Below are 57,671 nucleotides of genomic sequence, written 5' to 3'. Positions count from 1 at the left end.
TCACAGCAGGCCGGACATGAGCAAGGCTATGTAGCTGGACTAAACTCAGCGTATACGAGTCTTGGAAATATTGCAGGGCCAGTTGTGGCGGGCGCACTGTTTGATCTGGATGTGAATTATCCGTATATGATGGCTGCGATTATTTTGACATTATGCTTTTTGCTGTCGTTGCGTGTTAAACCACAAACGCCGGGGCGTTCTGATCGTGGTTCATCAGAGGCTAGTTCGGGTGCGGCTGAATCGCACTAATCATTCCTACACTCATTAATAAATAAGATTAGCTATACATCCTTCCTGTTCACTCGGATAGTTATGGCTGATCTTATTTTTGTTGTGAGTGTTCTATTGGCTTGGTTTGTTATATGTAGTTGTTTGTCAACTATAAGCTTAGCAACTACTGAACTACCTATAGCTATGTCACTGCATACGAGCATTGCGCCAAGTAGAGCAACGCTGTATCTACGCACCGATACCCGATAGACAGGCCAATACGCGATAGACAGGTAATGATCGCTATAAATAATCGCTATATCTGTATAACTGCAAAATCATCTATCGTGCGAGAAATTACGTAAGAACTTCGGGCTTATAGTTTCTCCATTAAACTACGATAATACGCTCGTAATCGATCTTTTAGCTCTACGGGTTCTATCTGTGATAATGTGGTGCCTAATCCGGTCAGGTAACTGAGCATGAAATCGATCTCCTCTGGCTCGTAGCTTCCTTCTAACTGCCAGACTTTGCCTGTAAGTACTAGCTTCATGGAAGGTAATAAACGGGCATACAGGCGGCGTTCGTCGGTTAGGTCTGGTAATTCGCAATGGAAATGGATAGCTTCGGGCGTTGGTTGACGTAGGTTTGGAGCGGAATGTAGATCGATATCGGTAAATGCTAGTTCAGTCTGCTCCTCTACTCGTCTGATCGATTGAATTCGATCGCAGCGAAATACGCGGTATTGCTGTTTATCCATATCGTAGCTACGGCAATACCAGTAGCCTTCCATCACATATACAGCAAAAGGCTGAATGCGTCTTTCGCTCACATAGCTGCTGGAGGGATAGCTAATCTGCACGATGCGTTGATCGGCTGCGGCAAGCAATAGCTCTTCCAGACATTGTCCCGGCTCTGCCTCCATATGATGATAGAAGGCAACACGATCGCGGAATTGCTCGATCTGCTTTTGCTGTTGTGGAGAGGCGATGTCTAAAAACTTGGCATTGATGGACTCAAATGATACGCCGAATGCCGCACCGGAAAAGCTTTCAAGTGCCTGCATTGAAAAATATAGCGCCAGCACCTCGCGTGCGGTAAATGAGATCGGTGGCAATGTTGCCGTATCGAGTAGGCGATACCCTCCGTACCGTCCATGTTCGGCATATAACGGTACACCAATCTCCTCCAATGCCTCTACATCGCGAATAGCGGTACGCCGTGAAATGTGAAATTGCTCCATAAGCTCAGCCAGTGTAAAGCGACGCTGACGGTATACATAGCGCTGCATCTGCTGTAAACGTTCTGCTTTTTTCATAGTCGCCTCTTTTCTATACCGTTTACTCTTTTAAAGGTGCCATATTCTGGCACCTTATTCTTTTATGCTATTACTGTATCACATTACAGGAGGCGATGATAATGAACAAAAACCAAATGACATCCGCTACAGAAGCTACAGCATCTACGCGCAAGGAAGCTACGAATCAGCAGGCTACGGAGCAACAATCGGGAGCTGCTGTACAGACCGAGGTTATTCCGTTTCTGTCCTTGAATGGAAAGGCTGCTGAAGCGATTGCCTTTTATGAACAGCTGGGAGCAAAGGTGCTGTTGAAGGTAACGTATGCGCAGCTGGCTGCGATGGACGATAGCTTTCATGTACAGGCTGGGCAGGAGCATTACATTACGCATTCCGTGCTGGAGCTGGGAAGCGGTAAGCTGATGATTGCGGAGGAAGCTGTAGATATGGAGCAGACCTGGCAGGCTGGCAATTCCTTTTCACTCTGTCTGCAATCTCGTCAGCATGAGGATATGGAGACACTGTATAATCGGCTGGTGGCTGATCCGCGTTGTACGATTATTATTCCATTTGCTCCTAATTCGTTTAGCACTGGTTATGCGACAGTTCGTGATCCGTTTGGTGTTGTTTTTCAATTTACGGTGACTCGTCACGCGTTTTAAAAAAGTTGATAACTTCAGGGTTAACGGTGTGAGTTCTTGAGTTCTTGAGTTCTTGAGTTCTTGAGTTCTTGAGTTCTTGAGTTCTTGAGTTCTTGAGTTCTTGAGTTCTTGAGTTCTTGAGTTCTTGAGTTCTTGAGTTCTTGAGTTCTTGAGCTTTTACATTTTTAAGTTAAATATTGCGCTCAATCAGCAGCTGTTGCAACAAGCTAGTAGTACTGTAAATTAGAAAAACACCCGATCTTTAGTACTCAGATCGGGTGTTTACTAGGCTTGGATTTCATAGACTCAACGCATTCTATTTCATCTATTCATCCATATGTGCAAGTATGAACGAATTAATTCACGATAAATTTCACTCGTGTACCATCTGGATATTTGGTGAGCTGATTACCGACCCAGGAACCAGCGCCACGGTTATCCGATGGTGTTATGTAACGGATGTCTGCACCTTGGCCGCCTTCAAGACACATTGCCATCGGCCATTCATCACGATCATAGCCGCTTTTCGTTGGTACGCCTTTTAGCGATTCCTCGCGGCGCTCATCTGCACCAGAGCGATCGATCGTACATACGGCAGAGTGACCATCTGCAATCGCATCTCGAATATGAGAGGCAGTTTCAGGATAGCGACTGGATGGGAAGGTCAGGGTATAGTCATACGCAGCTGCTGCATAAGCCTGAGATCCATTATTTTCACCTTGTAGCAGCGCTGGTGTCGTCAATAGCACCACCAGCATCATTAACATCATGCCTAGCTTTTTCATTCGTTTCAATCCAATCAACTCGCTTCCTCTAGGTTTATTGATTCTTGCTTCGCACGATCTACAGCAAGCGAGCACGAGCTAAGCTTCTGCTGTCGATTGTGCACAACTGGAATCTAGTACCATTTTAAGCGAATGAATGTAAAACTTAAATCTTTTTATGTTAAATTTTGGATTAAATTTAATGGAATTGTAAAATTTCGTGTGCCGATCCGATTATTCTGAATCGGTATTGTAGGCAAGTAAACGATACATGACAGAAGAAATATAACAATTGCTCCTCCAAACAAAAAAGGACCCTGCCTGGGATCGAGGCAGGGTGTAGGCAATATTTATATCAAAAGGGGTATGTCTGTATCTTAAACGCACAAGCTGAAATGAAGCTGATATGAACCTAAAAATTAGCTTAAAATTCAAAAAAATATGTTATGAAGCAGATTATATTTACTATTTTTTACAATCTCAGTGTAAGATAGAGAAGTAAAGGTTACCTGAATTAGCATTTACACCGATAATAGAAATATGCCCTGTTTCATGGCAGGAAAGGAGGAATGTATTCATGGATATCGCTTCTTTGTCCACTGCAATGAGTCAAAGTTCAGTGTCACAGGCCGCTAGTATTAAAGTACTTGCTCTATCCAAGGATATGGCTGAGCAACAAGGTCAGCAATTAGCAGAAATGCTGAAGCAAGCTCCTCATCCAAACCTGGGAAGCACATTGGACATTCGCGCGTAATGGCGAATCCCAATCCCAGCTATGTGTGTGATGCAAGCGCAGCATGATAGCGTTGATATCGTACATATAGCATGTGATGGCTTCCATTAGCAACAAACAAAACCGCTCCTTCTGCATCAGAAGAGGCGGTTTTGTTTGTTTTAAAATTTGTTCTACATTTGTTCTGGAGTTTATACTGAATCCTGCTTCTAGCTGATGTTCAGTGTGTATTTGCTCTAGCATATAGCTTTTATAATGCTCGTCTATTGACTACATACAGATAGACTAAAGCCATTAAAATCGCAATCGAGCAGACTACGATTCCACTTCTTCGAGTAGCTTCACAGCTAATTCACCAAAATCGGGATCATCTCGCAGCTGCTCCAACACCTCTCGCACCTCAGATAACTGATGCTCTGAGCGTAATAACGAAAAAGCTGCCGCACGAACCAAAATGTATTCATCGCTCTGTAGGATAGATGCTGCCATACGAATATCCTCGGATTGCACACCAAGTGCAGTTAATGCCTCCAGCATAGCGATCTGTACATATTCCTCATCGCTTTCCTGTGCCCAATGCTCATGAATAGCCTTGCGAACAGATTCGTGCTGAGAGGATTCACTGTATAAGCCCAGCACCTTCCAGCATTCAATACGTAAAATATCTTCACTTTGATCCGTTTGAGCGGTATTCAGTAGTAGCTCCAGGTCTTCTGTATCCAGAGCAGAATCAATACGAAGCAGAGCTTGCAAACGTTCGTCTGTGTTCCATTGCTGCCAGCCATTCAGATGCTCTGACAAAGGAATTCGCCTCCGCTCTATCCTAAAATAATCGGTTATGCCGCTATGCAGCGATATTACCCTATTTGCAAAGTATTGCATCTCACCCTTGCAATCTTACATATGAGGCAGGCTGCCGAAGTCCGAATGAAGAATTAGCTTCTCTTTACGCATCCAGCTCTTCTAATGCGGTACGTGCCATCGTTTGAATAACTGCATCCTCCATGGGTGGATTGTGCAAACCTGCACGCACGTCACGATACAGGCGCTCAAGTGGTAGATTTTTCGATAAGGCGGCACCGCCTACGATCTTCATCGATTTGTCCACTACCTGATTGGCTAGATGAACGGCATTATATTTGACCAGACCGAAGTCCGGGCGCATATGCTTGCGCTCCTCTGGCTGACGATCCCAGCGATCTGCCACATCATATAGCAATGTGCGAGCAAGACGCAGCTCGCTCTCGATCTGACCGATCCATTGACGGATATGCGGTAAAGTGGCGATCGGCTCATTCAAGCTATTTGGCGTGTAGTTGGCAGCATATTGAAGCGCAAAGTCACGTGCGGCATAGGCGATACCTAGATAACAAGCAGGAATATGGAGCAGCCAGCCGTCACCGTCGTCGCGTCCTGTTTTCGGTGCGCCCGGTTTGTAGATGTTCAGTACCTGACGATCCGGTACAAATACATCGTGAAGCACAACATCGTGGCTACCAGTTGCCCGCATACCGAGCGTATTCCACGTCTCCTCTACCTCAATCCCTTCTCGGGAACGAATTAGAAAATCACCGATTTCCGGTTGTCCATCTAACCCTGCACTCACAATAAAATCGGTCAGCATCGGACTGAGTGTACTGTACGTTTTACGTCCATTTAATAGCCAGCCACCTTCGGTGCGTACGGCTGTTGTTTCGGGACGACCGCCACGTGTCGGACTACCTGTACCGCGTTCACTGGCAAATTTGTTAATCATATTGCCATGTGCTACAACATCCTGACAAAATTCCGAAAAGGTCGGCTCCGGCCAACCGTCTGCCTCGCGAAAATGCAGCATCATCCCACCATGCCAGCCTGCACTGAGCGCAGTCGAGCCATCGCCACGAGCGATACGCTCCTGCACCAGCAGCCATTCATACAGCGACAGTCCATCCCCACCATAATCACGGCTGACCGTCAGCTTTGCATAGCCCGCTTCCTTCAAGTCCGCAAAATTTTCAAATGGAAATGTTCCTTCCGCATCATGCTTGGCTGCTCGCTCTGCAAAGCGTACGGCCAGCCGATCTGCCCAGGCTGCCAGCTCTGCCTCACGCTCATTGCGGATAAATTGATCGATTCGTTTGCCCGTCATTGTTTCTACGTCCTTTCCTCACGAGCCGATCATAGTGAAAATGGATCGATCATCGGCTCTGCTCTTATCTTTATCTGTACTTGATCGAATAGGAGTCATCCTTCAATAACTAGATTGTTAAGACAGTACTATCCTATTAACCCAAGCTGTTTGCCCCGAATTATAGTCGAGCATGATATATAGTATAAAACATATTGGCTACTTATGCCTTCACTGCTCATGTACAATCAGTAATTCCAAAAATTCGTCAAATGTATCACTCACGTCAACCAATTCCTCACCATCCATCAGGAAAACATAGATCATCCCATAATCCTTTGCACGTAGCGAAAGCAAAAAGCTATGACCGCCCTGATCGTAAGCAAATGGGAATAAGTCGATTAATTGCGGAAAGGATTCAATTAAATTTTTATAGATCTGCTCAGCTGTCAATTCGCCGTAACGGATAGAATCAAAGCCACCAAAGATGATTTCATTACGCTCCATCCATTCATCAGGCAAGTAGCCCCCATTATATTGCAAGTACAACTGACGGAACGACTCCGGGAATTTCCAGTTGTACAGTTTCTCCAGCTCGTCCAGATCTGCGGGAGTGAGTGGGTGTTCGGATTGTTCCAGAATCATTGTCGTCATAGGATGCGTACCTCCTTAGCATTGAATTGATCTTATGTATCGATCGATATAACTTTATCGTTTCTTATTTTCCACTATAAATAACGTTGCGATCTGTTGCAAATTAAGATAGACCATAATCCTGCTTAGCAGGACTACGGTCCAAGTTTGAATCGTTTATTGGGATTGATAAATAAGGCTCCCTACCTTACCAGTTAACAGGTTGACCGAGATTATACGCCACTGTGCGGGTGCCTTTAACCCCTAGACGAACACGGAACAGACCGCCATCAAGCGTACCATCGTCCGGCTCACGTTCACCGCGTGCAGTCGTTATGTACAGCTCGTCCAGATCAGCACCGCCAAATACACAGGATGTTACATTATCAGCAGCAACCTGCACTTCGGCAATGACTTCGCCTGTCGCTGGATCGATGCGAGATACACGGCGTCCACCCCAGCGAGCAACCCACAGCATGCCTTCTTCGTCGATCGTCATACCATCAGGGAAGCCATCTGCATCGTCGACCTCGGTAATCACGCGTGCATTGCCAATCGAGCCATCTTCGATATCATAGTCGAACGCGCGGATCGTCAGTGTTGGCGTATCGATATAATAAAAGAGGCGTCGATCTGCACTCCATGCAAGCCCATTGGAGGTGGATACCTCGCTTAGCAGCAGGCGTACGTTACCGGATGTATCCATGCTATACAGCGCACCCGCCTTTTTCTCATCGCTCAAGCTCATCGTACCTGCGATAAAACGACCGTATGGATCACATTTACCGTCATTGAAGCGGTTGCCAGGGCGACCTTCCTCTGGATCATGAATGGCGATCTTCTCACCGGTTTGCAGATGAATACGATAGAATCCACTGAACAACGCCGCGATAGCTTCGTCCTCGGTATACGGTACAACCGCACCGATATGCTCGCCTACCTCAATCGCCTGATCCTCGCCAGTTGCCGGGTTGTAGCGATGAAGCTTAAATCCTTCGATATCGACCCACAGCAGCTCCTGTGTTCGTTCATCCCAGCTTGGCCCTTCGCCTAGCTTTGCTTTTGCATCCAGTACCAGTTCCGCTTCATATTGCTTCATCGTAACGCCTCCTGTACATGTCATTTCGATTTACGGCATGTGTTTGTTAAGTCACATTTAACCACGATTCCAATCATACTTAATCGCCTGTAAAAAGGCGCGTGCCAGCACCATATGCCCTTTGGTATTCGGATGCACATGATCCCATCCATGTGACAATGTAGCTGGATAGATATGATCACCCATACGGTCAAAAGCCGCCTGTGTATCCACGCATGGCACACCTGTCTCGGCAGCAATACGTTTCACTGCCTCGCCATAAATGTCCATCGTGGCACGCATTGGATCTTCCACTGTCGTGCTCATATAATACGGCGTCATCAATACCAGGCCTTTGACCTTAGGCAAAGTGTTCGCTACAAGCTTGCGCAATGTTTGCTCATACTCGTCCAGATACACATGCTGGCCGGGATCAGTGGGGCGATCGAATTGACGCCATACATCGTTAATACCGATCATAATGGATACCCAGTCCGGCGAGTGAGCAAACACATCCTCTTGCCAGCGCGCTTCCAGATGACGCACGGTATCACCGCTTGTACCTGTATTTAGTACACGCAGATTATAATCCGGGTAAGCTGCATTCAGTAAGGCATCGACCAACCCTACATATCCATCCCCAATCGCCCAGTGCTCACCTACCGGACGTGCGCGACCACAATCCGTAACGGAATCACCAATCATCAACAGTATGCTATTAGGCTCTATTTTCATTTCAATCCATCCCTTCTGTCTCTAAATGTTATATGGTGTGGAATCTATAATATTCCTATCTTCATCATTTCAATGGTCATGAACTACACTGCCAGTACGTGTATTACCAATGTGTACGTTACCAGCCCTGACGATGCAGCCAATCTGCACAGCGCTCTGTCCAGCTTCCCATGGACGGATGACCTGTAGCGAGACCTGCTCCATGCCCACCATGATCATACACATGCAATTCAAACGGAACACCGTGCTGCTCAAGCGCAAGCGCCATGCGCAAACTATTTTGCACCGGAACGGCTTCATCGTCTGCGGTGTGCCAGATAAAGGCTGGCGGTGTATGCGTAGTGACCTGACGCTCTGCACTATGAGCAGCGATACGCTCGGCTGAAGCATCTGTGCCTAATAGTGCGTTCTTAGAGCCTTCATGTCCATAGCCCTCCATCGTGATCACAGGATAACAGAGCACCATTAGATCAGGACGAGAGCTCACAGATTCCACGCGTCCATCAGAAAGGGTAATCTCCTGCTCGCTGAATACCGTGCCTGTCATTGCAGTCAGATGTCCACCTGCTGAGAAGCCCAGAATACCAATCCGATCAGGACGTAGTCCATATTGTGATGCATGTGCACGTACATAACGAATAGCAGCCTGTCCATCTTCCAGCGGTGTACCGCGATGCTTAGGGGTCAAGCGATATTGCAGCACAAAAGCTGAAATCCCTTGCTCATTCAGCCACTGCGCGACAGGCCCACCTTCATGATCGGCTCGAAATTCATAGCCGCCACCAGGCAAAACGATCACTGCACTTGTTGCGTCAGGAACCAAATAAGGCTCCAGATAAGGACGTGTACCTGTCTCATCCACAATCTGTTCATCCGCAATCCAAATACGTTCCATATGTACCCTCCACTTCGGAATTGAGCTAGCTTCATCCAGCTATGCTCTTATTCTCACACTTATGCTAGCGTATGTCTGCAAAAATATGCCCTGGCTCGAAAGCCAGGGTATAGGCAAGCTCATGCGCTATTGCTATAAACGATTCTATTGTAAGCGCTTTAGATAATCGTTTCAATGATGAATCTTCGCCATGTTCATGCCGATACGTGATGATCTGATCACCTATCGGTTGATGAACTAGTAAAGATTGCGGAATTGCTCTGGTGTTACGCCTTCCAGACGACGGAATGTCGCTACAAAATGACTTGAGTCACGGAAACCGACCTGACCGGATACTTCCTTAATCGTCATACGCGGATACAATGTCATTAATTCCTTCGCCTTACGTAAACGGAGTAAAATAAAATACGCATAGGCGGTCATACCAAAGGTTTGCCGAAACAGCGTATTCAGATGTCTTGCACTCACGCCAACCTGCTGTGCCATATCCTCCAGTCCAATATTCGGATCATCGTAATGTGCCTCCATAAAGCTCATCAGCGGTGCGAGACGCTCGACGGTATGCGACAGGGATGGCAGATTGTTCACACGTCCATGCTTTTTCAGCAGGGTCAGGAAACGATACAGATCGGCGCTTGTATCCAGTCCGGATAGATCACGGTTGCTACGAATCTGTCCCAGCAGACTTCCTGCAAAAAACTCCAACTCACAATCCCGATCCCATTCATAATAAGCGGAATGTGACAGACCAAAGGTAGATAGCAGTGCAAGCGACTGCGGGCCGCCAAAGGTCAAATACGTTGTCTCCCAGATTCCACTAATCGGACGATAGCTATGTGCATCACGCGGAGCTAGCAATACACCTGAACCAGGCTTCACCATATAACGCGCTCCGCCAAACGTAAACTCGCCTTCTCCACGTACGCTCTGTAGCCAGTGATAACACGGATAACCATCCGGACGCTCAATGCTCTCCTGATCCGGATTCTCGCCAATACTTTCCATATGAATCGGTAATTGCAGGTCTTTCAGTTCACTAAAAAAGCGGCGATGCGGATTGGTAACGTACATGATCATTCACATCCTATATCCTTATTTTAATATCATAGTGTAATTATCTTATATTTTACAAGGGTTTGTTATCGTTTAGTATAGAATTATTCTTATACAAGGAGTGACAACGTTGATCAGCAACCGACTTCCTAAAATGTTTTATGGCGGTGACTACAACCCGGAACAATGGGATCACGGCACGCATCTCGACGATCTAGAGCTGTTCAAGCAGGCTGGTATTGATATCGCTACGCTCAATGTCTTTTCATGGGCTCGCAATCAGCCAGACGAGGTTACATACAACTTTGAATGGCTGGACAACTACATCAACAGCCTTTATGAAAGCGGTATCTATACTTGTCTGGCTACAAGCACAGGCGCACACCCAGCATGGATGGCAACCCGATATCCAGACATTTTACGAGTGGAAAAAGATGGCCGCAAGCGCAAATTTGGCGGTCGTCATAATTCCTGTCCAAACAGTCCAACCTATCGTCATTACTCTGTAGAAATTGCTCGCAGGCTGGCAGAACGCTACAAGGAGCATCCGGCTATACTGGTATGGCATATCTCCAATGAGTACGGCGGCGAGTGCTATTGCGATAACTGTGAGAAAGCGTTCCGCGTCTGGCTGAAGCAACGCTATGGCACGCTGGATGCTGTCAACAAAGCGTGGAATACCGCTTTCTGGGGCCACACCTTTTACGATTGGGATGAGATTGTTGTTCCGGATCATCGCAGTGAGGAATGGGGCGAGAATAGCTCTAGCTTTCAGGGCATCTCGCTTGATTACACACGCTTCAATTCGGATAGCATGCTGGAATGCTATCAGCTGGAATATGACGCGATTCGTTCGATCATTCCTGATGCGCTGATCACGACCAACCTCATGGGCTTCTACAAACCGCTTGATTACTTCAAATGGGCAAAACATATGGATATCGTGTCATGGGACAACTATCCAGGTCTGAATACTCCAGTCAGCTTCACCGCTCTCGCACATGATCTGATGCGCGGTCTAAAAGACGGTGATCCGTTCATGCTAATGGAGCAAACGCCAAGCCAGCAAAACTGGCAGCCGTACAACTCTCTGAAGCGTCCAGGTGTGATGCGGCTATGGAGTTACCAGGCTGTTGCACATGGTGCCGATACGGTTATGTTCTTCCAGCTTCGCCGCTCGATCGGTGCATGTGAAAAGTTCCATGGTGCTGTGATTGAGCATGCTGGACACGCGAATACGCGCGTGTTTCGTGAAACGAGTGCGCTTGGTCACGAGCTGCAAAAGCTGGGCGATCAGCTGCTTGATTCAAGGATTGAAGCAAGCGTAGCGATTCTGTTCGATTGGGACAACTGGTGGGCAATCGACAAATCGAGTGGGCCAACCGTTGCACTCAAATACGTCGAACAAATTCATAAGTATTATAAAGCATTGTATAACCGGAATGTGCAGGTAGACATCGTCTCAGTCGATTCGGATCTGAGCGGCTACAAGCTTGTGATTGCTCCTGTACTGTACATGGTCAAGCCAGGATTAGCAGCAAAGCTAGAGCAATTCACCGAAAATGGCGGCACCTTCGTCACGACCTTTTTTAGCGGCATCGTGAATGAAAATGATCTGGTCACACTGGGTGGCTATCCGGGTGAACTGCGTAAGCTACTTGGCATCTGGGTCGAAGAGATTGATGCCCTGCTTCCGTCCATGCGTAACTCCATCGTGATGAAGGAAACGATCGGCGAATTGAGCGGCAGCTATGAATGCGGCATGCTCTGCGATCTGCTTCATACCGAGGGAGCCGATGTGCTTGCCGAATACGGTACAGACTTTTACAAGGGCATGCCTGTATTAACAAGGCATGCATTCGGTCAAGGGGAAGCCTGGTATATTGCCTCCGATGGTGAAGAAACCTTCATTGCAGGTCTACTACAGCATCTGTGTCAGCAACAGAGCATTCAACCTGTTCTGGATACGCCAGCTGGTGTGGAAGCCGGTCGTCGTGTGAAGGATGGTCAAGCCTTCCTGTTTCTGCTGAATCACAATGCAGAAGCGGCAACAGTAGAGCTTGGCTCGCTTCAGACAAGCAATATGCTGGAAGACCAGCCGGTAGGCAGCTCGATTGAGGTACCTGGTAATGGGACGATTATTTTATCTGTAAAATAATGCCATCCATTACTGTGCTTATTGTAACATGAAAATAGCGATACGTAAATGTAGAAAAATACATTTTACGTATCGCTATTTTTGTCGAATTTGCTCATCTTACGCTCGTTTAGTCGAAATAACGAACGAACTCGTTCAGCACGTCATTATTATATCGAACCGTTTCTATCATGCGCGGGCTCTGTTGTTGAATAAAGCTTTTGCTCTTAAACTCACCAGTCTTACGGACGTTGCCTGTACATGCATTCATGGTCATGATCGATACCGAGTGCCGTAGTCGGTCACTTTTTTCTTATTGATAGGAAATGGATTGCCTATGCTCTGCTCGATATCGACCATTGGAGTTGGCTTTTCAATCGGACTGCAACAGATGTTCGCTCACTTCCATATTTTAATTGGAAGCCGGTAATTTTACAAGATGACACCGTCTTTAAAAATAGCAATCTCGCGGAAGCCATGACGTTCACTGTTCGTCTCCAGACGACCGGAAGCGATATCGACGATCTGCTCTAACAGCTCCAGTCCAACCTGGTCCATCGTTCTTCCTTCCAGTAGCTGACCCGCATTAAAATCAATCCAGTGCTTTTTTCGGTTCGCCAGCTCGGATTGGGTAGCAATCTTCACCGTGGGTACAGGCCCACCAAATGGCGTCCCACGTCCTGTCGTAAACAGCACAATATGCGCACCTGCTGCCGATAGTGCGGTCACCGACACCAGATCATTGCCAGGCGCTTCTACAATATTTAGCCCGGTACGCTGTACACGATGACCATAACGCTGTACATCGACTACCTGTGAATGACCGCCTTTTTGTGTACAGCCGAGCGACTTTTCCTCCAGCGTTGTAATGCCACCTGCCTTATTACCTGGTGATGGATTCTCATAAATATTTTGCCCATGATCGACAAAGTATTGCTTGAAGCCGTTGATCAGCTGTACCATATCCTGAAATACCTGCGGACTGGCTGCTCGATTCATGAGAATCGTCTCCGCGCCGAACATCTCTGGCACCTCGGTCAATATGGCGGTACCCCCTGCGGATACGAGCAGATCGGCAACCTTACCTACAAGCGGATTCGCGGTAATACCGGATAAGCCATCGGAGCCGCCACATTTTAAACCGAGCTTGAGTGCGGATAATGGCACAGGCTGGCGCTGCTCCTGTTCGGCAAGCTGCGCTAGCTCCTCCAAATAGGCCATCCCTGCTTCCAGCTCGTCCTCTACCTCCTGCGCCTTCAGATAACGGATTTTACCAGCATATTCGGCTGGAATACCTGCTGCGAATTCATCCACCTGATTGTTCTCGCAGCCCAGCCCGATCACAAGCACGCCTGCCGCATTAGGATGCAGCACGAGTGAGGTTAATAGCTGCCGGGTATATTCCAGATCATCGCCAAGCTGAGAGCAGCCAAAAGGATGCGGAAAATGATATACGCCATCCACACGACCTGCTAGCTCCGCATGCCCCATACGAGCAAGTGCTTCACAAATTTTATTAATGCAGCCTACTGTGTTAATAATCCACAGCTCATTACGAATACCAACCTCACCATTGGGACGCACATAGCCGTCAAAGGTTTTTAAATGCTGTGGTAGCTCCGAAGGCTGCCAATCCACAGTCGGTGCATATTCATAATCAAGTGTACCGGACAAGCCTGTGTGCAGATTATGACTATGAATCCATTGCCCTGGTTCAATTGGCTGTGTGGCACGACCGATCGAGAAGCCATATTTGATCACATCCTGTCCCTGCTCGATCGGATGAACAGCGATCTTATGCCCACGCGGTATCTGCTCCGTTACAGTCAGCACATCGCCCCCGTCAAGCAGCAGGGTGTCACCTGCTTCCATATCGCGTAGCGCAATCACAACATCGTCTTGCTTTTGAATGGCGATATAATCTCGGATCATCGTGTTCATAGCCGCCCAGCCTCCATATCGTTCAAATTAGATGCCACCATTTCTACTAATCCTGGTATGGCGGTCAAATCCTCCTGCCAGATGCGAGTATCGCTCAAGATGCGTTGTACAGCCTTGCTATAATCGACTACACCATCGGTCTCGTGCTGGCTACTACCTTCCGACCAATGCTGAGCAAGCTGCTGTAGCCATTCGGCATTATCGCGAATATCCAGTGGCTGACCTTCCAGTGTGAAGCTGCGAAATAATACCGTCCCCTCCTGTTCGATCGGCTGTACGCGATACAGCAGCAGCAATGCCGAGAATCCACGCACAATCTGCTGTGGTAGATGACCATTTTTATCTGTATACGTTTTCAAAACGGGTAGCACACGTGCCTGAAACTTGCTCAAGCTATTCATCGCAATATCCATCAGGCGATGCTCCAGATACGGGTTATAGAAGCGCTCATATGTTTCCTCTGCATAGCGCTGTAATTCGTCCGCTGGCAAGGATAATGATGGAATCACTTCCTCCGCAATCGTCTGCTTCACCCAGCTACCAAGCTGCTCATCCTCCATCAGCTCACGTACCGTTGTGCGATTATGTAGCACGCCGAGCGGCATCATGAGCGTATGCGCTCCATTCAAAATATGCACCTTACGCTGACGGTACGGCTGTAAATCCTGTGTCCATTTCACATTCAGACCGGTCTGTACGAGCGGAAGGCGCTGATCGAGCGAAGAATCGCCTTCAATCACCCAGATATAATAGGGCTCTGCCGAGGTCAGAAAATGATCCTCATAGCCCCAGTTCCCCGTCAGGCGAGCATATTCATCTGCCTGCGGCATACCGGTTACGATCCGATCCACCAGATTGTTCAAAAAGAGTTGATGCTGCTCTACCCACTGGCAGAAGTCCTCACCAAAGCCAAATTCCCTCGCATAACGCAGCACATAGCTTTTCAGCATATCGCCATTATTTTCTACCAGCTCACATGGCAAGATCATCAGCCCACGCTTCGGATCATTGCCAAACGTCTGAAAGCGACGATGTAAAAAGACCGTCAAACGCGCAGGATAATTCACCATCGGCTCCCCTGGTACATAGTCCAGCTCTGTATAGGTCAAGCCTGCTTCCGTCGTATTGGAAATAACTACATCGAGCGACTCCAGCTCTGCAAGCTGCAAAAAGCTTTCCCAATCCGCATACGGATTCACATAGTCACGAAATACGGAAATGAGCTGGCGCTTCTCAACCTTTTCGCCATTTTGCAAACCCTGCTGTACGAGTGTATATAAGCCCTCCTGCTTTGCCAGCTTCTCCAGCTTAGCACCGCCGCGCGGAGTTGGAGGCGTTAATACAACGCTACCGTGATACTTGCCGCTCGCATTCATTTCGTGAATCATCCAGTCTGCAAAGCCGCGCAGGAAATTGCCCTCGCCGATCTGCAATATTTTGATCGGCTGTTGCCGAATCACATCATGCCGTCTTCGTTCATTTTCACTTGTCAAATGATGGCGCAGTAAAGGTAATGGCTGAGTTTTGCTCATTGTCATGAATGAACCTCCATTGAAATCGAAATAGCTTACAATCTGCAAGCTTAACAACCAGTAGCAAATGATAACGCTTTAATGTTAACGTGAACATTTTAATGCAAAAGGCATTTCTTGCCACCTATTGTAACATCATTTAGACTAAAATAGTAAAAAAATATTGGCTTTTCGCATTGATATTGATGGATATGCGGCATTTAATTTATGCTTCTCATGCAAGCTTCTATAGAAAGGAATTTGACCATGATAAATGAACAGCCATATATTCAGCATATCCGTGAACGTATAGGAGCGATGTATGATGATCCTGCTTCTCGCGTGCTATTTTTTACGGTAGCTGATTCGATTCCATCGACGATGAAAGGCAGTAATGCGTACATTCCTGCTCCTTTATTAGAGGATGAGGATTGGGCAACCTGGAAGCCTGTCCCCTCAACCATCACCAGAGCGCAGATCACTCAGCTAGAACAGGAGCAGCAGCTTCAATTCCCTCTGCCCTATTGTGCTTACTTACAGGCCTATCATTTGCTCGATTGGCAGCTACCTAATCTGCCAACCGCAGACGGATACCCCGGTGGCTGTAGCTCGTTCATATTCCCATCGCTGGATACCGAGCAGGGATTATCGGAAATAAGAAAGCTAATTCAGCAGTGGTCGATCTTGCAAGGCACAGGCTATATTCCTTTTGCGATCGGCGAGGATGGACAAGGCATCGTGTGCTTGGACACCCTCAGAACACATCCGGATGGAGACTGCCCGATCACCTGGATCACATTGGATATCCTGCATGAGCTTCCAAGTCCTCCAGCTCCAGAAGACAGACGTGCTGTATTGGAACCCCGAATGGAAGATATTTTCCGTTCATTTGATGAGCTGGTTCAAGCGGTCTTCCGCAAACGTGCTTGATGTAGAGATCGGATATCACCCCTAATAGACGGAGGCTTTTCCTATGAGTAAAATTTTTATTTTTTCAATTCTATGGTGGTTGCTTGGCAATCCATTTCTGGCACTGATCGTGCTGCTTGTTATCATTTATGTGCTGGATCGCCGTTTTGTCGGTATGTTCCCAAGCGTCGTCAAGCCACTTCGGCGCATGAGTCGGATACGTGCGCTGCGGCGACAGGTAGCGAACAGTCCGAGCGATATGTCCTCACGCTATGAGCTGGCACGCCTGCTACTGGAGCGTCGTCATTATAGCGAAGCTAGACGCTGGCTGGAGCAGATCGGTCATGCCTACGAAGAATCGGCTGAATACTGGGACGATCTCGGAACTGCACTACTGCATACGGGAGATGCTGCGACTGGCGAGCCATACATGCTCAAAGCGTTGGAGCTGAATCCTCGTGTCAAGTATGGTGAGCCTTATCTGCGATTAGCCAGTTATTACGCCCGCCAGGATGGGCAAAAGGCGATCGACGTTCTGGAGCGCTTTCGCGATATTCAGTCTTCCTCCTGCCGCGCCTACTATATGCTCGGTCAGCTGGATCGCTCGCTCGGGCGTGAACAGGAGGCAAAGGCTTCTTTTCAAGAAGCTGTTACAATCTATCGCTCGCTCCCCAAATACAAAAAACGCAGCGAGCGCGGATGGGCAATCCGTAGCTGGCTGCGTAGTCTGTTCTAACTTGAGTATCCTTCAGTATCATGAATTCGTATCATATCCAAATACACGGCGGCTAACTGCTTTGAGCAGGGGGCCGCTTTGTTTGTACCAGTTCAGTCCCTCGTCCAGACGCTTTGCCTGTGCAATAACCACATCCGCCTGATCGATGCCTTCAAAATAACGACTCAGGAAATGCATAAACACATCCATACGGCGCAGTAGAATGAGCAGCGGTAAACGCACGGCTTCCGCTTCGGTTAACGTCACGATCGAAGCATAGCCTTTTAAAAATGCCGTGCAGCGACGCTCCTCCTCCGCACTCCATTCCATGCTGCCCAGCATATCAGACAGACAGACCGCAGGCTCCATCGCGCGCAAATCACGTGTGACAAATTCAAAATCAAGAATAGCCGTAATCTCACCATCCTGCGATTGCAGCATATTCGATGCGTTCAAATCACCATGAATGAGCTGATGCGGTAGCGATGCCAGTCGTGCAATACGCACAAGCTGCTCGCCCAGACGTTCACCGATCCGGTTCAGCGTCTCACGAATCTCGGCAAAATCCTCTGGCGGATTGGCGCAGAAGGCTTCTAATCTGCCTGGACTGCACAGCGGATACGACTGTCCCAATCGGTAATACGGTGGGTAGACCGGATGCAGATCGATATCGATCTGTGCCAGCGCCTCGGATAGACGCCCTACCGTTTGCCCAAAATGAATAAGCTGCTCGTCTGTGACCAGCTCTGGATTGCTGCCATCCATATAATGAAAGAGCGCAGCTAATCGTCCATTGCTCGCCTCAGCCGAGCCAGCGGCAGTGACATAGATCGTATCACCGTGACGATCGCGAACAGGCTTCGGGATCGATAATCCATCCAGCACCTCCGGTAGAGCAGCGAGCACCTCATGCTCATAGCGTACCTTTTCCGGCTCGCGATGCGTCTCGTAGCGACGTAGTACATATCGTTCAGAGGCATGATCAATGAACATTGTTGTGTTGTTCATGCCTCCCTTTCCTTCTACCATATGCCAATTCCCGGACGGGAAAAAGTGATCTGCCAGTTGTTCCATTGAATCAATTGCTTCGCGTTCCAAAAATTCCCCTCCTTGTTGCCATTAGTCCTTTGCAGATAAGGGAGAATACCGGCATGGCAGGCGCTTGCTGCCCGTGCCAGCCGTACGTGTTACAGGGCAGATGAATTCTCAGCCGATGATGTCGGCAGTCGTTCCATAATGCAGGCATACGCTGTTGCCTGCTCCATACCTTTTATGCATTCCGGTACAAAGTCGTGAATCCTTCCGATTCCGGGTGTTCCCTTACCATGATCAAGCCCTACGGCCCTTCGTTAATCCATATATTTATATATTCGCCGCCAGCAGGATTGCCTCCTGCCTTGGACGTAAAATCCGGCACCAAAGCTATATGATAACACGAACAGCCGTCTGTGAAAACTTTTTCGTCGCGAAGTAGCTAAGCTATACCTTATTTTTTTCTGATTTTATCCAAAAACGCTGCAAAAACAGCAACAGCAGCATTCCTGCCACCCGTGGCAAAGAACCTGCTGCTGTTACGCATGATGCTCTATATGGTCTTTTGTTCATATCATTTATTCCGCTACAGATGGCTCTTCTGTTCGTGTTTTACATTTTACCGCTGCACTTTCTACCGCACGCATAATACCGCCATAGCCGGTGCAGCGACACAAATTGCCGCATAGCGCTTCTTTGATCGTATGCTCATCTGGCTGTTCGTTGCGATCCAGCAATGCCTTGGTCGATATGATCATGCCCGGCGTACAGTAGCCGCATTGGAAGCCGCCTTCCTCTAGAAATGCCTCTTGAATCGGATGCAGCTCTGCTGGCTTATCGCCATGTAAGCCTTCAATCGTCGTAATGTCCTTGCCCTGACACTGATACGCCATCGTCAGACAGGAGTTGACGGGCTCGCCATCGATCAGCACCATACAGGCGCCACAGCGTCCAATCTCACAGGATACCTTCGTACCGGTTAGCTCCAGATCGGTACGAAGTACATCCAGCAAACGACGGGAGGGCTCAACCTCCAGCTCGCGTTCTTTTCCATTAATCGTCGCGTTCCAGTTCATGCTTGCTCTATTCATCGCGGACTCACTCCTTCCTGCTGCCCTACACCCAGTGGCTGAATCAGTCGCTCACGCGGAACGGGTAAATGAGTCACCCATACGCCAGCTGCTTGACGAATCGCTGCTGTAATTGCAGGCGCGAGTGCGACCGAACCGATCTCTCCAATACCACGCGGCCCAAAGGGATCGTTCTCCGGTAAGTCCTCAATCGCTTCAACCTCCAGCGAGCTGTGCATATCCTGAATCGTTGGGATGATATACGTATCCATATTTTTCGTCATATAGTGACCATCATCCATAACCGAATCCTCTGTTAACGTAAAGCCGAGCGCCATCACACTGCCGCCTTCAATCTGACCGATAAAGCCCATCGGGTTAATAACCGGCCCTGCGGCGACTGTATGATACGTATCCAGCAAGCGCACATTACCAGTCAGTGTGTTCACTTCCACCTCTGCGGCTACCGCCGCATACGTGTATAGAAAATGACCGCCCATCACTTCATCCGGTGTGGTCGGATATTGAAAATGCGTATCGAATATAAGCTCGTCCAGCGCGGATTGTGCTACTAGCTGCTGATAGGAGATAACCAGCTCACCTGTAGCATCGCTGCTGCTTGTTATCTGTTCCGAGCCCTGTCCGGCATTAGAAGCGGACGCTTGATGTCCATGAATAGACAGCGATTCGTGGTACACTCGAATCTGATGATCAGGTACATGAGAAGGGTTAGATGATGATTCAGCAACTTGTCCCTGCTGTTGCAGATTCGAAGCGGATTCTGGCTGCATGATGTCCTTCATCCCAGGCTTACGCCGAATACCACCGATCCCTGTGGTCAGCTCCTGAGCTGGAATACCACTTAATCGCTCCGCTTGCTGCAAAATCGCCTCCAAAAAGGGCACCTTCAGCCGTTGCAGTGCCATCCACGCCATCGTCGTTGAACGTGAGGCGGTGCTAGAGCCACTATGCGGCACACGATCCGTATCTCCAATAATGATGCTAATATCGCTCGGATCGCAGTGGAACAGATCGATTAGCATAATCTCCATCGTAGCGATCAAGCCCTGACCGAACTCTTCATAACTAAAAGCAACCTCGATCTGTCCAGCTGCATTAAGCGATAATCGCCCACCTGCTGGATCTTCAATTCCGTAGCCCAGACCCGCACCGTGCATGGCTAGCGCTGCACCAATCCCACGCTTGATCCACGGCGGCTGTGACTTTATTGAACGATCTTTGTCGCTACTCATCTCTGCCACGAATGATCCAGGCTCTATGCCCGCATCAAGTCGTGCCTGTCTGCGCTGCCAGATGGTAGAATGCTCTAACGCCTCCATCACCTGATACAATCCATTCGTACGCCAGATTTCCTGCTGTAGCGGCCCCGGATCATGGGGCTGACGACGATTGAGCATACGGAATTCCCACGGGTCCATCCCCAGCTTCTCTGCCAGGCGATCCATTTGACCTTCCATTGCAAAAATTGCCTGATTACCGCCAAAGCCGCGGAATTCGCCGGATACGCCATTGTTTGTAAATACCGATATACCCTCCACATCCACATGTGGAATACGATAAGGCCCCATCGCATGCTCTGTTGCAAAATTAAGCACGGGCGCACCCAGCGTCGCATACGCCCCAGTATCCGCAACAATGCGCACACGATGAGCGAGCAGACGACCATGCAGATCGATGCCCGTTTCCATCTCAATTCGCATCGGATGCCGCTTCAATCCAGCGCGTACCGATTCTTTACGCGAATTATGAAGCTTGACCGGAAGACCAGTTTTCAATGCTAATAACGAGCCATAGGGCTGTACATTCAGCTCATCCTTGCCGCCAAATGAACCACCGATCGGACTGGAAACGACCCGAATCCGCTCTTCCTCCCAGCCCAGAATACGAGCAATCTGCATCCGATCCTTATAGCCATGCTGTGTAGGCGCATAGACGGTCAGACGACCATCGGACTCTGGCACAAATAAACCGCCTTCTGTTTCCATATACGCATGCATTTGACGAGGCGTGCGATACGTCTCGCGTACAATATGAGCACATCCAGCAAAAGCCTCGTTGGCATCTCCCTGCTTCACCGACGTACGATGCAGCACGTTGCCCTCGGGATGCAGCTGTGGTGCGTCCTCTTCCAGGGCTCGTAGCGGATCGGTGATCGTCTCGAGTACCTCGTATTCCACATGAATCAGCGATAGTGCATATTCTGCCAGCTCTGGCGTATGGGCAGCTACCGCAGCAATGGCATCACCGATATAGCGAACTCGGTCTTCGCACAATGCAGGCTGATCCGGTGTAGCAATACCAAATCGATTGAGTCCAGGTACATCCAGATGTGTAATGACCGCGACTACACCCGGATAAGCTTCAGCGGCTGACACATCCAGCGATACGATACGCGCATGCGGATGAATGCTACGGAGTACGCGTCCGTACAGCATTCCTTCTGCGGTCATATCAGTCAGGTAACGCAGCTCACCGGTTACCTTTTCCTTGCCATCTCGGCGCTTACGCCAGCGTTCTCCACTATTTTCACGATTAAGTAGCATCGACGATCATCTCCCTTCCTCGATATCCCGAATACTTTCCCATACGCCTGCTGCCAGCAGATTACCTGCGCTTTGCTGACGGTACGGCGCTTCTGCGAACGGATCACTGTAGCTGACAAATTCCTGTGCCGCCATGCTTGCCAGTTCAGGCAACCAGCTGGCATCATAGCTCCGTCCTTCCAGCATCGATTCACATTGTAATAATCGCATCGCCAGTCCAGAGCCACCACCCGCAGCTACGCGTACACGCGTTAACTCCCCTCGTTCACTTATCCAGCAGCGCAAGGCAACTGTGACCAGCGATGGAGTAAACGCCTCACGCCGACCGAGCTTGCGGAAAAAGCATAACTCTCGCCAGCGCTCTCCCTTTTCATCCGTCCAGTAGGAAACGGCATTGGCAGACAAATCGACCGTCGTTTCTTCCCCTATATCGCTTGACGATCGGAGCAATGAACCGGCTTCTACAGGTCCTTTTGGAAAACGAATCCCCAGCAGCACCGCTTGTAGACTACGTCGTCCCATACGCACCTGCTCCATCCAATCGACTGCATCCTGCTCGTGGTGTAAGGACGCAACTTCTCCGTCCACCCACAGCAGGCTCGCATCATGCACCAGCAAGGCAGGTAAAGCATCTCCAACGGCGGAAGCGACATTCCCACCAAGCGTTGCCAGATTCCGTACAGCTGGCGCTGCGATATGTCGACACGCCATGTATAAGGCATTGGCATATTGCTGTAGCGCGGCATGCTGTCCACATTGCTTCAACGTTGCTAATGCACCTACCGTGACATATTCCGTCTCCTCGATGATCGAACGCATACCAGCAATCGTATCCAGTCGAATCATATGGGCGGGCATAGGAGCGACGCCGCCTTCCCATTGCGTGCGCAGCAGCGTACCGCCGGCTACCCAAACAGCGTCCGCACCATACTCCCTTTTCAAAGCCACTGCCTCTTCAGCATCCGCAGGCTCCCATACTACAGGCTTATAGATTGGCGGCATATCGTCCTTGCTCCAGTGTGTATTCATGATGCCACCCTCCGTTTCAAAAATGAATATTGAACCTATAGTATAGAAGTTTGTTTTTCACGTCAATTAAATTAACTTCATTTTGTAGGAAAAGTGAATATTGAGGTGGATTTTTGGTTTAACGCATGATTTTATTAGAATTAAATATATATATCATTAAAATATTGATTCAATATCAATTTTAGGTATGTTCATCTTATTCACTTTCGATTTATATGTAATATTATATAACATAAATTCAGATTCATCAGCTTATTATTTGTTTGAAAATGAGATTGTTTATGATGGGATTATTACTTATGCTATCTTCTTCTACCTGCTTGTACTATGTACTTGAATTACTCATATTTTAGAAATAACTGTGTGCTTACTTTTCGCTTGCTGTTCTTTTATTCTTTTGTTATTTTGTTCTTCTGTTGCTTTTCTCCTGTCCTTCTATAGTTCTGTCTTTCTCATACTGAATCGTCATGCTTCAATATAAAACATAGAGAAAGGTTCTATACGCAACCATATAAAAACACCAGAACAGCTCTATATTCTGTCCTGGTCGCATTTATACTCTGCTCTGATATGTCACAACACAGCCTAATCGAACATATACAAGCCATTTAAATCTATAGTTGAAATAATTAGCCAAATGAGAACAATAACTTCAACTGAGCTATCTATACTCTGTTTGCAGCTAGTATATCTACAGCGTTGTTTACCCCATCGTTGCTATGCGGTGTTTTACCTTCACCAGTCACTCAATCATTTTCCGCTAGATGCTGTCGAATGCGTTCTAAAGCAGACGGCGTATCTGCATCCCAGAAGCAATATGCAGGCAGTTGCACCTGCGCTCCATACCAGTCTGTCCCTTTCAGCAAACGACGCGCTCCCTGATCGCCCGTAAGCTGCTCCAGCCCATCCCACATCGATGCAGCAAATAATATAGGAGGCGCCGCTCCATTCGCTCCCGTTGCTGCTACATAATCAAGCTCTCGCTGCTCCTGCCATTGTGCGACTAACTGCTGAATATGTGTCGGCTCCAGCAAGGGCTGATCTGCCAGCACGATCAATATCGCTTGCGCAGACGGGATATGCTCCCGTACATACTGCACACCCTCTCGAATCGAATAGGACATGCCAAGCTCCGACTGCTCGCACGCGACTAGCTGCATTCGTTCGCTGTGTAGCTGCCTTAGCTGTTCACATTGCGCCTGCCATGCTGGTGAGGAGTGAGGAGAATGCACAACCACAATCGAAGCTAGCTCACTAACCTGTAAAAGTACAGATAGAACTCTTCCACCCACAGTTTCGCTTTTGGCATCTTCATGATTGATAGGCACCATGGAGCCATGCTCGACAGGCAGAACGGTGCTCGATTCATTCTCACCTGCTCCATCTATAGCATAAAGCCGCATAGACAGCTTATCCCTGCCCATGCGGCTGCTTTTACCTGCTGCAAGTACCAGTGCGACGATGCTCATGACGTGTTACCTCCCGATTCTGCTGCGATTTGCCTCGCTTTACTGCGATCAGCTCAGCAGCGATGCTAATCGCAATTTCATCTGGCCCATCGGCACCAATCGATAAGCCAACAGGTGAATGCAGATTCGGATACTCTGGCAGTCCATCTAACAATCTTCGTGTTCGTTGAGACGAGCCCATAATCCCCAGATACGTATATGGACAATCCTGTAACAGCTCTATCCACTCACGTTCACGCGGAAAATTATGACTCATCAGCAGTACATAATCGCCTTGACCCGGACGAATCTGCTCATACAGCTCCTGCGGAAATCCAGTTACACACTGCGCCCCTGGAAAACGTTCAGGTGTACAAAGCGCTGTACGCCAGTCACCGATCACAACCTCAAAGCCTGCGGCACGCGCCAGCGTATGAACAAGCTGTGCGTCATCCCCTGCTCCGATCAGAATCAGACGTGGCTTGGGACGATACGTACGGATGAATATGGACTCAGCTTCCACTTCGGAGGCATGAGTAGCATCCGATAGTGACATAGCCTCATGATGAGCAAGCACCAGACTGTGCGTATGATCTGTAGATGAATGAGGTGGCGTAACCTCTGTAGTCGCCTGATATCCGGTCACTAAGCTATAGTGTACACGCTCACCAGCACGACGAAATTGACGGGTTAACCGCACCACTTCGCCCGCATGTAGTTGCTCGTACATCGTGTTCAGCAGTCCACGCAGCTCGTCACGAATCGGTTCTAGCAAAATATGGAGTAGACCACCGCAGCCTATATTTTCACCCCAGGATAGATCATCCTTCGGACGCATATCGTATTCGACGATACACACTCGTTCACTATCCCACGCCTGCTCCACACGGGCGCACAGATCATCCTCCAGGCAGCCCGGGCTAATCGTGCCATAATGGCGACCGTCCTCGGTCAGAAGCATCGAGACCCCTTCCTTGCGATACGCATGTCCTTCAACGTGAACAACAGTAGCCAGCACGGTACGGATATGCTGTTTATCCTCTCGCAGTACAGCTTCACACAGGTCTTTCATATCCATAGTGTGGGTCTCCTTTCTTTGGTGGGGGTGGGGAATTTTATGCTTTTGGGTTGGGAGGGGCACCACTTCGGGAAGGAATAAGGGAACGGACTCGGGTGGAGCCGCGGGAATCTTTTGGATTAGGAATACATGAAGATTCCCGCCCCTCCAAAGGAGTCCTTTTCCCTTATTTCCTTCCCTTCGTTCTGTGCTTGTGCAGCATGTGAGCATAAAGATTCGCACATCGTTGGGGGTGTAGCAGTTTGGACAGAATTTTAAAAGCTTTTTGTACTGAAATTGACTTCATTGTAAATCAACCGATAAATTAACCGATTCGTGTTAGTAGGCGTTTGATCGATTTATCGGATTCGTGCATGACGATGTGGCGGTCGATGGTGCGTACTTGTTTGTTTTCGAATACGATTTGACCGTCGATGAGGACGGTGTCGACGTTGCTGCGGCCGGCGGAGTAGACGACTCTGGAGTAGACATCGACGTCGTAGGATGGGAAGGTATGGTAGTCGTTCAGGTCGAGCAGGACGAGGTCTGCTTTTTTGCCGACTTCGATGCTGCCGATTTCTTTGGACATGCCCAGCACCTCGGCGCCACCCATGGTTGCCATACGCAGGACAGTTCGCGCATCCATGACGGTCGGGCCATGTGGTACTTTTTGCATGAGAGCAGTTAAGCGCATTTCCTGAAACATATCGAGATTGTTGTTACACGGTGCGCCATCTGCGCCGATACCGACGTGGATATGGCGGTTCATTAGGTCGGGAATTTCGGCGATGCCGGAGGACAGCTTCATGTTCGAGCCGGGACAATGGGTAACCTTGACGCCGCGCTTGTGTAGAATTTGCTTTTCCTCCTCGCTCAGCCAGACGCAGTGTGCCAGAATGAGGCGTGGGTTCGCTAAGCCGATATGGTCGAGATACACGATATTACGCATACCGCGTTCCTGCTCGACCAGTGCGATTTCGCCGCGATTTTCCGATGCGTGGGTATGCACCTTGACATGGTAACGGGCAGATAGATCGCGTACCTCGGTGAGCAGCCGCTCTGTGCAGGATACGACAAATCGCGGGCAAAAGGCATACTGGATACGTCCACCGCCGAAGCCGTTCCATTTTTCCAGCAGGTCGACGCTTTTTTGCAGAGATTCGTCGGTCTTTTCCTGTAAAGGCTCAGGTACATCGTCGCCGTGATCCATCATGACCTTGCCGGAGATCACTCGCAAGCCGCTCTGTGCCATCGCTTGAAATGCGGAATCCGTATGATGGACTGTTTCCATATCGCAAATCGTCGTTGTTCCACTGGAGATCAATTCGCCAATTCCAAGTAATGCAGAATAATAGATCGATTCCTCATCATGCGCCGCTTCCAGAGGCCAGATTCGTTTACGGAGCCAATCCATCAGCTCCATATCATCGGCACGACCACGAAAGATCGTCTGACATAGATGAATATGCGTTTGGATAAAACCGGGCAATAATGTTTTGCCGCGTGCATCGATTTCACGATCAGCTACATCATCGAGCTGTACGCCGATTTTGGTAATTTTATTATTTTCGACGAGTACATCGCCGATGAAGACCTCTTCACTTTCGTTCATCGTAACAATTTGTGCTTGACGGATCAGTATGCTTCCCACTCTTGGTTCCCCCTCTAGTCTGCTAACGGCTGCAACCTGCTCCTTCATGCTATACCTCTATATAAAGCAATCTGTTCACAGGTTGCATGAAAGCCGGAGCGCTGGAAAAGCTGACACTGCACCCTGTGCAGCGATAACTTTTCTCTCAACGCGTCCGGCTTAATCCTGCTCGTTCTATTGCTGGATCATTGGATATCGATCAATGGAAAGGATTGTCGACAATCTCTATTTTGTTCATATGCTATTTCGTTTATACACCTATCCTATGAATGGTAGCAGCATCTTAAATGCCAATCGCCAGACCATCACTACGCGGGTCGGCAGCTCCACTGAACGTTCCATCCTCAGCGATCAATATCCCCTGCGCTTCACCCATTAATGCATCATAATCACGCACTGCTTCTACCGTATGACCATAAGCCTCCAGCCTCGAAGAGATATCCTCATACGAACGATGCTCAATCTTGAGTGTATCGCTGACATCTCCCCATGTTCGTCCATACAGCCAGCGTGGTAGAGCAATTGCCTGCTGCACTGTCAGTCCATAATCGATCACACCTGTCAAAATAGATAGCTGGGTCTGCGGCTGTCCCTCACCGCCCTGCGTGCCAAGCAATAAGTACGGTCGTCCATTTTTCAATACCATCCCCGGCATCAATGTATGGAAGGTACGCTTGCGTGGCTCCAGCACATTCGGCTTGCGATCATCAAGTGAGAAAAACGAACCGCGATTTTGTAAAATCACTCCACAGCCATCCGGTACATACGCGGAGCCAAAGTCAAAATATAGACTCTGAATAAAGGACACTGCATTGCCTTCATCATCCGTTACAGCTGCATACGCGGTATCCTGTCCCATCATCGCGGATAGATGTTCAGCCGCCTGTGGACTGGCTTGCATTTCATGCCATAGCTGAGACGCATACGCCTTGGATAACAGCTGCTCCAGCGGAATTTCACGGAATGCCGGGTCGGTCAAATAACGATCCCGATCGCGGAACGCCTTTTTCACCGTTTCCGCCATCAGATGATAGAACTCTGGCGAGAAGCGTGCAATCGATGACACTTCCGTATGCTCCAGCATATTAAGCATCATGAGTAGTGAAAAGCCCTGCGTATTCGGCGGCAACTGATACACCTCATGACCACGATAGCTGGTCGAAACAGGCTTTACCCATTCGCCATGGTGAGCGGCAAAATCATCTGCTACCAGCGGACTACCATCGCGAGCTGTAGCCGCACCGATACGCTGCCCCAGCTCACCTTCATAAAAGTAACCTCGACCTTCTGAGGCCACCCCGCGCAAAACGTTAGCCAGCTCTGGCTGTACAACCAGCTCGCCCTCCTCTAGCGGTTGTCCAGCACGCAGGAAAGTCGCACCTAAATACTTATCCTGTCGCAGCCATTCCAGATCACGTACTGTCCAACGCGCCAGACTCGGCGATGCTGGAAAGCCCTCTTCTGCATACCGGATCGCTGGTGCCATGACTTGATCCCAGGCTAATCTGCCATACTTTTTCCATACCGCTTCCCATGCATCGACCATGCCCGGTACCGTTACGGCTGCCAGTGGGCCACGTTGCGGAATCTTTTCAAAGCCCTGTTGCGTATAAAATGAAGCTGTCGCTCTAATTCCAGAGCGACCACTTCCGTTATAGGCGTCTATTGTGCCTGTTTTTCCATCATGAATGAGGAAAAAGGAGTCGCCCCCAACACCTGTCATATGCGGATACACTACACCAAGCACCGCGCTAATTGCGACGGCAGCGTCCATAGCGTTTCCGCCGGATTGTAAAATAAAGGCCCCGGTCTGGCTCGCCAGATAGTGTGGCGCAGCTACCATTCCTTTGCGCGATTGCGGCATAATGTTCATTAGCATACGACTTCCTCCTTGCCTGCATAGATAGCAAGAGCCGCTTGTACCCCTGCACCCGCAGGTAGCTGCATGCCATGATAAATTAGCGTCGCTTCCAGTGCGCCGAGCACATGCAGTACATTTTTGCGACTGCTGCTGTAGCCCATACTGCCGATGCGCCAGATGCGTCCTTTTAGTGGACCGAATGAGCTGGCAATCTCAATCCCAAAATCATCAAGCAGCATCGAGCGTACACTTTCGCCATCGATTCCTGCCGGAATTTCGATACAGGTGACAACAGGTAAGCGATGCTCGTCTCCACCAAATAGCTCCAGTCCCATCGCCTTCACACCAGCGACAATCGCAGCTCCATTTTGGCGATGACGCTCAAAGCGCGCTTCCAGTCCCTCCTGATGCAAAATGCGCAAACCCTCACGCAAGCCATACAGCATCGAGGTCGCTTCCGTATGATGATTCAATCGTGCAGGGCTCCAGTAATCCTGTAGCTGTGCCAGATCAAAATAATTACTGCTAATTCGGCGACTGTTGATCTCATCGCCCGGTGCACGCAATCCGCGCTCAATACTTTTACGTGCTAGAATTTTGCGTTCAATGCGTTCATTGTAGGTGATCGGTGCCATGCCTGACGGAACGGATAGACATTTCTGCGTCCCACCGATTACCGCATCCAGCTTCCAATCGTCTACATATAGCGGGACACCACCGATCGTTGCTACCGCATCAACGACGAGCAATACATCCTGCTCACGGCAAAAGTGACCGATCTCACGCAGTGGTTGCATACAGCCCGTAGACGTTTCCCCATGTACCATCGCAACGATAGCAGGACGGAATTCGCGAATCGCCTCTTTCACCTGCTCTGGATCGAACACGGTTCCCCATTCGGTTTCCAGTGTCATCACCTCGCCGCCACAGCGCTCGGCAATCTCAGTCAGCAGATGACCAAACCGTCCGTAGATCGGAACCAGTACGCGATCACCTGGCTCGATAATGCTGACCAGCACAGCCTCCAGACCGGAACGTGATGTACCATCAATCGGATAACACCACTGATTGTCAGTCACAAACAGACCTCGCAGCATTTCCATCGTTTCATTCATCAGCTCGGTAAAAGCAGGGTCAAACTGACCCAGAATCGGATAGGATAATGCACGCAGCACACGCGGATCGACCTCAACCGGTCCCGGTGTCATAATCGTACGTGGCGGCGGGGAAAGCTCTTTATACTGTTTCATCACGTTCACCTCAATAAGCAGTTTGATATAACCATTGTGTTAACACGCGGAAGCCCTGTACGAGCTCCTCTGACGCGGTATATTCCAGCGGATTATGACTGATGCCATCACGACTTGGCACAAAGATCATAGCCGACGGACACATCATGCCGAAAATCTGAGCATCATGCCCTGCACCGCTCGGCATCTGGCGGCTATGAATACCATGTTGCTCGCAAATATGTTGTAGCTCATCGATCATGCTCGAGTTCATTAACACAGGCTCTGCGCGAAGATTTTCCTGCCAGAACAGGGTCATTCCTTCTCTAGCCGCAATCGCAGCTAGCTCAACACGCAGGCACTCGGTATATTCGTCGAGCTTCTGACTATCCAGATGACGAATATCGAGTGTGAACATCGTCTCTCCAGCAATCACATTCGATACACCTGGAAAAGGCTGAATATTGCCAACTGTAGCGACCAGTGGATCACCCTCTGCCAGCGCGCTACGGCGTACGGTCGTAATCATCTCAGCTGCACAGGCAAGCGAATCACTGCGCCAGCCCATCGGCGTTGTACCTGCATGATTACTTTCTCCAGTGACACGAACCTCAATGCGACGCTGTCCAACAATGCCAGTTACAACCCCGATCTGCTGCTCGCTTCGTTCAAGTACACAGCCCTGCTCAATATGAAGCTCAATATAAGCACCGGGCTGTCTGCGACCCGATTCATACGGCGATGCTACTCCGAATCCGGCCTCCTGAATCGCTTTGGCGAGAGTGACTCCATTGCGATCCTGTACATTAGGCAATTCCTGCACCGTATATTTTCCAGTGATATTGCCTGAACCCCAGTACGTAAGCGGAAAACGACTTCCCTCTTCCTCAGCAAGCGATAAGGCTTCTAATGTACGTTTAGGCGGGCCATAGGCTTCCTTTAAATAAGCAAGTGCCAGCACCGCTGCCACAACTCCGTAGGCACCATCATATTTGCCACCCATAATGACCGTATCGATATGAGAGCCTGTAGCAATCGATGGAAGCGAGGGTTCGGTTCCCTGCAATCTTCCTGTCAGATTACCAGCCTGATCGTAAAAGGCATCCAGTCCATGCTGTGTCATATATTGCGCTAAGGCATCCTGCGCTGCCACCCATTCTGGTGTATATAATAGACGACTTACGCCGCCCTGCGGATCTGCACCATAACCAGCAAGCCAGTCCAGCATGGGCTGTAGTTGCTCGCAGTATTGCTCTAGTAGAACTGTAGTCTGAGCCGTTGATTTAACCATAGGTGACACCTCCCGACTTATACGCGACCCCTTGTCCGATTCGTTCAGCTGCAAGCCCTTGCTGCTCACTATAGACGGTCGAGCCACGTACGATCGTCTCCACAATCGTTGACGAGAAAGTATAGCCGATATATGGACTTTGACGATGCTTATCTAATAAATCTGACCGTTGCAGCGTTTTCCCCCGACTGAGATCAACCAGCACCAGATCGGCGTCCATTCCTTCGGCGATAAGCCCTTTACAATGAGCTAATCCAAGACGCTCGGCTGGACGCTGTGCCAGCATGGTCATAAGTGCAGGTAATGTAAGACTACGGCGATGATATCCTTCCTCCAGCATCAGCAGCAATGTGCTCTGCGCACCAGCAATGCCGCCCCATGCCTTGAAAAAATTGTCCGTCTGCTTCAGCTCCGGTGGACAAGGTGAATGATCGGATGCCACAATATCGATCAGTCCCATCTGCACCGCCTGCCATAGCTGCTCCTGCTCAGCCTCCGAACGTAGAGGCGGCGCGCATTTGGCGACTACGCCTTTCTGAAGCAGATCCTGCTCCGTAAGCACCAGATAGTGCGGACATGTCTCTACGGTCACATTCTGTCCAGCCGCCTTGGCTGCTATGATAACGTCTACTGCTTCACGACTGCTGATGTGTACAAAATGTAACGCACATCCCGTCTCCTGACCTAGCTGCAATGCATTGCGTACTGCACGTACTTCCGCTTCGATCGGACGAGAATGCGCATAATCCAGCTCTCGGATGTTGCCTGCCGCTTGTGCCTCAGCCGCAAGTGCAGCTACCATCTCTTCATCCTCAGCATGCAGGGCAAGCACATATCCAAGTCGTGCAAGCTCCTTCATGCCTTCCCGCAATGTAGCCTGATCGGCTCGTGTGAAAATATCCTCTCCATCACCGCCAGGCTCCGACATAAATGCTTTGAAGCCAGGTACGCCACCCTCTACCAGTCCTTGTAGCTGGTCTACATTGCCTTCTACCAGTCCACCCCAGAGCGCATAATCGACATAGGAATTTCCGTTTGCCGCCTGCTGCTTTAATTCAAGACGTTCCTTGCTCGTCGTTGGCGGCACACCATTTAGCGGCATATCGACATAAGTTGTGATGCCTCCAGCTGCCAGCGCAGCCGATCCGGTCGTGAAACCTTCCCACGATGCCAGACCTGGCTCATTAAAATGAACATGGATATCGACTGCACCTGGCAGTACATAAAGCCCGTTCGCATCGATCGTTCGCAACGCCTGCTGCCCTTGCAATGAAGGAGCGAGCTGTACAATTTTACCGTCCTGTATCCCGATATCCAGCACTTCTACACGATCTGGCAGAACCACTGTTCCGCCTTGAATGATGACATCCAGCCTATGCGTCATGGCTGCCGCTCCTCTCGATCCAATCTATATATAAGGCATACTATAGCCCCATGTCATCTATAATTCAGTGATGATCAGCTTCCACGATACGTACTATATCCACCAGGCGATACTAATAGTGGAATATGATAGTTACTATCCGTATCTCGAATCTCAAATCGAAGCGGTACGATATCCCAGATCGAAGACGCTGCCCCAGCGCTTGCCAGTGTACGATGATAATCCCCTACATGGAAACGAAGCTCGTATACGCCTGATTTCATCGCTTCGCCACTTAGCAAAGGAGCATCCACACGTCCATCATGATTCGTCACCGCTACTGCCAGCTGCTTCCCTGTTGCGACCTCATACAATTCAATCGCTACGCCTACAGCCGGACAGCCCTGTCCGAGATCAAGCACATGCGTCGTCAGTTTACCACCACTCATACGCTCAAGCCCTGACGTTCTGCCCAATCATTCATACGCAAGCCAACAATAATATTCACCTGCGCTAAAGCCGTAGCGAATTCCTGCTCTTTGGGTTGACCGTTACGTTGCTCCATAATGTCGAGAATCTGAGCAGCATTTCTTCCTTTTACAGCCAGGATAAATGGAAACTGATACGTATCCGTATACTCCCGATTCAAGCGTGATAGCTTCTCATATTGCTCAGGAGTCAGACTATCCAATCCAGCACCTGCCTGCTCAGATTGAGAATGCTCGGTCATCTGAATCCGCGCTCCCAGATCCGGATGCTGACGCAGAAGCTCTAACTGCTTCTCTGCTCCAGCTTCATCCACAACTGCTTTCATTTTATCTAACACATCCTGTAAACTATCAAAAGGAGCTTTTTTCCATGCTTGCTCGATCACCCATGGAGAATGCTCATATAAATTACTAAATTGTGCTACAAATTGCTCTTTCGTCCATGATTGCCACGGTTGAGATGTACGTTCCACTACGATCGCCCCATTATTCGTTTTATTTTTATCATTTTACGTCAGGTTATCGAACATATCAATTAAAGCTTTATTTTTTTGTTATATAAAATAACATTGAAGTAGGGTTTTGTGAATGATGCCTTAATACAAAAAGAGCAAGCATCCATAGACGCTTGCTCTTTGTTATTGTGGTGTCGATCCTGTTTGCTCGATCCATTGTGAAGTCGGTGGTTGATGATACAATGCTGTTATGCCGATGTACAGACCGATCATTACGACGATCACAGCACCCAGCACTATCCAAATGCTCCGTTTCATATGAATTCATTCCTTTATCGAATCAGCATGTATGAGTATGTTGCAGTTGCTTTACTCTGAGCCTGTTTATCCGTTATTTTTCAAAAACTTACGGAATGTGAACACCATTTTTAGCTTCAATAGATCATTCGTCTTTTTAAAATCCATCTGGAGCAGACTACCGATCTTGTCCATACGATACGTCACCGTATTGCGATGCACATACAGCTGCTTAGCCGCTTCGTTAATCAAGCCATCATTTTCAACAAAGGCTTCCAGTGTGCCCATGAGTACCTGATTCGGATCACCGTCTCGAATCATCAGCGGCTCCAGCACTTTATTACAATACGTTTCCATAATATGCTCAGGCACATGCTGAAATACATAGGCGAATTCAAGCGTATGGAACTGCAACGCCATATGCCCCATACCAAACCGCTTCGCCAGCTTACGTGTCTCCACCGTCTCCTGATATGCCTCACGGAACGATTCTGGCTTGAGCTTAATATTGCTAATCCAGAAGCGCGGACTGCCACCATCACTCGCCAGCTCTGCCATATCCTCAAACCGTGTCATCAGAAAGGCAGATAGCTCCTCTCCATAATCACGCTCCGATGGACATGTATAGATCGACAGAATCCCTTCCTCTACCCGAAAATGCTGGGACGGAAATAGCTGCATCAGCGGATTATACTGTAGCTCCTGATGAATCTGAGCCAGCCGTTTTTCGGAGGAAAATGCCTGCGGCTCCAGCGTTGTCAGCACACATTGATACGGTCCGCCAAACAGGCTAATCCCAAGCCGTTCTGCACCTTGAATCAAATCGCTAATCGAAATCCGCCGTGCCAGATGCTCTGCCATCAGGGTACGTATCTTATCCTGTAAGCCTGGATTAATATGCTCCCGATACGTTGTATCCATGTGAAATGCCAGCACCTCGGCAGCTTGCTGGAACAGCTCTTCCTCTTCACGCAGCTGAATCGCCGTATCTGTGAATACGAGTAGGAAGCCGTATTGCTCATCCCGCTGCATAATCGGCACGCGGTAGCAGCTACCCTGATTCCATTTCACACGGGTCAGCGACATTTTCCACGGCCAACCCTGTAGTAATCCATCCTCTTTGCCCTCGCCGCTGTTATACAGCACATGACCACGTGAGCCAATGATCGCGACCGGATATTGAATAATGCCCTCCAATGCAGCAAATACATTGCTTTGTGAATCCTTGTTTAGCGCGAACTGCATGAGCTGTTTCTGTTTGTGTAGCACCGATTGCAATAGCTTGGTGCTCCGCTCATGCTCCACCTGAAACAGGGCATTCATCTGATCGGAAAAGGTAAATTCAAACGGCAGTTCTAATAGCGGAAACTGCAATCGATCGGCTTCTTCGATGATCGCCTGTGGAATCACATCCCAGAAGCGTCCCAGCTTCACGCCCATGCCTGCACAGCCACGCTCATTCAGCTTACGCATCAGCTTGATCGCTGCCTCCTGATCATCCTTCATCAGAAAAGCCGTTGTAAACAACATCTCTCCACTTTTAATCCAATCTGCGATATCCGGTGCATCCATCACATTCACCGACTTCATCAGCCGGGACGTTCCCCCGGCACCCGCAACAAGACGCGCCTCCGATAACGGATAGACCGCCAGCGCTTCCTTGACAGTCAATTGCATACGAGCACCCTCTCCCCCGTGTTTCACTTTGCATTCCCTGTACTGTGGTAGCTACAGGACAGTATGGTTTGCAGTTTTCAGCCGAGCAGCTTGCGATACAACCGTCTAGTTCAGCCGTTAAACTCAAATATTGTCACGTATTATAACATACAAATTATTTAATGTACTATCTTGTATATTTCACAAAAATATGCCCGTTTTCAAACCTTTGCACAGATGCGATTTTCATTTGCACTGAATGATGGATGAACACGGTATACACATGCTGAATATTCCTACCAAGCATGTACGATTGCGGAACGAGTTGCATCCTAATCATACCTTTTCATCCTGAATGTTCGCTCTATACTCAAGACACATACACGCTGAACTAGACGTTATGGGATTAAAGAAGACAGCAATACAGTCGTCGTTGCGTGAATAAACATAGGATCAGGATTCGTCTTCAACATTACCGTTAACCCGAGTATACCAGTCACCAGGGTCTGCGCATGAGCCTGTGCATCATAATCCGGGCTCAGTTCCTTTTCAACAATCGCTCGTTCCAAACGCCGGGTAAATAGCGCACTCAAATACATCTGATGCTCCCTTGTCAGTACTGCAAAACGCTCATCATGCGGCGCCAGCTCTACCATCGTATTGATGCAAAAGCAACCATATTCGATCTGATGCTGATCATCCGATTGTGTCACATACTGAAATAAACGCTCAAAAGATTGTCTCGCTGTTGTGTCCTGCTGCAACAATCGATCGATACGCTGGGCATGCTGGTGATTATATCGACGTAATGCCGCTTCAAACAATGCCTGCTTATCACCAAAGGCAGCATACAGGCTTGGTTTCTGCAAATCAGTTACAGCCGTTAGATCAGACATGGATGTTGCTTCATACCCTTTGTGCCAGAACAGATTCATCACCTGTTGTAATACATACTCCTCATCAAATTCGCGTTTTCTCGCCATATTCACACCTCTTTTTATACCGATAAGTAAATAATATAATTCCAATAAGCGAACAATTAACTAATCATTTTTCTTTATGATTATAGCATATACAGCCTACGTCATAACTTGTATTTATTATTATCGCTTGACACTATTTTATGAAATGATTATATTGAACTTAAATTATATACCAATCGGTATAAAATAAAAATAAGGAGTCTCTTCTATGAAAATTTCTCCAACCTCTCTTTCGATCAAAACATTATCTATGCCTGTTATCCTATTATTAGCTACAGCATGCGGACTGTCTGTCGCCAACATTTATTATGTTCATCCCATGCTTAATGTTATTGCAGCCGATCTACATATGAACATAGCGTTGGCTGGCTCCGTTATTACAGCTACGCAAATTTGCTATGCATGTGGCTTATTATTTCTGGTGCCATTAGGCGATCTTTTACCACGTCGTCAGCTTATTATCGGGCAGATGCTAGTGTCCGCTCTGTGCCTGCTGTTTGTAGCTACAGCCTCTGGATCTACTTCATTCTGGATCGGTATTGGGCTTATTGGTGGATTAGCCGTTGTCGCACAGACGATCATTGCAGCCGCAGCATCGATGTCTGCGCCACAGCAGCGCGGCCAAACGATAGGCTTCATTACAAGCGGCATCGTGATCGGCATTTTACTCGCTCGTGTGCTGGCTGGGTTGCTGACTGATCTGGCAGGCTGGCGCTCCGTCTATGGCTGCTCCGCTGCTGCTTTACTGTTGATTGTCGTTCTGCTGTATCGCTACATGCCAGCGACACCAGCTCCTTCTACTCGCCCCTCGTATAGCCAACTCGTCTTATCCACCCTGCAATTGTTCCGCGAATTACCTGTACTGCGTGTACGAGCATTGCTGGCCATGCTGATCTTTGCAACGTTTGGCACGCTATGGACAGCACTTGTATTTCCACTAAGCACAGCACCATTTTACTTTTCTCATAGTACGATTGGTTTGCTTGGCATTGCCGGGCTAGCCGGAGCGGTTGCGGCTTCACGTGCGGGTGTATGGGCTGATCGCGGCTGGGCACAACGTACAAGTGGTATCGCCTTAGCCTTACTGGTGCTCTCCTGGGTATTTATGTGGAATATGTATCATAGTGTATGGTTTCTTATTGTCGGTATTATCGTACTGGATCTGGCAGTGCAGGCTGTACATGTGACGAGTCAGAGTATGATTTTGAGTGCACGACCACAAGCAGAAAGTCGCTTGACAGGTGCGTATATGGTTTTTTATTCGATCGGTAGTGCATTGGGTTCGCTGGCGGCAACATGGGTGTACGCTCGTTATGGTTGGAATGGTGTCTGCTGGCTTGGGTTGAGCTTTAGCGCTGGCGCACTCCTATGCTGGACACTAACGCGGCGAATGTCCCGTGTGCCAGTATCGGTTGTAGCCTCATCCTCTACAGGTCATTGTAAATCTACGGGATGAATCCCTATAAGAATGAATAGCACCCACATCCTAACCTGTAATAATACATCTGTACCAGGTAACTATATAAATCTAATTGTAACTATAAATAGAATCAAGCAACGGCTCCTTTAAGGAACAGCTTGATATTTATGCCTGATCAATAAGCTGAATAGCTAAACAAACAGACTGCCCACTGATCAATGGACAGTTTGTTTGTTTAGCTGTTATCTATTGCTGTTGTCTACTACGATTGCTTATATTGTTTATAACCATAGCATAACTGCGCATTGCCTCTTGATCGCTATATGCACCTACACCAGCCTCTCACAACATGGCTGGCTTATGCTTCTTCCTCCTCCACATCCGCATGGAAAATACAAACATACGAATCCGAAGCCCCTTCATCCAATTCCGTACTCATCACCGAAAAGCCGATATTACGATAAAATTCCACGCCTTCCGCATCGGTTTCAGCCATTAATACCGCTGGCTTTTCCTGTTCTAGCAGCAGCAAAATGATTCCGCGCCCGTAGCCAAGTCCGCGCTCTTCCGGTACAATGGCGAGATGGCGAATACGGAGTGCGTCTTCCATCTCCTGATCGGCTGCACAGCCAATCACACCGATCGCTTCGCCATCCTCTACATATTTGTACAGCCTTTGCTGCGGATCATTACGATATTGCTCCAGTACCGTATCCAGTACCTCATCATCTGGAAATACAGCATAGGACAATAGCTCACGCAATTCAGCATCATCCAGTCGTTCATTCATTAATTCAAGCATAATCGTTCCTCCCGTTTATCAAACACACCCCAATAGTTTACCCTGTTTGCTCGTCCTGCTGCAATAGCTTCGGCTCATTGGATGGTGGCTGCTTGCTCGCAGCAAAGGTAACCCAGTTCCCCTGTAGCTCAATTTCCCGATCATCCTTGTTTTCCTCAATCGCCTGTGCTACAGCTTTGCGAGCGATAATATTCCAGCCCTCATACTCACTTTCCAGTAGCTCCAGCAATTGCGTTGTATCCAGATTCAGCTCGATATTACCTTCCTCTGCATTTCCGTTCTGCTGGTCTACCTGCTGCACCGATGAAGTCATCGAGATAAAATGAATGCCACCCATCCGCGTACCTGCTTGCATCCGTTGCAGCACGTCGTGTAAAGCCTGCGGAGAGGATACATGCTCCAGACATCCGGTCGCAATCATATAATCAAACTGCTCGGGTTCAATCTCATAATGCTCCACATCGCCAACGATCGCTTGTACACGGTCGCTCACCTCATATTCGCTGGCATATTGCTGTAGCTGTTTGATTGCATCCTCCAGCAGATCTACCCCGACGACCTCTCCACCCTGCTCCAGCTTTTGTGCGACAGGAATGGCATGTCGCCCTACACCACATGCCAGATCCAGTACACGCGGTGCTGGTGTATATTGGAGCAAGCGCTCCAGTAGCTCCATCACTAACGGGGTTGGACGCGACATCCAGCTTCCATCCTCAAACAGCTTATTTTCCTTATAAAATTGCTCATGGTACTGGTTCTCTGATTCTCTTGCCGTATTGAATGAAGCACTCATGATGATATCCACCCTTCTGTCTCATTATGTTATCGTATACCATTACCCCACACACCGAATTGTTATCGCCTACCCACTCAGGATGACCCATTTTAGTGTTCCAAGTAAAGGGTTATCCTATCAGAGCCGATCCAATCTGCTACTTAATATTCTGCACCGAAAAGCATACAAAAAAACCCGCATCCCCTGAGGGGTGCAGGCTTCCTAACTATCCATCCTACGATAAAGCATCGTACAGCTATTGTTATTGAATCGATTCTGGCATCGATTTTGAATACCCTATTGTCTATCTTTTGTTAAATGATGATCAGGGTAATTATTATGCTGTAGGACTTCACCTAAGCAGCGGTGTGCTTAATTCACCAGCTGCTTCAGCTCCATACAGACCTGATCATACGCCGGGAATAACGATTGCACCAGCGTCTCAATGCCGTCCAAATTAGTTTCACGTGCCTTCTGCTCAATCTCAGATAACAGCTTGGACAGATGATGCACACCAATGCTCAGACTGCCAGATTTTAATTCATGTGCTGCTTCGGCAAGACTTTTCGCGTTTCGTTCATTCGCCAGTCGCTGTAAGCGCTCCAGCTTTCCAGGCGTTTCGTTTTGATACATATCGATCAGCGTACGTAATACCTCCGGGTCACCCTCTTCATTCAGCTCAATAATCTCCTGAATGACGTTCATATCAAGCACCTTTTCGGTCGTTGCCGCTGCCGGTAACCATTTATGCAAAATGCGGGTCAGGCTTTCCAGATTGACTGGCTTGGTTAAAATGTCATCCATTCCGACCTCCAGACAGCGCTGTCGATCCTCTGGACTGGTGTTCGCAGTTAACGCAATGATCGGTACGGGCTCGCGCAGCTTCATGCGTTCCAGATCCCTAATTTTGCGTGTCGCCTGGAATCCATCCATGACGGGCATGCGATTATCCATTAACACCAGTACATACTGATGCTGATGAAATACATCGAAGGCTTCCTGACCATTGGTCGCTAGATGAACATTGCTCATGCCCATCTTCTTCAGTTGAAGCTGAATAACCTGACTGTTAATCGGATTATCCTCTACGATTAGAATAGGCTGATCGGTTACGCGAGCAACTGGAGCATTCGATGCATGACGATTGCGCTCCTCTATACCTTTTGCTTGCTCTTGCTCCGATTTTGCCTCGGTCGTTGTATTTTTTTTCAAAGGAATATCAAACCAGAAGATAGAACCTTTGCCTTCATCGCTTTTCAAATCAATTGTCCCTTCCATCAGCTCCACCAATGACTTACAGATGGAGAGGCCCAGCCCTGTTCCTTCCACACCGTGCTGCTCCGGACGTTCTGCCTGTGCATAAGGCTGGAATAATCGTTTTTGCTGGTCCGGTGCAATACCAATGCCAGTATCGGATACTTCGATATGGAGAACCTGTAGATTTGCACGGTTTTCCTTCAATTGCACACTTACTTCGATTTTCCCGTTCCGCGTAAACTTATTGGCATTGTTGATCAGATTAAGCAGAATCTGACGGATTCGTCCGCCATCACCAATCAGATCACTTTTTACGCGATAATCGATAAAGGTTGAAATGGTATTCTCATTTTCATTCGCTTTCGGTTCAATGAGTCGGATAATATGATCCAGCAGAAGACGCATATTAATAACGCCTTCCTGTAGCTGCATTTTGCCTGCTTCCATCTTGGACAGATCAAGCATATTGTTAATCATACTCAGCAGCAGCTCTGCTGATTCCTGAATAAGCATCACCGAGCGCTTCTGCTCCTCTGATAACTCCGAGGACATTAGCATCTCCGCCATCCCGATCACACCATTCATCGGTGTGCGAATCTCGTGGGTCATAATCGCGAGAAAACGGGCACGTGCCTGATTCGCCTGCTCTGCTTCCTCACGTGCTGCACGTAGCTCCGCATTACTTTTAGCGAGTAAACGCTGCAAATTCACAAGCTCATTGTTCATAGCCGAAAATTCAGAAAGTGCTTTTTCTTCCTGGTGCTTACTCTGGATAATCTGGTGGGAAAGATCTTCAATTGTTTTGCGCAAAACCATGATTTCATGCTCTGCATTTGTCATTGCCTTCATCTTCCCTTCCCCATATTCTGCTGAACACCGGCTATTGCTGTCCCGCAGCAGGTACCAGAGTATCAGCCAGCTTGGTTGCTCCATCTGCATCAGGCGCATAACCATCGGCTCCAACTTTTTTCCAGAGTTCCCGATCTATATTGAAAGGCAAACCACCCACAATAATCTTAACGTGTGCGGCTCCCTTACTACTGCGAATTGTCGTAATAAATTGCTGCACCAGATGCACATGAAAAGTCATCGTTACGGAAATCGCCACCAGATCTGCTTTGTAGGAAATAATCGCTTCCAGCAAGCTACGATCCGGTACATTCGCTCCAAGATAATACGTATCCCAGCCTTCCATTTCGAAGAAATCGGTCAGCATGCGTATGCCCATTTCGTGCATCTCATTACCGACACATGCCGATACGAGGCGACGAGCTTGAGTAGCATGGTGCGCTGACAACCACTGTGGATACAGCCTTGACATGATGCTTTGTGTGGCAGCCGTACAATAATGCTCCTGTGCGACATTAATCTCGCCTGTCTGCCACAATCGTCCAACTTCATATTGGGCGGTTTGAAAAATATACAGATAGATATCCTTGATACTGATCCCCTGCGCTAATAGATCGACTACTCCTGCATAAGCGAGCTTCCGGTCCCCATGCAGCAGTTGATCCAAATACGTCGCAGCCTCTGCACCAAGCGGCGCATCTGCTGTTACATAACATACAGGCGCATCTGCCTGAGCGACATAATCGATGCCCAGATCAAGATACTGAATCACATGCTGCCTGTCCTGATGATGGAAATGCTCCAGCAATACACTACGAATTGCGAGTAGATTAACGACCAGATCCTGCTCGGTTACCCGATATCCTCGCAAAAGCAGTTTGAGCCAAGAGATATAGTTCATGAACAGTGCAGGACTTTTTAAAAGTACGCTTTCCGCTAAATAGCTCAGGCTGTACATCGAGTCCTGTTTTGTTCTGTCTCTACCCTTGGCCCCAAATCGATGAACCAGATCCGGTTGTTTCAGGTATTGAATGATCGTCACCTGTTCTGCCAGTCGGTCCGCTTGTATAATTAATTGTTCACCCGCTGTTCCTTGCTCCTGTAATGCCATCAGCGGACACCTCCTGTACAATGGCAGGGGATTACTCCGCGCGTACGACATAACGCTTTACAGTAGGTTTAATATCTGATAACTCCTGATCAGGATACTGGCGTTCCAGCTCATGAATACGCTGAAAATCGGTTCCTTTTACCCAGGCGATGTAATCGCTTTTCGTTTGCCAGGTTGTCTGCACCACGAATTCCGCTGGTGTGTTCTCGCTCTGAAGAAGTTGAAAAGATACAAAGCCAGGCTGCTCGTCCACAAGTCGGCTCCGGTTACGGTAAATGTCGATCAATTGCTCCGTCTTATGCTCCGGCACCTGAATGATGGACTGCACGATATACACGAAGTAATGTCCCTCCAAGCAGTAATGAGAAAAGATCCTTCATTGTCCAGCGCCCCTGCCGGACAGAATCTTGACTCGTCTTCCATTTATACGATTTCGATCAGCGTCGACCGGCAATAGATGCAGCAGCCAACGTTCGAGTGCGTTAGTGAAATTTTCCCATACATCAGTTAATTAAGCAAGCTCCCTTGCACCTATGTCACTTCGAAATCGCAAAATTATTATATTCTAGCAGGTATTGAGTATGGGAACTTGAGCCGTACCAAATGCCATAATTCCTACACGAAAACCTGCATTACCAGATAAACAAAGGGCTCGACTCCATAGACATCGCTATTGTCGAACCCCTTTGTTCTGTTTCCATGTCGCCCTACTATAAACCTTATAGTCCAAATATACAAGTTTAATTTCGCAAAACCATTTTTTACACTCTAAATAAATATAACATTATTCAGTATCAGTCATCTTAAATAAAGGGATTCATTCATTGTATTTAACTATACTATCCTTTCATTCGTTTCTGAGACGTCAACGTTCTTTGCCCAGTCACTCTCATCCCTCAAGTCGATTATGCAGATGTGCTCCATGACAATCTCATCTAGCATGCTCAAACAATCAAATAATTACACACTATTAGTAGAAGGGATTTTTTCAGCTGCTGAATTCATTCATGCATCTAGGCTGCTAATAAAGAGATTCGCAATTCGTTTCGCCTGTACACTAGCTGACAGGTATAATATCTTCCGCATAAAACATTTCGTCCTTACGAGGCTCGAATCGGACTCGCTGATCCATACCATAGATGCCTTCCATCTGGAAAAGATATACAGCAGGTCGATCGACTGCCAGAATCTGCTGCACCTCCTGGTATTGCTTTTCCCGCAAAGTTATATCCGTATTGGTAGCGGCAGCTTGTAACAATCGCTCGGTCTTCGGATTGTTATAATCCGTTTCACCCACTGCTGCCGATTTCAAATAACGATTAAAATTATTCGAAGCATCGAATAACGAGTTACCGATCCCGATGATAAATGCTTCTTTAAAAGCTTTAGAATCATAACGCTCCATAAAAGCACCGGGCTCTAGCACGTCCAGCTTCGTTTTAAAGCCTACTTGATCCAGCATGGCACTAATCCTGCTCGCGTACTCCTTATACGTGGAGGAAGCGCTCAGATGGATCTCAGGCCCACCTGTGCTATAGCCTGCTGCTTGCAGCAATTGCTTCGCTTTTGACGGATTGTATAATGCTTGCTTGTATAAGGATAGATTTGCACCAAAATTCCCCGGCGTAACCGAGGTACGCGTAACAATCCCTGCTCCCCCGGCAATGCTGTTCACCAGACTTTGCTTGTTAATCGCCAGATCGATCGCTTCACGTACTTTGGGATCAGCAGTCGGGCTTCCTTCTGACATCCGTAAAATAATTTGCAGTACACGCTGAATCGGCGCTTTTACAATCGTCTTGCCTTTCACTTCATTAATTCGCTTGCTATCGGTAGCTAGAAGTCCGGTAGCGATATCGATATCGCCAGCCAGCAGTGCAGATACGCGTACTGCTGAATCTGGAAGAGCCCGGAATACAACTTCATCCCACTTCGGCTTCCCACCAAAATATTCATCATTACGTACCAGCTCCACACGATCATTTTTCATCCATTTACCAAATTTGTACGGCCCGGTGCCTACAGGCTGATTCAAAAAAGCGGCGATTCCGTTCGTATCAATGTACTTCGAGGGTAGCATCCCTGCTCCCGTTTTGCAGAGACGATTAAGCAGCAACGGATCAGGCCCGTCGGTTACAATATCAACCGTGTAATCATCGATCACACGTACTTCCGCGATGTTTTTAAAATACGAGTTCTGCTTGAGAGAAGTATCTTTGGCTACGCGCTCCAATGTATACTTCACATCCGCAGCAGTAAAGGGATCGCCATTATGAAAATGCACCCCCTGCCGAAGGTTGAAGCGCCATGTGTTATCATCTGTTTTCTTCCATGACGTTGCCAGCACTGGAATCTTATGCTGGTTATTATCATTTTTGAGCAAATAATCAAACATATTCACAAGCACCGCTTCGCTCACCGTATTCGCATTATTGGGTGGATCAAAGCTCTCGATATCTGCGGTAGTACCAATCGTGAGCACCCTACCTGTAGCATGAACATCAGACTGTTCCATCGGATTAGTCGAACTGCTGCTATTCACACTACAACCGGCAAATATACTAGCTATAATCCCTATTACAATACTGCCAGTTAGCCATCTCCCCATCATCCTGCCGCACTCCCATTCTCACGATTGTTAATCTCACTCTATGTATATAAGGTACCAATTCTACCTCATTCTAAATAGCGACAAAATATGATTTTTTCCTTACTATACTTACTCCTTTTGAGCAGGTCAATCTTTATTCTAGCTCTATACATAAGACGCTATCTAACCCGTGAAATCATCCAAGAAATGGCATCGCTAAACACAAAAAAAGTCTAACCGATAGAAGCTATCGGTTAGACTGTCTTATCCGCCGCGGCAAAGCCGAGCTTTTTTAGCAATGGAATCACGACCAGTTTTTCTTCCTGTGTCAATCCTGCCATCGCTTCCACAATGGCTTGCTTATGCTGATCAAAAATACCTTCAAAGAACGAATTGCCCTGCTCTGTCAGTTCCGCGAAAATAACACGGCGGTCATTGTCACACGAACGGCGAGCAAGTAAATTTTTCTTTTCCAGCTTATCGACCACATAGGTGATATTACCGCTTGAGATCAGTACCTTTTGTCCAATCTTCTGTAGTGGCTGCGGCTCATCGCTATGATACAAAAAGTCCAGTACTCCCAGCTCGGTCGGGTTCAGACCATAGCTCTGAATATCGGCATTGATCAACGATACAACCGATTGATAGGCTCTCGATAAAACCATCCACAGATGCAAAGACTCTTTCTCCACATCGTTAACAGGAGCAGTTGTGCGATTGGCCTGTTTCATGATTTGTTCCTCCCTCATGATGTATAACGCCTGAACGTACTACAATCATGTAGTACATCCAGGCGCCATTCTAATCTATGGATCGCTTCAAAGGATCACGTATGAATACATCCATTCCATTCATTCGGCAGCGGGCAGTCGCTGCGGGCATGATCTGCCTGTGAGTATGAATCGCATTCGATAAGATACTTCGACATCGGCATTTCATATTCCTTCCGACCCCAGCTGCTTGACTGAAGGATTTCGCTGTAATGGGAATCACAGACAAGCGCGAGAGCCAGTCAAACGCCCTAAGGCGGGTAAGCCATCTACAGCAAGCTGTCAAAAGCTTATATTAGAATTGTTTTGCAACTTCTTTTGCTTGCTCCAGACCTTCTGCAACGATTTGTGCAGCACGGTCAGGGAATGCGTTGTGACCTTCGATCAGGAATTTCTCAACATCTGTAATGCCCCAGAATCCGAGCATCGATTTTACATAACGAACAGCCAGCTCAACGTCTGCGCCAGGGCCTTCGGAATATACGCCACCACTTGCGTGCAGCAGCATTACTTTTTTACCGCCAGCCAGACCTACAGGACCTTCTGGAGTGTATTTGAATGTTTTACCTGCTTGGGACAGGTAGTCGAAGTAAGTATGCAGAACCGCTGGAACCGTGAAGTTCCACAGTGGGAATGCGATAACGATTTTTTCAGCAGCCAGGAACTGGTTCATGTAACGGTTCACACGATCAACAGCTACTTGCTCTTCAGCGGATACGTCAAAGCCTTGACCTGCTTTGTAGTTCGCACCGATTACGAATGCATCGTAGTAAGGAGGATTTTCTTCAAACAGATCTAGCACTTCTACTTCATCCTGTGGATGGGAAGCTTTATAGCTCTCCAGGAAGGCATCGTACAGTTGTACGCTGATTGCTTGATCGGCAGGACGGTTGTTCGCTTTTACAAATAAAACTTTAGACATCGTTTTCTCTCCTTTGGCTCTTCAAAAAATTATGATTTAGTAAATCTTGATTTAAAGATAGTATAACAAATCATTTTTGTCAACCGTTATTGGCAAAATCAATTCGTAAAATAATTAAAAAAACCGGAGCCGACTGCATAACAGTCTGTCCGGTTCAAGTGTGCCTGTAATTTGGATTGTATTCTTTACTCTATAATGAGTGCGTTATTACTTAGTGCCATCTATTATTGCCCGGCGCGCTTAACCTCAATCGTGCCACTATTATAAGCAACGACTACCGCGCTTGCCAGACCGATAAATAGTCCATTATCAACCACACCCGGAATATCGTTCAATTGCCGGTGCATACGAGCTGGATTCAGAATCTCATTGAAATGACAATCCACTGTATAGTTGCCGTTATCTGTAATGAATACCTCACCGCTGTCCGTTTTGCGCAGTACCGGCGTACAGCCCAGACTTTCGAGCTTTTGAATCGTCCACTCATGGGCAAAGGTAACGACCTCTACAGGTAGTGGGAATTCACCCAGACGCTTCACGACTTTATTTTCACCAGCGACGATCATCACCTGACGACTACGTGCAGCTACGATCTTCTCGCGCAGCAATGCACCGCCACCGCCCTTGATCAGATTCAGATCCGGGTCGACTTCATCCGCTCCATCAATGGTCAGATCAATCGTACCGACCTCAGCAAATGGCAAAATTGGGATCGACAGCTCGCGTGCCAGCTTCTCCGATTCCTCTGAAGTTGCTACCGCCTGAATACGCATTCCCTGCTGCACCAGCTCACCAATTTTACGGATGGCATAGACCGCAGTTGAGCCTGTACCTAATCCGACTGTCATTCCATCTTCTACCCAATCCACTGCTTTTTCAGCAGCCAGCTGCTTAATATTCATCGTTTCGTTCACTCCACTGCTCAGATTTTTGTCCTGTTTTTCCATCACTTCTGTTAACAAGCAACATACCCATTCTAATCCACATGAGAAGAATAACATTCCAGTTCTGGCATGTATGGCTATTTATGTATTAAAATACGTCTGCATACATGGATTTCCTGAATCAATTGAACTATACTGAACTGAAACTGGCGAATACACACCATCTCAATCTCAATTCATTCCCATTTGAAAAGGAGCCTGCCTTATGCGAACTCAAGATCAGATCAAGGCCAAGCTACATGAGCTCAACACACAAAAGACGAATTTGCGCACACGCCTCTCTACACTCACACCAGAAGCTGCTGCTTATACCTCATTACATCAGCAACTCGCTCGATTGGAAGATATGTCTACCATGCTAGAGTGGGTGCTTGACCAGCCTCAAGGCAATTACCACAGCTAATACGCTCTATTTTATATTTTATCCCATGTATTTCAGAAATACAAAGTAAATCGCTCATCGCGAATCATGTCAAAAATTGTAATATTTTATATTGTAAAAAATTAATTTGAAATGTTTCAAGTCGGATTTTTCAGGGTATATGCTAATAGTCTAAAAGAACTACACCATGAGTAGCATATTCATTCCTGATAAATTTTCACAATGCTATAACATAACTGCCTACAAATTCCGACATATACTTTTGTGTGCTGGCTAGCAAATAGAGATTCAATTTCTAGTATTAGGAAAAATTTTACCTTCAATTTTTAGGTAATACTAATTCTTACATACTAAAAAATAATCCTAAATACCTAATTTGCTAAGCCTTGCAATCGTCGGAAATGGCCACTGAGTAATCATTCAGTGCCTAACCCTAGCTAATTCCATACTTATTACAGGAGTGAAGATCATTGAAGAAAATAGGCAGGCTATCATTCGTTGCAAAAAATCTGATCATCTCAGCAGTTAGCATTGTGTTGATTGGTGTCATTCTGCTCGTCAGCAGTTATATCACACAACGATCGATTCTAATCGATCAGCTTCACGGACAGATTCAAGCCGTCACCGATACGTTTGCTCAGGGCATTACGTCACAGCAAGTTCAACAGGCAATGACTGAAAAAAGCTACGAAGGAACCGTACAAAGCGAATTGCGCTCCTATCTGGATAACGTGAACAAATACAATCCAAATATCGCGCAGGCTTATGTATTTGGTACCGAGCTAGAAAATGGTAACGGTACACAGCTTGTAGCTGTTCCAACCAAACTGATGGAAGCCCTCAAAGAAGGCAAGGTTAACATCGGTGATATGTACGAGCAGCCACAGACGATTGTTGAAGGTATTCAGGAAATGCTGAAAACGGGTCAAACTACCTTTACTAGCTTCTATAGCGATGATTTTGGTCTGTGGACAACGATCCTTTACCCTATCAAAGACTCCAACGGTAAGATTTTTGCTTACTTTGGTGTCGATGTAGATGCAAGTGCTGTACCAGATGGTCTGCACCAGCTTCTCATCCGTGGGATCACCATTATGGTTATCTTCCTGATTATTATCTTCGTACTGCAATTCTTCATTGTACGTCGTACACTGTCTCCAATTCGTGAGCTAATACGCGGGATTGAAGAGGTCAGCAAGGGTAATCTGGATATTCATATCAAAACCGGTAAGGACGATCTCGGAATTATTAACCAGAAGTTCAACGAGATGGTCGCGAAAATGAATAGCGTTATCGTCAATGTACAATCGGCTTCCAAGCAGGTTACTGAATCTGCGAAAATGCTGATGGACAGCGCCTCCGATCACAGTAGCCGTTCGCTTAGTCTGGCAAACAGTGTTCAGGATATCGCAGACGGTATGAAATACCAGGAAGCTGCTACAGAAGAAACAGCTAAAGCGATGAATGAAGTCTCTACAGTTATTAGTACAATTGCGAAAAACTCGTCCACAGTTTCGGATGAAGCCTTTGCGATGGAGCAAAAGTCAGCGCATGGTAATGAGATTGTGAGCGATGTTACGAAGCAGATGTCGCTGATCTCAACTTCCGTGCATGAGACAGCTAAAGCAGTTGAATTGCTGGAAAGCCGTTCACAGGAAATCGGAAATATTCTCGGTATTATCACAGGCATCTCCGGTCAAACGAACCTGCTTGCACTGAACGCATCCATTGAGGCTGCACGTGTCGGTGAGCATGGTAAAGGCTTTGCGGTCGTTGCTGGCGAGGTACGTAAGCTGGCTGAGCAATCCGCCGATTCTGCGAATCAGATTAGCACATTGATCGTTGAGATCCAAAACGAGATTCAAAATGCGGTAACCTCGATGAAAAAAGGAACAACCGAAGTGGAGCATGGGATGTCAATCGCGGATCAAACAGGCAAGCTGTTTGCTGAGATTCACCTTGCAACCAAAAAAGTAACCGAGCAAATTCAGGATATCTCCAGTGCAACACAGCAAATCTCCGCCGGAACGGAAGAGATGGCTGCAACTACAGAGAACCTGAGAACAACAGCGAATGTCGCTGCTGCCAACAGTAACAAAGTATCTGAAAACCTGGAAGGTCAAAAAGCAACGGTTGTCTCTACGTCTGAAGCAGCGAATCAGCTGTCCAATATGGCGGAGCAACTGCAAGAGCTGATCTCCCATTTCCATGTTCGTAAAGCAGATTAAAAAGAGTACGCCACTTCGCACCAGACACTAATTTAATGGTTCCTTCTCCTGTACAGCCAGGGAAAAGAATGCCCTCCACATTGCGCTGGAAGGCATTTCTTTTCTACAGGTGTATAGGAGAAATCATATAATCATATGTGTATATGAAACAAAATGTAACAACGCAACTCTCTTTTCAACTGTGCTTATACAACCTACAGTTCATCAACTTCATTTTAAAGGAGAGATCATTATGTCCTCACCAGAAAATATTCGTCCTGCCAATAAGCCGGTTCAACTTCCTGCTCTGCAAATTCCACTTGATCATGCCCGTCAGCATCAAAAGGATACATTTGCAATCCATCGCTTTGATCTTGGTCAAACGATCGCTGGATATGTAGCTCGTCTTGAAGCTGGTTTGCAGCAGCAAAGTCTGCTACTCGCCGCTTATCTGGGATGGATTCATCGCATGTCCGCTGAATATGAAACTGCCGTCTTGTTTGCTTCTAATAAAGGAACCTTTCCCGTGTCTGTGTCTTTTGAAGAGTCTCCTTCCTTCGAAACGATCGTCCAGCAGGTATATGCTCAGCTAAAAGAAGGCAAGTCCGGACAACGGGTTCAAGGTGAAACCGTGTTTAGCTTCGGTCAGACAATTCCAGCACAACCAGGACAACTGATCAACTGGACAATTGAGCCGCAGCCTTCTTCATTAACGATGGTGGTGGAATATAATGACTCTCTATTGAAGCCTGCAACGATTGCTCGCTTCTCTACCTACTATATTCGCTTGCTGGAAGGATTACTTGCTGATCCACAGCTTCCGGTAGGCGCTGTGAACATTTTGAACCCCGAGGATGAAGTGCTGTATTCTGCGCTCAACTATACAACCGCGCCGTATAACAACGAATTGACGTTTCATGGTGCATTTGAAAAAGCGGCATTTCTGCATCCAGAGCGTCCTGCAATCAGCTTCCGTGATACAACCTGGACGTATACACAGCTCAATGAGCAAGCCAACCAGATTGCACATCATCTGTTATCCAAAGGACTTCGTAAAGGGGAATTTGTTACGATGTTTCTCGATCGCAGTCTGTACAGTGTGGTCAGCCTGCTTGGCATTATGAAGGCTGGGGGTGTGTATGTGCCAGTCGATCCTGCCCATCCTGATGACCGCAACCATTATATCGTACAGGATACACGCTCTGCCTTTGTACTCACACAGAATGAGCATTATCACAAGGTACATGAGCTGACTGCGGGGATCTCCACTCTGCGCGGTATCGTTCCGATCGAATCGGTTCATGCTGCTGGAGCGGCTACATCGAATCCAGATGTCGGTGTACTGCCAGATGAGCTGGCGTATGTCATCTACACCTCCGGTTCAACAGGTAAGCCAAAGGGAACATTGATCGCTCACCGTGGTGTAGTCAATCTCGGTCAGGTGCTGAATGAGCAATTTGAGATCGTACCACAGGATATTATGGCTCAATTTGCGAGCTATAGCTTTGATGGCTCGGTATGGGATACGATTGCTCCTCTGTTCCACGGTGCTCACATGTACATGCTGGATGCGGATGAGCGGGTATCGATCGAAGAGTTTGCCGTAGCGATTGAGCGTACACAGACGACGATTGTTACAGCATTACCTACCGTTTTCTTTAATCAGCTGTCTGCCTACCTTTCCCCAGAAGGCTACGCTCGTCTACACAGCCTGCGCCTTCTCGCTGTCGCTGGTGAAGCACTGTACGGCGAGCGTGTACGTGCATTCCAGCAGAAGATCGATCAAACCGTACATGTTGTAAATGCCTATGGTCCGACAGAATGCACCGTCTGCGCTACGATGCACAAAGTAAGCGATACACTGCCAGAGCATATCGTCAATGTACCGATTGGACGACCAATTAATAACTACGAAGTATGGATTATGAATGATCAGCAAATGCCTTGCCCGGTTGGTGTACCTGGTGAAATGTATATCTCCACAGTCGGTATCGCCAAAGGCTACCTGAATCAACCTGACAAAACAGCAGCAGCTTTCGTAGATCATCCTCATATTCCAGGCGAGAAGCTCTATCGCTCCGGCGATCTAGCGAAGCTGTTACCAGACGGAACCATCGAATATGTAGGACGTCGTGATTCTCAGATTAAAATTCGCGGTCATCGCATCGAAATCGGTGAAATCGAGGATAATCTGAACAAATACGAGGCGATTCAGGATGCTGTTGTTGTAGCGAAAAAAGATGCTTCCAATCAAAACATGCTTGTGGCTTACTTTACAACGAGTGATGGAAGCAAGCTGTCCCCAGCGGCGATCAAGCAATTTTTAGCTGATCGTTTGCCTTCATACTTTGTACCGAAGTTTGTATGTCAGCTCGATGAGATCCCGATCTCACCTACAGGCAAAGCAGAGCGTAAAAAGCTGGTTAACTATCCGAATACCGAGCTTGCTGAGCAAGCTGTAGGCTATGTAGCACCTTCAACGGAGACGGAGCAGCGTCTTGCCGCAGCATGGTCTGAGGTGCTGAATCGTGAGCAGATCGGTATCCATGATGACTTCTTCTCGATCGGTGGCGACTCCCTGCATGTTATCCATGTACTGGTACTACTCAAATCCGATTATCCAGGGCTTAAAATCGCCGACTTCTTTGAATGTAAAACGATTGCTGCACTCGCAGCCCGTGCTGAGCTTCCTGGTGGCGGTCAAGCAGATATTCTGCCATTTACACCATCCTGTGAGCTGATCGATCTGGTGGAATTCCCGGAGCGTGTAAATGTCGCTGCTCCTCAGGAAATGCTAAAACCAACAACAGGCGTGCTGCTTACTGGTGGTACTGGCTATCTTGGCTCCTATCTATTGTATGAGCTGCTCCAACGTAGCGAGGCGCACATCTATGCGCTGGTACGTAAATCAGGTAATGCCAGCAGTCTGGATCGCCTCAAGTCGACAATGGAGCTTTATTTTGGACGTAATATGCTGACCGGCTTCGACGAGCGGGTGACGGTCATCGAGGGCAATCTGGAGCAACCTGGACTGGGAATTAGTGCAGCGGATCATGAACTGCTCGCTCACAGCATGGATGCGATCATTCACAGTGCAGCCGATGTGCGTCATTTCGGTGATCCGGAGCATTTCCGTAAAACGAATATCCTGTCAACCAATGAGCTGCTGAAGCTGGCAACTGTGCGTAAAGGCATTCGCTTCCATTATGTATCGACAATGGGGATTCCAGAAGACCTGTCTCTGGAGGGCAAATGGCAGCAAGTTATAGAAGCGGGGACCATTCCAGATTCACTACGCGCGGAGAACGTATACACCAACAGTAAGCTGGAAGGTGAGAAACTCGTACTGCAAGCAGCAGAGCAAGGACTGGCTATTAACATTTACCGTGCAGGTAATCTGTCCAGCCATTCGATGAGCGGTAGCTTCCAGCGCAATATCGACAGTAACGCCATGTACCGGATGATTAAAGCTATGCTGCTGCTTGGTAAAGCTCCTGCTGTTGATCAATGGATGGACTTTACACCGATCGATTATGCTGGACGTTCCATCGTGCACCTGGCATTACAGCCAGATACCGCAGGTCGTATCTTCCACATCTGCAACCCGCAGCAGTTGCTGTACAGTGATCTAATTGGATTGATTAATGACGCTGGTTACCCGGTCGAGCAGCTTCGTCAGGATGCGTATCATAACTGGCTACTCGATAGCTCGATCAGCAAGCCTGCAGAGGCTATGCAGCTGGCCATGGCACAGCTAGAGGGTGACGGAGCACGTCAATCACCCTATCGTCTGGCTAACCCACTGACAGCGCAGCGTCTTGAACAGGACGGTATCAGCTGCGCGCTACCTGATCTGACATTTATTCAAGCGATGCTGTCCTATGCAGCTGGTATTGGTTATTTCCCAGAGCCTGTAGCAGAGCTCAAAGCGACTCCTGCAACATCAGACAGCACGTCAGCTGATGAGCCTGTGTCTTCTCGTTCTTTGAATGCTTAATTCTATATGTACTATTATCTATCATTATTGTTCAACTGAATGATACGAATATACCTAAAAGGCTCCATTGGTTATAATCAAAGGAGCCTTTTAGAACATTCATCTATCCAGCTATGCCATTCAAATAAACGTCATTTACCGATTTCTAATTATGGTTCGCTTCCAGCTCCATTCACCACAGCCTGGCATCCCACTCGATATCGACGTCATAATCCTTTTACGTGTCTCAATGACTTATGCTAACTAACCAGCTCATGTAGAGTCGATGGCTTATTTATCTCGAAAGCAGTTCTTGTCTAAGCCTAGTACTAATAGCACTCTGTTGCTTTTGTACCTTTATATCTACATTTTAAAAGTGTATTGTCTCCATTCAAGCAATAGGAACGTAAAATCCTATATATTGATAGAAAATTTAGTTCAGATTATAAAATATTAGTTATCGAAATGGATTTTATCATCCGCATACTAGCCATTTTTTAATACGACACCTTCTATAGGTCTCCCTTCACTTCTTCTTATAACTCATTGAATATATATGTACATAATAAAAGTATCGAAAATTCGCTTTACTTTCATATATTACGACAAAATATTACAAATAATATTAATTATTGCTTATTGTGTCGAAAAAAGTTATAATTTAATAGAAATTACTGATTAATAAGATGATTTATGGGTAATAAGACTTAAATCCTTATACCCACACTTGCGAGGAGCTATATTATTAATGAAAAGTTTTAACCTTTTTAAAACCTGGAAAAAATCGGCCGTATCTGCAACCATTCTTATTCCTATTCTATCCGCTGCAATTGTAGGATTTCATTATTCTAATCATACATCTACCGAACAACGCTATCTCGTTCAATATTCCACGATCCAGGCAAAGGAAGCTATTGCTAATGTTTCCGGAGCAGGACACACTGAATTTTTCAATCATCTGGACATGGCAGCATTAAGCTTGAATGACAAGCAAAAGGAGCAGCTTGCTCAAACCTCTGGCATCGTCAGCATTGAGCCAAGCGTTACGTATGCTTCCGCAGCACAAGCGTTCACACCTGATGTTAAAGCTATCACGGTACAGGGCAATGAACAAGCGTCTTGGGGTTATGGCACCGTTGATGCTCAGCTCGCTCTACAAAAGGGCTATACAGGCAAAGGTGTGAAGGTAGCTATTCTCGATACAGGCATCTCCAATCACTCCGATCTCAAGATCGCAGGTGGCGTATCGGTCGTTGATTACACCTCCTCCTACGCGGACGATAACGGTCACGGAACATTCGTTGCCGGCATTATCGGAGCACAAAATAACGGCAAAGGTCTGATCGGTGAAGCACCGGATGCAAGCCTGTATGCTGTTAAAATTTTGGATAATCAAGGAAATGGCTCGACAGAGCAATTAGCTGAAGGTCTGAACTGGGCCATCCAGAATAAAATGGATATCGTGAATATGTCGATCGCATTCCCACAAGCTTCACCAGCCGTTCAACAAATGCTTCAAACGGCACATGATCAGGGCATTCTCCTCATCGCTGCTGTAGGTAACAAGGGTACAGCTGATGTACAGCAGGATACGGTAGAGTTTCCAGCTAAGGCTAACAATGTGATCGCTGTAGCCGCTATTGATGATAGTCTGTCTCGTCCAACATTCTCGGCGACAGGCCCTGAAGTTGATGTAACTGCACCTGGCGCGCACATCGTAAGCACAGCTAGCACAGGCAAATATGAACTGCGTGACGGTACTTCGGTTGCCGCTCCATTTGTAAGTGGTATGGCGGCAGTGTTAAAACAAGCTTATCCACAATTAACTAATGACCAGCTACGCAGCCTGATCGAGCAAAACAGTGTCGATCTCGGCACACCAGGCAAGGACAATATTTATGGTAATGGCATGATCAGCTTCCAGCATGTATTTGATGGAGCTACTGCAAAATAAGATCGTACCCCCTACGATCCTATCCCCTACCTGTACCAGTCAACACACGCTTTACGCTAATCGAAGCTAAATAAATGACCTGCATTTCTTATTATGATGAAAATCATACAATATAACAGAGATTGTACAAAAACCCACTTTCCTCAACAACGATTATTGAGGGAAGCGGGCTTTTATTGTGCAGCTATATCTAATCAAGCGGTTAAATATCACCGACCGATACACTCTGACGGAGCCACTGCATTTCATTGTCCATGATCACATAATCTGTCCAGTTCAGCTCTTCATTGACCCAGTTACGGTAATCTCGAACTTGCCGATACAGACGTTCCAGACACATCTCTGACGGTGTCACCATCAAGGATTGCATAGCGGATAGGAGCTGTTCAGGCTTGCGCTGCGCGTGCTCCAGCATATGTACTAGCAGCTTTTGCCCGGGATATAGCATCTCGTTATGAGCGAGAATAAGGCGTCCACCGAATAATAGCAGATTCATAATCGACTGATGCAGTACATAATGCTCCTGCTGAACGAGCGCACGCTTACACTCCAGATACCATGCCTCAAATTGGGCATAGAACCGATTGATATTCGCCTGCTTGAGATGTAATGGATACTCGGTAATCTCGTTGATCAGGCTGCGTAATTCAGGTAAATCAGAGAACACGATCACTGCACCCATAAAAGCAAAGCGCGCCGGTTCACTACCTGCTCGTGCTACCTTTTGCAGATAACGTGGGGAAATGTAGCGCCCTGTAATCTGTGTATCCTCTACAGCAGGATCTGTCATTTTATAATGCAAACGTCCATCCTGTAGACGTGCTTCAAATTCCTCATCTGACACCACAATGATCACATTCAGCTCTGTACCCGCAG

Annotated in this window: 48 protein-coding genes (2 of these 48 running past the window's edge); 11 read left to right on the top strand and 37 right to left on the bottom strand. The window is 47.7% G+C overall.

What is annotated here, in order from left to right; genetic code table 11:
* Positions 1-249, top strand: the 3' portion of a protein-coding gene (locus IEX62_RS16260; RefSeq protein ID WP_188776593.1) for an MFS transporter. It extends 990 nt beyond the left edge of the window; only the last 249 of its 1,239 coding nucleotides appear in the window; its start codon lies beyond the left edge, outside the window; the stop codon is at positions 247-249.
* Positions 250-586: 337 nt separating this feature from the next.
* Here IEX62_RS16260 and IEX62_RS16255 read toward each other — a convergent pair whose 3' ends face one another.
* Positions 587-1,528 (bottom strand): helix-turn-helix transcriptional regulator, encoded by a 942-nt coding sequence (locus IEX62_RS16255; RefSeq protein ID WP_188776592.1) that lies wholly within the window; start codon positions 1,526-1,528, stop codon positions 587-589.
* 101 nt (positions 1,529-1,629) lie between these two features.
* On the opposite strand from IEX62_RS16255, the gene IEX62_RS16250 reads away from it, so the two are divergent.
* Complete coding sequence (locus tag IEX62_RS16250) at positions 1,630-2,169, top strand: VOC family protein (protein ID WP_229685859.1); 540 nt, start codon at positions 1,630-1,632, stop codon at positions 2,167-2,169.
* A 335-nt stretch (positions 2,170-2,504) separates the two neighbouring features.
* Here the strand turns inward: IEX62_RS16250 and IEX62_RS16245 are convergent, their stop codons facing one another.
* On the bottom strand, positions 2,505-2,906 hold the full coding sequence (locus IEX62_RS16245) for a NucA/NucB deoxyribonuclease domain-containing protein (RefSeq protein WP_373289153.1): 402 nt from the start codon (positions 2,904-2,906) through the stop codon (positions 2,505-2,507).
* A gap of 583 nt (positions 2,907-3,489) precedes the next feature.
* Between IEX62_RS16245 and IEX62_RS16240 the strand changes: the two genes are divergently transcribed.
* A complete protein-coding gene (locus IEX62_RS16240) occupies positions 3,490-3,666 on the top strand; it encodes a YjfB family protein (protein ID WP_188776591.1) in 177 nt (58 codons plus the stop codon).
* Between the two features lie 294 nt (positions 3,667-3,960).
* Here IEX62_RS16240 and IEX62_RS16235 read toward each other — a convergent pair whose 3' ends face one another.
* The 7 genes from IEX62_RS16235 to IEX62_RS16205 form a co-directional block, all read right to left on the bottom strand.
* A complete protein-coding gene (locus tag IEX62_RS16235) occupies positions 3,961-4,446 on the bottom strand; it encodes a HEAT repeat domain-containing protein (RefSeq protein WP_188776590.1) in 486 nt (161 codons plus the stop codon).
* A 145-nt stretch (positions 4,447-4,591) separates the two neighbouring features.
* Positions 4,592-5,776, bottom strand: a complete 1,185-nt coding sequence (locus tag IEX62_RS16230) for an acyl-CoA dehydrogenase family protein (RefSeq protein ID WP_188776589.1) — start codon at positions 5,774-5,776, stop codon at positions 4,592-4,594.
* Positions 5,777-5,986: 210 nt separating this feature from the next.
* Positions 5,987-6,409: an SMI1/KNR4 family protein gene (locus IEX62_RS16225; RefSeq protein ID WP_229685857.1), complete on the bottom strand. Its 423-nt coding sequence runs from the start codon at positions 6,407-6,409 to the stop codon at positions 5,987-5,989.
* Positions 6,410-6,596: 187 nt separating this feature from the next.
* Positions 6,597-7,487 carry an SMP-30/gluconolactonase/LRE family protein gene (locus IEX62_RS16220; protein WP_188776588.1) on the bottom strand — a complete coding sequence of 297 codons (891 nt, stop codon included), beginning with the start codon at positions 7,485-7,487 and terminating at the stop codon, positions 6,597-6,599.
* Positions 7,488-7,544: 57 nt separating this feature from the next.
* Entirely contained in the window at positions 7,545-8,201 is a 657-nt protein-coding gene (locus IEX62_RS16215) for an SGNH/GDSL hydrolase family protein (RefSeq protein ID WP_188776587.1), read from the bottom strand.
* 118 nt (positions 8,202-8,319) lie between these two features.
* Positions 8,320-9,096 carry an alpha/beta hydrolase gene (locus tag IEX62_RS16210; protein WP_188776586.1) on the bottom strand — a complete coding sequence of 259 codons (777 nt, stop codon included), beginning with the start codon at positions 9,094-9,096 and terminating at the stop codon, positions 8,320-8,322.
* A gap of 237 nt (positions 9,097-9,333) precedes the next feature.
* Positions 9,334-10,167, bottom strand: coding sequence for an AraC family transcriptional regulator (locus IEX62_RS16205; RefSeq protein ID WP_188776585.1), 834 nt, complete (start codon positions 10,165-10,167; stop codon positions 9,334-9,336).
* A 112-nt stretch (positions 10,168-10,279) separates the two neighbouring features.
* Here IEX62_RS16205 and IEX62_RS16200 point away from each other — a divergent pair, with 112 nt between their 5' ends.
* Positions 10,280-12,307: a beta-galactosidase gene (locus IEX62_RS16200; protein WP_188776584.1), complete on the top strand. Its 2,028-nt coding sequence runs from the start codon at positions 10,280-10,282 to the stop codon at positions 12,305-12,307.
* Positions 12,308-12,718: 411 nt separating this feature from the next.
* Here the strand turns inward: IEX62_RS16200 and IEX62_RS16195 are convergent, their stop codons facing one another.
* Together IEX62_RS16195 and IEX62_RS16190 are read right to left on the bottom strand one after the other, a co-directional pair.
* A complete protein-coding gene (locus IEX62_RS16195; protein WP_188776583.1) occupies positions 12,719-14,227 on the bottom strand; it encodes a UxaA family hydrolase in 1,509 nt (502 codons plus the stop codon).
* Positions 14,224-15,765 (bottom strand): tagaturonate reductase, encoded by a 1,542-nt coding sequence (locus IEX62_RS16190; protein ID WP_188776582.1) that lies wholly within the window; start codon positions 15,763-15,765, stop codon positions 14,224-14,226. The genes IEX62_RS16195 and IEX62_RS16190 overlap by 4 nt, the downstream gene beginning before the upstream one ends.
* A gap of 240 nt (positions 15,766-16,005) precedes the next feature.
* On the opposite strand from IEX62_RS16190, the gene IEX62_RS16185 reads away from it, so the two are divergent.
* Together IEX62_RS16185 and IEX62_RS16180 are read left to right on the top strand one after the other, a co-directional pair.
* On the top strand, positions 16,006-16,668 hold the full coding sequence (locus IEX62_RS16185) for a hypothetical protein (RefSeq protein ID WP_188776581.1): 663 nt from the start codon (positions 16,006-16,008) through the stop codon (positions 16,666-16,668).
* Positions 16,669-16,711: 43 nt separating this feature from the next.
* A complete protein-coding gene (locus IEX62_RS16180) occupies positions 16,712-17,383 on the top strand; it encodes a tetratricopeptide repeat protein (protein WP_188776580.1) in 672 nt (223 codons plus the stop codon).
* Between the two features lie 18 nt (positions 17,384-17,401).
* Here IEX62_RS16180 and IEX62_RS16175 read toward each other — a convergent pair whose 3' ends face one another.
* From IEX62_RS16175 to IEX62_RS16105, 16 genes are all read right to left on the bottom strand, one after another.
* The gene (locus tag IEX62_RS16175; RefSeq protein WP_188776579.1) at positions 17,402-18,460 is read right to left on the bottom strand and encodes a phosphotransferase; all 1,059 of its coding nucleotides are present in this window, start codon (positions 18,458-18,460) and stop codon (positions 17,402-17,404) included.
* A 512-nt stretch (positions 18,461-18,972) separates the two neighbouring features.
* Positions 18,973-19,485, bottom strand: a complete 513-nt coding sequence (locus tag IEX62_RS16170) for a (2Fe-2S)-binding protein (protein WP_188776578.1) — start codon at positions 19,483-19,485, stop codon at positions 18,973-18,975.
* Complete coding sequence (locus IEX62_RS16165) at positions 19,482-22,028, bottom strand: molybdopterin cofactor-binding domain-containing protein (RefSeq protein WP_188776577.1); 2,547 nt, start codon at positions 22,026-22,028, stop codon at positions 19,482-19,484. Before IEX62_RS16165 ends, IEX62_RS16170 begins: the two co-directional genes overlap by 4 nt.
* A 6-nt stretch (positions 22,029-22,034) precedes the next feature.
* Entirely contained in the window at positions 22,035-23,057 is a 1,023-nt protein-coding gene (locus IEX62_RS16160) for an FAD binding domain-containing protein (RefSeq protein ID WP_188776576.1), read from the bottom strand.
* A 746-nt stretch (positions 23,058-23,803) separates the two neighbouring features.
* The gene (locus IEX62_RS16155) at positions 23,804-24,526 is read right to left on the bottom strand and encodes a nucleotidyltransferase family protein (RefSeq protein WP_188776575.1); all 723 of its coding nucleotides are present in this window, start codon (positions 24,524-24,526) and stop codon (positions 23,804-23,806) included.
* Entirely contained in the window at positions 24,492-25,583 is a 1,092-nt protein-coding gene (locus tag IEX62_RS16150; protein ID WP_188776574.1) for an XdhC family protein, read from the bottom strand. The genes IEX62_RS16155 and IEX62_RS16150 overlap by 35 nt, the downstream gene beginning before the upstream one ends.
* A 304-nt stretch (positions 25,584-25,887) precedes the next feature.
* Positions 25,888-27,213 carry a 5'-deoxyadenosine deaminase gene (locus IEX62_RS16145; RefSeq protein ID WP_188776573.1) on the bottom strand — a complete coding sequence of 442 codons (1,326 nt, stop codon included), beginning with the start codon at positions 27,211-27,213 and terminating at the stop codon, positions 25,888-25,890.
* A gap of 283 nt (positions 27,214-27,496) precedes the next feature.
* Entirely contained in the window at positions 27,497-29,086 is a 1,590-nt protein-coding gene (ggt, locus tag IEX62_RS16140) for a gamma-glutamyltransferase (protein ID WP_373289152.1), read from the bottom strand.
* Positions 29,086-30,324: a pyridoxal-phosphate-dependent aminotransferase family protein gene (locus IEX62_RS16135; RefSeq protein WP_188776571.1), complete on the bottom strand. Its 1,239-nt coding sequence runs from the start codon at positions 30,322-30,324 to the stop codon at positions 29,086-29,088. The genes ggt and IEX62_RS16135 overlap by 1 nt, the downstream gene beginning before the upstream one ends.
* Before the next feature lie 10 nt (positions 30,325-30,334).
* Complete coding sequence (locus tag IEX62_RS16130) at positions 30,335-31,594, bottom strand: M20 family metallo-hydrolase (RefSeq protein WP_188776570.1); 1,260 nt, start codon at positions 31,592-31,594, stop codon at positions 30,335-30,337.
* Positions 31,587-32,978: an allantoinase AllB gene (gene allB / locus IEX62_RS16125; protein WP_188776569.1), complete on the bottom strand. Its 1,392-nt coding sequence runs from the start codon at positions 32,976-32,978 to the stop codon at positions 31,587-31,589. Before allB ends, IEX62_RS16130 begins: the two co-directional genes overlap by 8 nt.
* A 74-nt stretch (positions 32,979-33,052) precedes the next feature.
* Positions 33,053-33,406 carry a hydroxyisourate hydrolase gene (uraH, locus tag IEX62_RS16120; RefSeq protein WP_188776568.1) on the bottom strand — a complete coding sequence of 118 codons (354 nt, stop codon included), beginning with the start codon at positions 33,404-33,406 and terminating at the stop codon, positions 33,053-33,055.
* Positions 33,403-33,918, bottom strand: coding sequence for a 2-oxo-4-hydroxy-4-carboxy-5-ureidoimidazoline decarboxylase (gene uraD, locus IEX62_RS16115; RefSeq protein WP_188776567.1), 516 nt, complete (start codon positions 33,916-33,918; stop codon positions 33,403-33,405). Before uraD ends, uraH begins: the two co-directional genes overlap by 4 nt.
* A 165-nt stretch (positions 33,919-34,083) precedes the next feature.
* Positions 34,084-34,218: a hypothetical protein gene (locus IEX62_RS23965; protein WP_268239821.1), complete on the bottom strand. Its 135-nt coding sequence runs from the start codon at positions 34,216-34,218 to the stop codon at positions 34,084-34,086.
* 66 nt (positions 34,219-34,284) lie between these two features.
* The gene (locus IEX62_RS16110; RefSeq protein ID WP_188776566.1) at positions 34,285-35,874 is read right to left on the bottom strand and encodes a PucR family transcriptional regulator; all 1,590 of its coding nucleotides are present in this window, start codon (positions 35,872-35,874) and stop codon (positions 34,285-34,287) included.
* 377 nt (positions 35,875-36,251) lie between these two features.
* Positions 36,252-36,836 (bottom strand): TetR/AcrR family transcriptional regulator, encoded by a 585-nt coding sequence (locus IEX62_RS16105; protein WP_188776565.1) that lies wholly within the window; start codon positions 36,834-36,836, stop codon positions 36,252-36,254.
* A gap of 208 nt (positions 36,837-37,044) precedes the next feature.
* Here IEX62_RS16105 and IEX62_RS16100 point away from each other — a divergent pair, with 208 nt between their 5' ends.
* On the top strand, positions 37,045-38,292 hold the full coding sequence (locus IEX62_RS16100; RefSeq protein WP_188776564.1) for an MFS transporter: 1,248 nt from the start codon (positions 37,045-37,047) through the stop codon (positions 38,290-38,292).
* A 322-nt stretch (positions 38,293-38,614) separates the two neighbouring features.
* Here the strand turns inward: IEX62_RS16100 and IEX62_RS16095 are convergent, their stop codons facing one another.
* From IEX62_RS16095 to rpiA, 9 genes are all read right to left on the bottom strand, one after another.
* Entirely contained in the window at positions 38,615-39,058 is a 444-nt protein-coding gene (locus IEX62_RS16095; RefSeq protein ID WP_188776563.1) for a GNAT family N-acetyltransferase, read from the bottom strand.
* Positions 39,059-39,095: 37 nt separating this feature from the next.
* Complete coding sequence (locus IEX62_RS16090) at positions 39,096-39,851, bottom strand: class I SAM-dependent methyltransferase (protein WP_188776562.1); 756 nt, start codon at positions 39,849-39,851, stop codon at positions 39,096-39,098.
* 354 nt (positions 39,852-40,205) lie between these two features.
* Positions 40,206-41,939 carry an ATP-binding protein gene (locus tag IEX62_RS16085; RefSeq protein ID WP_188776561.1) on the bottom strand — a complete coding sequence of 578 codons (1,734 nt, stop codon included), beginning with the start codon at positions 41,937-41,939 and terminating at the stop codon, positions 40,206-40,208.
* Positions 41,940-41,970: 31 nt separating this feature from the next.
* Positions 41,971-43,050 (bottom strand): cobalamin B12-binding domain-containing protein, encoded by a 1,080-nt coding sequence (locus tag IEX62_RS16080; protein ID WP_188776560.1) that lies wholly within the window; start codon positions 43,048-43,050, stop codon positions 41,971-41,973.
* A 31-nt stretch (positions 43,051-43,081) separates the two neighbouring features.
* Positions 43,082-43,387, bottom strand: a complete 306-nt coding sequence (locus IEX62_RS16075) for an antibiotic biosynthesis monooxygenase family protein (RefSeq protein ID WP_188776559.1) — start codon at positions 43,385-43,387, stop codon at positions 43,082-43,084.
* 720 nt (positions 43,388-44,107) lie between these two features.
* On the bottom strand, positions 44,108-45,661 hold the full coding sequence (locus tag IEX62_RS16070) for an ABC transporter substrate-binding protein (RefSeq protein ID WP_373289149.1): 1,554 nt from the start codon (positions 45,659-45,661) through the stop codon (positions 44,108-44,110).
* A gap of 233 nt (positions 45,662-45,894) precedes the next feature.
* A complete protein-coding gene (locus IEX62_RS16065) occupies positions 45,895-46,371 on the bottom strand; it encodes a MarR family winged helix-turn-helix transcriptional regulator (protein WP_229685855.1) in 477 nt (158 codons plus the stop codon).
* A gap of 334 nt (positions 46,372-46,705) precedes the next feature.
* A complete protein-coding gene (locus IEX62_RS16060; RefSeq protein ID WP_188776557.1) occupies positions 46,706-47,332 on the bottom strand; it encodes an FMN-dependent NADH-azoreductase in 627 nt (208 codons plus the stop codon).
* A gap of 224 nt (positions 47,333-47,556) precedes the next feature.
* Positions 47,557-48,234 (bottom strand): ribose-5-phosphate isomerase RpiA, encoded by a 678-nt coding sequence (rpiA, locus tag IEX62_RS16055; RefSeq protein ID WP_188776556.1) that lies wholly within the window; start codon positions 48,232-48,234, stop codon positions 47,557-47,559.
* A 247-nt stretch (positions 48,235-48,481) separates the two neighbouring features.
* On the opposite strand from rpiA, the gene IEX62_RS16050 reads away from it, so the two are divergent.
* The 4 genes from IEX62_RS16050 (at position 48,482) to IEX62_RS16035 (ending at position 56,795) form a co-directional block, all read left to right on the top strand.
* A complete protein-coding gene (locus IEX62_RS16050; protein ID WP_188776555.1) occupies positions 48,482-48,679 on the top strand; it encodes a hypothetical protein in 198 nt (65 codons plus the stop codon).
* Positions 48,680-49,128: 449 nt separating this feature from the next.
* Entirely contained in the window at positions 49,129-50,886 is a 1,758-nt protein-coding gene (locus IEX62_RS16045) for a methyl-accepting chemotaxis protein (protein ID WP_188776554.1), read from the top strand.
* Positions 50,887-51,118: 232 nt separating this feature from the next.
* Positions 51,119-54,862 carry a non-ribosomal peptide synthetase family protein gene (locus IEX62_RS16040; RefSeq protein ID WP_188776553.1) on the top strand — a complete coding sequence of 1,248 codons (3,744 nt, stop codon included), beginning with the start codon at positions 51,119-51,121 and terminating at the stop codon, positions 54,860-54,862.
* A gap of 727 nt (positions 54,863-55,589) precedes the next feature.
* Positions 55,590-56,795: a S8 family peptidase gene (locus tag IEX62_RS16035; protein ID WP_188776552.1), complete on the top strand. Its 1,206-nt coding sequence runs from the start codon at positions 55,590-55,592 to the stop codon at positions 56,793-56,795.
* A 202-nt stretch (positions 56,796-56,997) separates the two neighbouring features.
* On the opposite strand, the gene IEX62_RS16030 is transcribed toward IEX62_RS16035, so the two are convergent.
* Positions 56,998-57,671, bottom strand: the 3' portion of a protein-coding gene (locus tag IEX62_RS16030) for a type 2 periplasmic-binding domain-containing protein (RefSeq protein WP_188776551.1). Its footprint extends 106 nt past the window's final position; 674 of the gene's 780 nt are visible here — the last part of the coding sequence; its start codon lies off the right edge, out of view; the stop codon is at positions 56,998-57,000.

The organism is Paenibacillus hunanensis, from assembly GCF_014645615.1.
Classification (GTDB): Bacteria; Bacillota; Bacilli; order Paenibacillales; family Paenibacillaceae; genus Saccharibacillus; species Saccharibacillus hunanensis.
This window is presented reverse-complemented; position numbering and strand designations above follow the sequence as displayed.

Bases quoted from the DNA above. Each gene is read 5' to 3' on its own strand.
- IEX62_RS16255 (WP_188776592.1), bottom strand. From the start codon at position 1,528: ATGAAAAAAGCAGAACGTTTACAGCAGATGCAGCGCTATGTATACCGT.
- IEX62_RS16250 (WP_229685859.1), top strand. From the start codon at position 1,630: ATGAACAAAAACCAAATGACATCCGCTACAGAAGCTACAGCATCTACG.
- IEX62_RS16245 (WP_373289153.1), bottom strand. From the start codon at position 2,906: ATGCTGGTGGTGCTATTGACGACACCAGCGCTGCTACAAGGTGAAAAT.
- IEX62_RS16240 (WP_188776591.1), top strand. From the start codon at position 3,490: ATGGATATCGCTTCTTTGTCCACTGCAATGAGTCAAAGTTCAGTGTCA.
- IEX62_RS16230 (WP_188776589.1), bottom strand. From the start codon at position 5,776: ATGACGGGCAAACGAATCGATCAATTTATCCGCAATGAGCGTGAGGCA.
- IEX62_RS16225 (WP_229685857.1), bottom strand. From the start codon at position 6,409: ATGACGACAATGATTCTGGAACAATCCGAACACCCACTCACTCCCGCA.
- IEX62_RS16220 (WP_188776588.1), bottom strand. From the start codon at position 7,487: ATGAAGCAATATGAAGCGGAACTGGTACTGGATGCAAAAGCAAAGCTA.
- IEX62_RS16215 (WP_188776587.1), bottom strand. From the start codon at position 8,201: ATGAAAATAGAGCCTAATAGCATACTGTTGATGATTGGTGATTCCGTT.
- IEX62_RS16210 (WP_188776586.1), bottom strand. From the start codon at position 9,096: ATGGAACGTATTTGGATTGCGGATGAACAGATTGTGGATGAGACAGGT.
- IEX62_RS16205 (WP_188776585.1), bottom strand. From the start codon at position 10,167: ATGTACGTTACCAATCCGCATCGCCGCTTTTTTAGTGAACTGAAAGAC.
- IEX62_RS16195 (WP_188776583.1), bottom strand. From the start codon at position 14,227: ATGAACACGATGATCCGAGATTATATCGCCATTCAAAAGCAAGACGAT.
- IEX62_RS16190 (WP_188776582.1), bottom strand. From the start codon at position 15,765: ATGACAATGAGCAAAACTCAGCCATTACCTTTACTGCGCCATCATTTG.
- IEX62_RS16185 (WP_188776581.1), top strand. From the start codon at position 16,006: ATGATAAATGAACAGCCATATATTCAGCATATCCGTGAACGTATAGGA.
- IEX62_RS16180 (WP_188776580.1), top strand. From the start codon at position 16,712: ATGAGTAAAATTTTTATTTTTTCAATTCTATGGTGGTTGCTTGGCAAT.
- IEX62_RS16170 (WP_188776578.1), bottom strand. From the start codon at position 19,485: ATGAATAGAGCAAGCATGAACTGGAACGCGACGATTAATGGAAAAGAA.
- IEX62_RS16165 (WP_188776577.1), bottom strand. From the start codon at position 22,028: ATGCTACTTAATCGTGAAAATAGTGGAGAACGCTGGCGTAAGCGCCGA.
- IEX62_RS16160 (WP_188776576.1), bottom strand. From the start codon at position 23,057: ATGAATACACACTGGAGCAAGGACGATATGCCGCCAATCTATAAGCCT.
- IEX62_RS16155 (WP_188776575.1), bottom strand. From the start codon at position 24,526: ATGAGCATCGTCGCACTGGTACTTGCAGCAGGTAAAAGCAGCCGCATG.
- IEX62_RS16150 (WP_188776574.1), bottom strand. From the start codon at position 25,583: ATGGATATGAAAGACCTGTGTGAAGCTGTACTGCGAGAGGATAAACAG.
- ggt (WP_373289152.1), bottom strand. From the start codon at position 29,086: ATGAACATTATGCCGCAATCGCGCAAAGGAATGGTAGCTGCGCCACAC.
- IEX62_RS16135 (WP_188776571.1), bottom strand. From the start codon at position 30,324: ATGAAACAGTATAAAGAGCTTTCCCCGCCGCCACGTACGATTATGACA.
- IEX62_RS16130 (WP_188776570.1), bottom strand. From the start codon at position 31,594: ATGGTTAAATCAACGGCTCAGACTACAGTTCTACTAGAGCAATACTGC.
- allB (WP_188776569.1), bottom strand. From the start codon at position 32,978: ATGACGCATAGGCTGGATGTCATCATTCAAGGCGGAACAGTGGTTCTG.
- uraH (WP_188776568.1), bottom strand. From the start codon at position 33,406: ATGAGTGGTGGTAAACTGACGACGCATGTGCTTGATCTCGGACAGGGC.
- IEX62_RS23965 (WP_268239821.1), bottom strand. From the start codon at position 34,218: ATGAAACGGAGCATTTGGATAGTGCTGGGTGCTGTGATCGTCGTAATG.
- IEX62_RS16110 (WP_188776566.1), bottom strand. From the start codon at position 35,874: ATGCAATTGACTGTCAAGGAAGCGCTGGCGGTCTATCCGTTATCGGAG.
- IEX62_RS16105 (WP_188776565.1), bottom strand. From the start codon at position 36,836: ATGGCGAGAAAACGCGAATTTGATGAGGAGTATGTATTACAACAGGTG.
- IEX62_RS16100 (WP_188776564.1), top strand. From the start codon at position 37,045: ATGAAAATTTCTCCAACCTCTCTTTCGATCAAAACATTATCTATGCCT.
- IEX62_RS16095 (WP_188776563.1), bottom strand. From the start codon at position 39,058: ATGCTTGAATTAATGAATGAACGACTGGATGATGCTGAATTGCGTGAG.
- IEX62_RS16090 (WP_188776562.1), bottom strand. From the start codon at position 39,851: ATGAGTGCTTCATTCAATACGGCAAGAGAATCAGAGAACCAGTACCAT.
- IEX62_RS16085 (WP_188776561.1), bottom strand. From the start codon at position 41,939: ATGAAGGCAATGACAAATGCAGAGCATGAAATCATGGTTTTGCGCAAA.
- IEX62_RS16080 (WP_188776560.1), bottom strand. From the start codon at position 43,050: ATGGCATTACAGGAGCAAGGAACAGCGGGTGAACAATTAATTATACAA.
- IEX62_RS16070 (WP_373289149.1), bottom strand. From the start codon at position 45,661: ATGATGGGGAGATGGCTAACTGGCAGTATTGTAATAGGGATTATAGCT.
- IEX62_RS16065 (WP_229685855.1), bottom strand. From the start codon at position 46,371: ATGAAACAGGCCAATCGCACAACTGCTCCTGTTAACGATGTGGAGAAA.
- IEX62_RS16060 (WP_188776557.1), bottom strand. From the start codon at position 47,332: ATGTCTAAAGTTTTATTTGTAAAAGCGAACAACCGTCCTGCCGATCAA.
- rpiA (WP_188776556.1), bottom strand. From the start codon at position 48,234: ATGAATATTAAGCAGCTGGCTGCTGAAAAAGCAGTGGATTGGGTAGAA.
- IEX62_RS16050 (WP_188776555.1), top strand. From the start codon at position 48,482: ATGCGAACTCAAGATCAGATCAAGGCCAAGCTACATGAGCTCAACACA.
- IEX62_RS16040 (WP_188776553.1), top strand. From the start codon at position 51,119: ATGTCCTCACCAGAAAATATTCGTCCTGCCAATAAGCCGGTTCAACTT.
- IEX62_RS16035 (WP_188776552.1), top strand. From the start codon at position 55,590: ATGAAAAGTTTTAACCTTTTTAAAACCTGGAAAAAATCGGCCGTATCT.